At 67.3% G+C, this 55180-nt stretch carries 54 protein-coding genes; 33 read left to right on the top strand and 21 right to left on the bottom strand.

Going from position 1 to position 55180, the window contains the following annotated elements; genetic code table 11:
* Nucleotides 1–119: 119 nt before the first annotated feature.
* Both ACFWPX_RS15265 and ACFWPX_RS15260 read right to left on the bottom strand, forming a co-directional pair.
* Nucleotides 120–407, bottom strand: coding sequence for a hypothetical protein (locus tag ACFWPX_RS15265; RefSeq protein ID WP_378916371.1), 288 nt, complete (start codon nt 405–407; stop codon nt 120–122).
* A gap of 88 nt (nt 408–495) precedes the next feature.
* Nucleotides 496–1638 (bottom strand): lipase family protein, encoded by a 1143-nt coding sequence (locus tag ACFWPX_RS15260; RefSeq protein ID WP_378927890.1) that lies wholly within the window; start codon nt 1636–1638, stop codon nt 496–498.
* A 567-nt stretch (nt 1639–2205) separates the two neighbouring features.
* On the opposite strand from ACFWPX_RS15260, the gene aceA reads away from it, so the two are divergent.
* The 7 genes from aceA (at nt 2206) to ACFWPX_RS15225 (ending at nt 12640) form a co-directional block, all read left to right on the top strand.
* Nucleotides 2206–3495 carry an isocitrate lyase gene (gene aceA / locus ACFWPX_RS15255; protein ID WP_378916366.1) on the top strand — a complete coding sequence of 430 codons (1290 nt, stop codon included), beginning with the start codon at nt 2206–2208 and terminating at the stop codon, nt 3493–3495.
* A 162-nt stretch (nt 3496–3657) separates the two neighbouring features.
* Nucleotides 3658–4530, top strand: coding sequence for a 3-hydroxybutyryl-CoA dehydrogenase (locus tag ACFWPX_RS15250; RefSeq protein WP_266293923.1), 873 nt, complete (start codon nt 3658–3660; stop codon nt 4528–4530).
* A 347-nt stretch (nt 4531–4877) separates the two neighbouring features.
* A complete protein-coding gene (gene metE, locus ACFWPX_RS15245) occupies nt 4878–7202 on the top strand; it encodes a 5-methyltetrahydropteroyltriglutamate--homocysteine S-methyltransferase (protein WP_378916365.1) in 2325 nt (774 codons plus the stop codon).
* Nucleotides 7203–7370: 168 nt separating this feature from the next.
* On the top strand, nt 7371–7871 hold the full coding sequence (locus ACFWPX_RS15240) for a DUF4365 domain-containing protein (protein ID WP_378927889.1): 501 nt from the start codon (nt 7371–7373) through the stop codon (nt 7869–7871).
* A gap of 5 nt (nt 7872–7876) precedes the next feature.
* Nucleotides 7877–8929 carry a hypothetical protein gene (locus tag ACFWPX_RS15235; RefSeq protein WP_378927888.1) on the top strand — a complete coding sequence of 351 codons (1053 nt, stop codon included), beginning with the start codon at nt 7877–7879 and terminating at the stop codon, nt 8927–8929.
* A 28-nt stretch (nt 8930–8957) separates the two neighbouring features.
* Nucleotides 8958–9551 (top strand): hypothetical protein, encoded by a 594-nt coding sequence (locus tag ACFWPX_RS15230; RefSeq protein WP_378916359.1) that lies wholly within the window; start codon nt 8958–8960, stop codon nt 9549–9551.
* Nucleotides 9548–12640, top strand: coding sequence for an ATP-binding protein (locus tag ACFWPX_RS15225; protein WP_378927887.1), 3093 nt, complete (start codon nt 9548–9550; stop codon nt 12638–12640). The genes ACFWPX_RS15230 and ACFWPX_RS15225 overlap by 4 nt, the downstream gene beginning before the upstream one ends.
* Before the next feature lies 1 nt (nt 12641).
* Here ACFWPX_RS15225 and ACFWPX_RS15220 read toward each other — a convergent pair whose 3' ends face one another.
* Both ACFWPX_RS15220 and ACFWPX_RS15215 read right to left on the bottom strand, forming a co-directional pair.
* Complete coding sequence (locus tag ACFWPX_RS15220; RefSeq protein WP_378927886.1) at nt 12642–13976, bottom strand: DUF1254 domain-containing protein; 1335 nt, start codon at nt 13974–13976, stop codon at nt 12642–12644.
* A 140-nt stretch (nt 13977–14116) separates the two neighbouring features.
* Nucleotides 14117–14656, bottom strand: a complete 540-nt coding sequence (locus ACFWPX_RS15215; protein WP_378927885.1) for a TetR/AcrR family transcriptional regulator — start codon at nt 14654–14656, stop codon at nt 14117–14119.
* A 96-nt stretch (nt 14657–14752) separates the two neighbouring features.
* Here ACFWPX_RS15215 and ACFWPX_RS15210 point away from each other — a divergent pair, with 96 nt between their 5' ends.
* Nucleotides 14753–16036: a hypothetical protein gene (locus ACFWPX_RS15210; RefSeq protein WP_378927884.1), complete on the top strand. Its 1284-nt coding sequence runs from the start codon at nt 14753–14755 to the stop codon at nt 16034–16036.
* Between the two features lie 45 nt (nt 16037–16081).
* On the opposite strand, the gene ACFWPX_RS15205 is transcribed toward ACFWPX_RS15210, so the two are convergent.
* Genes ACFWPX_RS15205 through ACFWPX_RS15195 form a run of 3 tightly spaced genes read right to left on the bottom strand, consistent with a single transcriptional unit; the run spans nt 16082 to nt 19130 of the window.
* Nucleotides 16082–16813, bottom strand: coding sequence for a ZIP family metal transporter (locus ACFWPX_RS15205; protein ID WP_378927883.1), 732 nt, complete (start codon nt 16811–16813; stop codon nt 16082–16084).
* Between the two features lie 7 nt (nt 16814–16820).
* Nucleotides 16821–18020 (bottom strand): AI-2E family transporter, encoded by a 1200-nt coding sequence (locus ACFWPX_RS15200; protein WP_378916345.1) that lies wholly within the window; start codon nt 18018–18020, stop codon nt 16821–16823.
* A gap of 57 nt (nt 18021–18077) precedes the next feature.
* The gene (locus tag ACFWPX_RS15195; RefSeq protein ID WP_378927882.1) at nt 18078–19130 is read right to left on the bottom strand and encodes an NAD(P)-dependent alcohol dehydrogenase; all 1053 of its coding nucleotides are present in this window, start codon (nt 19128–19130) and stop codon (nt 18078–18080) included.
* Between the two features lie 169 nt (nt 19131–19299).
* On the opposite strand from ACFWPX_RS15195, the gene ACFWPX_RS15190 reads away from it, so the two are divergent.
* From ACFWPX_RS15190 to ACFWPX_RS15170, 5 genes are all read left to right on the top strand, one after another.
* A complete protein-coding gene (locus ACFWPX_RS15190) occupies nt 19300–20370 on the top strand; it encodes a S1C family serine protease (protein ID WP_378927881.1) in 1071 nt (356 codons plus the stop codon).
* Nucleotides 20371–20439: 69 nt separating this feature from the next.
* The gene (locus tag ACFWPX_RS15185; protein WP_378927880.1) at nt 20440–21897 is read left to right on the top strand and encodes an alanine/glycine:cation symporter family protein; all 1458 of its coding nucleotides are present in this window, start codon (nt 20440–20442) and stop codon (nt 21895–21897) included.
* A 15-nt stretch (nt 21898–21912) separates the two neighbouring features.
* Nucleotides 21913–22758 carry a polyphosphate kinase 2 family protein gene (locus tag ACFWPX_RS15180; RefSeq protein ID WP_378927879.1) on the top strand — a complete coding sequence of 282 codons (846 nt, stop codon included), beginning with the start codon at nt 21913–21915 and terminating at the stop codon, nt 22756–22758.
* An 83-nt stretch (nt 22759–22841) separates the two neighbouring features.
* Nucleotides 22842–23603, top strand: coding sequence for a DsbA family protein (locus ACFWPX_RS15175; RefSeq protein WP_378927878.1), 762 nt, complete (start codon nt 22842–22844; stop codon nt 23601–23603).
* Complete coding sequence (locus ACFWPX_RS15170) at nt 23603–24166, top strand: vitamin K epoxide reductase family protein (protein ID WP_378916660.1); 564 nt, start codon at nt 23603–23605, stop codon at nt 24164–24166. Before ACFWPX_RS15175 ends, ACFWPX_RS15170 begins: the two co-directional genes overlap by 1 nt.
* On the opposite strand, the gene ACFWPX_RS15165 is transcribed toward ACFWPX_RS15170, so the two are convergent.
* The 4 genes from ACFWPX_RS15165 to ACFWPX_RS15150 all read right to left on the bottom strand — a co-directional run bounded on the left by ACFWPX_RS15165 (nt 24152) and on the right by ACFWPX_RS15150 (nt 28338).
* Nucleotides 24152–24796: a methyltransferase domain-containing protein gene (locus ACFWPX_RS15165; protein WP_378927876.1), complete on the bottom strand. Its 645-nt coding sequence runs from the start codon at nt 24794–24796 to the stop codon at nt 24152–24154. The genes ACFWPX_RS15170 and ACFWPX_RS15165 overlap by 15 nt on opposite strands.
* Nucleotides 24793–26037: a saccharopine dehydrogenase family protein gene (locus ACFWPX_RS15160; RefSeq protein WP_378927875.1), complete on the bottom strand. Its 1245-nt coding sequence runs from the start codon at nt 26035–26037 to the stop codon at nt 24793–24795. The genes ACFWPX_RS15165 and ACFWPX_RS15160 overlap by 4 nt, the downstream gene beginning before the upstream one ends.
* Before the next feature lie 25 nt (nt 26038–26062).
* The gene (locus ACFWPX_RS15155) at nt 26063–27493 is read right to left on the bottom strand and encodes an ABC1 kinase family protein (protein WP_378916657.1); all 1431 of its coding nucleotides are present in this window, start codon (nt 27491–27493) and stop codon (nt 26063–26065) included.
* 158 nt (nt 27494–27651) lie between these two features.
* Entirely contained in the window at nt 27652–28338 is a 687-nt protein-coding gene (locus ACFWPX_RS15150; RefSeq protein ID WP_378916655.1) for a TetR/AcrR family transcriptional regulator, read from the bottom strand.
* 262 nt (nt 28339–28600) lie between these two features.
* Here ACFWPX_RS15150 and ACFWPX_RS15145 point away from each other — a divergent pair, with 262 nt between their 5' ends.
* From ACFWPX_RS15145 to purU, 6 genes are all read left to right on the top strand, one after another.
* Nucleotides 28601–29932: a DUF445 domain-containing protein gene (locus ACFWPX_RS15145; RefSeq protein ID WP_378916326.1), complete on the top strand. Its 1332-nt coding sequence runs from the start codon at nt 28601–28603 to the stop codon at nt 29930–29932.
* 91 nt (nt 29933–30023) lie between these two features.
* Entirely contained in the window at nt 30024–30470 is a 447-nt protein-coding gene (locus ACFWPX_RS15140; RefSeq protein ID WP_378916325.1) for a helix-turn-helix domain-containing protein, read from the top strand.
* A complete protein-coding gene (locus ACFWPX_RS15135; RefSeq protein ID WP_378916322.1) occupies nt 30470–31123 on the top strand; it encodes a heparin-binding hemagglutinin in 654 nt (217 codons plus the stop codon). The genes ACFWPX_RS15140 and ACFWPX_RS15135 overlap by 1 nt, the downstream gene beginning before the upstream one ends.
* 81 nt (nt 31124–31204) lie before the next feature.
* The gene (locus ACFWPX_RS15130; RefSeq protein WP_378916653.1) at nt 31205–31495 is read left to right on the top strand and encodes a DUF2516 family protein; all 291 of its coding nucleotides are present in this window, start codon (nt 31205–31207) and stop codon (nt 31493–31495) included.
* A 75-nt stretch (nt 31496–31570) separates the two neighbouring features.
* Complete coding sequence (locus tag ACFWPX_RS15125; protein WP_378916320.1) at nt 31571–32623, top strand: alpha/beta fold hydrolase; 1053 nt, start codon at nt 31571–31573, stop codon at nt 32621–32623.
* Between the two features lie 20 nt (nt 32624–32643).
* Nucleotides 32644–33534, top strand: a complete 891-nt coding sequence (purU, locus tag ACFWPX_RS15120) for a formyltetrahydrofolate deformylase (protein WP_378927874.1) — start codon at nt 32644–32646, stop codon at nt 33532–33534.
* Between the two features lies 1 nt (nt 33535).
* Here the strand turns inward: purU and ACFWPX_RS15115 are convergent, their stop codons facing one another.
* Complete coding sequence (locus ACFWPX_RS15115; RefSeq protein ID WP_378916316.1) at nt 33536–34063, bottom strand: GNAT family N-acetyltransferase; 528 nt, start codon at nt 34061–34063, stop codon at nt 33536–33538.
* Between the two features lie 117 nt (nt 34064–34180).
* Between ACFWPX_RS15115 and deoC the strand changes: the two genes are divergently transcribed.
* Nucleotides 34181–34846: a deoxyribose-phosphate aldolase gene (deoC, locus tag ACFWPX_RS15110; RefSeq protein ID WP_378927873.1), complete on the top strand. Its 666-nt coding sequence runs from the start codon at nt 34181–34183 to the stop codon at nt 34844–34846.
* 4 nt (nt 34847–34850) lie between these two features.
* On the opposite strand, the gene ACFWPX_RS15105 is transcribed toward deoC, so the two are convergent.
* A complete protein-coding gene (locus ACFWPX_RS15105; protein WP_378927872.1) occupies nt 34851–35585 on the bottom strand; it encodes a DUF2993 domain-containing protein in 735 nt (244 codons plus the stop codon).
* Between the two features lie 105 nt (nt 35586–35690).
* On the opposite strand from ACFWPX_RS15105, the gene ACFWPX_RS15100 reads away from it, so the two are divergent.
* Nucleotides 35691–36299 carry a hypothetical protein gene (locus ACFWPX_RS15100; protein WP_378916308.1) on the top strand — a complete coding sequence of 203 codons (609 nt, stop codon included), beginning with the start codon at nt 35691–35693 and terminating at the stop codon, nt 36297–36299.
* Here the strand turns inward: ACFWPX_RS15100 and ACFWPX_RS15095 are convergent.
* From ACFWPX_RS15095 to ACFWPX_RS15085, 3 genes are all read right to left on the bottom strand, one after another.
* Nucleotides 36285–37076 (bottom strand): class I SAM-dependent methyltransferase, encoded by a 792-nt coding sequence (locus tag ACFWPX_RS15095; RefSeq protein ID WP_378927871.1) that lies wholly within the window; start codon nt 37074–37076, stop codon nt 36285–36287. The genes ACFWPX_RS15100 and ACFWPX_RS15095 overlap by 15 nt on opposite strands.
* Nucleotides 37077–37084: 8 nt before the next feature.
* The gene (locus ACFWPX_RS15090) at nt 37085–37612 is read right to left on the bottom strand and encodes a DUF2505 domain-containing protein (RefSeq protein WP_378916302.1); all 528 of its coding nucleotides are present in this window, start codon (nt 37610–37612) and stop codon (nt 37085–37087) included.
* Nucleotides 37613–37676: 64 nt separating this feature from the next.
* Nucleotides 37677–38813, bottom strand: coding sequence for a UDP-N-acetylmuramate dehydrogenase (locus tag ACFWPX_RS15085; RefSeq protein ID WP_378927870.1), 1137 nt, complete (start codon nt 38811–38813; stop codon nt 37677–37679).
* Here ACFWPX_RS15085 and ACFWPX_RS15080 point away from each other — a divergent pair.
* Nucleotides 38812–39300 carry a DUF2505 domain-containing protein gene (locus ACFWPX_RS15080; protein WP_378913160.1) on the top strand — a complete coding sequence of 163 codons (489 nt, stop codon included), beginning with the start codon at nt 38812–38814 and terminating at the stop codon, nt 39298–39300. The two genes, ACFWPX_RS15085 and ACFWPX_RS15080, sit on opposite strands and share 2 nt — an antisense overlap.
* A gap of 106 nt (nt 39301–39406) precedes the next feature.
* Nucleotides 39407–40597 carry an Ig-like domain-containing protein gene (locus tag ACFWPX_RS15075; RefSeq protein ID WP_378927996.1) on the top strand — a complete coding sequence of 397 codons (1191 nt, stop codon included), beginning with the start codon at nt 39407–39409 and terminating at the stop codon, nt 40595–40597.
* 60 nt (nt 40598–40657) lie between these two features.
* Here the strand turns inward: ACFWPX_RS15075 and ACFWPX_RS15070 are convergent, their stop codons facing one another.
* Both ACFWPX_RS15070 and ACFWPX_RS15065 read right to left on the bottom strand, forming a co-directional pair.
* Entirely contained in the window at nt 40658–42091 is a 1434-nt protein-coding gene (locus ACFWPX_RS15070; protein WP_378927869.1) for a DHA2 family efflux MFS transporter permease subunit, read from the bottom strand.
* Nucleotides 42092–42096: 5 nt separating this feature from the next.
* On the bottom strand, nt 42097–42699 hold the full coding sequence (locus ACFWPX_RS15065) for an NADPH-dependent FMN reductase (RefSeq protein WP_378927868.1): 603 nt from the start codon (nt 42697–42699) through the stop codon (nt 42097–42099).
* Nucleotides 42700–42869: 170 nt separating this feature from the next.
* On the opposite strand from ACFWPX_RS15065, the gene ACFWPX_RS15060 reads away from it, so the two are divergent.
* Nucleotides 42870–44228: an MFS transporter gene (locus tag ACFWPX_RS15060; protein WP_378927867.1), complete on the top strand. Its 1359-nt coding sequence runs from the start codon at nt 42870–42872 to the stop codon at nt 44226–44228.
* Between the two features lie 9 nt (nt 44229–44237).
* Here ACFWPX_RS15060 and ACFWPX_RS15055 read toward each other — a convergent pair whose 3' ends face one another.
* Complete coding sequence (locus ACFWPX_RS15055; RefSeq protein WP_378913164.1) at nt 44238–44654, bottom strand: MscL family protein; 417 nt, start codon at nt 44652–44654, stop codon at nt 44238–44240.
* Nucleotides 44655–45012: 358 nt separating this feature from the next.
* The gene (locus ACFWPX_RS15050; RefSeq protein WP_378927866.1) at nt 45013–45747 is read right to left on the bottom strand and encodes an SDR family NAD(P)-dependent oxidoreductase; all 735 of its coding nucleotides are present in this window, start codon (nt 45745–45747) and stop codon (nt 45013–45015) included.
* Between the two features lie 102 nt (nt 45748–45849).
* On the opposite strand from ACFWPX_RS15050, the gene ACFWPX_RS15045 reads away from it, so the two are divergent.
* The 5 genes from ACFWPX_RS15045 (at nt 45850) to ACFWPX_RS15025 (ending at nt 51184) form a co-directional block, all read left to right on the top strand.
* Nucleotides 45850–46668 carry an alpha/beta fold hydrolase gene (locus ACFWPX_RS15045; RefSeq protein ID WP_378927865.1) on the top strand — a complete coding sequence of 273 codons (819 nt, stop codon included), beginning with the start codon at nt 45850–45852 and terminating at the stop codon, nt 46666–46668.
* A 117-nt stretch (nt 46669–46785) separates the two neighbouring features.
* The gene (locus ACFWPX_RS15040; RefSeq protein ID WP_378927864.1) at nt 46786–47799 is read left to right on the top strand and encodes an alpha/beta hydrolase; all 1014 of its coding nucleotides are present in this window, start codon (nt 46786–46788) and stop codon (nt 47797–47799) included.
* Between the two features lie 409 nt (nt 47800–48208).
* Nucleotides 48209–49189 (top strand): alpha/beta hydrolase, encoded by a 981-nt coding sequence (locus tag ACFWPX_RS15035; RefSeq protein ID WP_378913168.1) that lies wholly within the window; start codon nt 48209–48211, stop codon nt 49187–49189.
* Between the two features lie 139 nt (nt 49190–49328).
* Nucleotides 49329–50693 carry a D-inositol-3-phosphate glycosyltransferase gene (gene mshA / locus ACFWPX_RS15030; protein WP_378927995.1) on the top strand — a complete coding sequence of 455 codons (1365 nt, stop codon included), beginning with the start codon at nt 49329–49331 and terminating at the stop codon, nt 50691–50693.
* Nucleotides 50690–51184, top strand: a complete 495-nt coding sequence (locus ACFWPX_RS15025) for a YbjN domain-containing protein (protein WP_378927863.1) — start codon at nt 50690–50692, stop codon at nt 51182–51184. Before mshA ends, ACFWPX_RS15025 begins: the two co-directional genes overlap by 4 nt.
* A gap of 49 nt (nt 51185–51233) precedes the next feature.
* Here the strand turns inward: ACFWPX_RS15025 and ACFWPX_RS15020 are convergent, their stop codons facing one another.
* Complete coding sequence (locus ACFWPX_RS15020) at nt 51234–52409, bottom strand: lipase family protein (RefSeq protein ID WP_378927862.1); 1176 nt, start codon at nt 52407–52409, stop codon at nt 51234–51236.
* A gap of 175 nt (nt 52410–52584) precedes the next feature.
* On the opposite strand from ACFWPX_RS15020, the gene ACFWPX_RS15015 reads away from it, so the two are divergent.
* The 4 genes from ACFWPX_RS15015 to ACFWPX_RS15000 all read left to right on the top strand — a co-directional run bounded on the left by ACFWPX_RS15015 (nt 52585) and on the right by ACFWPX_RS15000 (nt 54991).
* Nucleotides 52585–53478 (top strand): ROK family protein, encoded by an 894-nt coding sequence (locus tag ACFWPX_RS15015; protein WP_378927861.1) that lies wholly within the window; start codon nt 52585–52587, stop codon nt 53476–53478.
* 86 nt (nt 53479–53564) lie between these two features.
* Entirely contained in the window at nt 53565–53741 is a 177-nt protein-coding gene (locus tag ACFWPX_RS15010; protein ID WP_170112119.1) for a hypothetical protein, read from the top strand.
* A 27-nt stretch (nt 53742–53768) separates the two neighbouring features.
* A complete protein-coding gene (locus ACFWPX_RS15005) occupies nt 53769–54506 on the top strand; it encodes a phosphoglyceromutase (RefSeq protein ID WP_378927860.1) in 738 nt (245 codons plus the stop codon).
* Nucleotides 54507–54643: 137 nt separating this feature from the next.
* The gene (locus ACFWPX_RS15000) at nt 54644–54991 is read left to right on the top strand and encodes a DoxX family protein (protein WP_378927859.1); all 348 of its coding nucleotides are present in this window, start codon (nt 54644–54646) and stop codon (nt 54989–54991) included.
* Nucleotides 54992–55180 lie beyond the last annotated feature (189 nt).

Raw genomic sequence — 55180 nt, 5'->3', positions numbered from 1 at the left:
CACACCCCCCCCCTACCACACCCCCTAATTGTGCCCAATGGCCCCCGCGCCCGCCACCACCCAAATGACCCCCCAAACCGACCCCCCCGGGCGGCCGGGGCCCCACGTCAGGTCAGCACCTAGGCCAAACCGCAGCGCTCGATATTGCTCAGCGTGATCTGGCGATCGGATTCCTTGGCCTGGGGAACGCGGTTGTAGGCGCCCATCGAGTCCATGTAGTTGACGAAAATGTCCGCGATCTCTTCCGGCGTCGCATCAGGTTTGGCGGCGCGGACATTGTCGACCAGGGTGCGGGTGGTCTCGCACTGTTCTTCCTGGGTGAAGATCGGCGGCGGGTCGGCGTGCGCGAAGGCAGGCACGAGCAGCAGCGCGAAAGCGGCCATGGCGGCGGATCGAATAATTCTCACGCCTGCGACTGTACGTAATCGAATCGACATCGAAACCGCAACGGCCCCACGCTACTTGGCGTAGCGCGGGGCCGTTCTCGTACTCGGGTCAGGCGAACAAACCTCTGACGAAGGGGACCGAGTCGACCAGGGAAGCGTTGACGGCGCCGTCGTGGTCGGTGGGGTAGGTGTGGAAGGTGATCGGCTGGCGGTTGGCGTGCAGGACAGCGGCGTAGCGCAGCGTTTCCGGGGTGACCACGTCGGTGTCCTGGAGGCCCTGGCCGAGGAACAGCGGGCGGTCGTAGCCGGATTCGGGCAGGCCCATGTAGCGGGCGAGCAGGCCGTTGGCGTCGGGCAGCGATGACAGGGGGCGCGCGAACATGCTGCCGATCGAGGGTTTCGCGGCGGCCAGTTCGTCGCCGAGAGGGCCGATGCAGGCGGTTTGGGCGCGGGCGAGCCAGGTGCGGCCGGTGTCGGTGAGCAGGCCGTCGATGTTCAGGTCGGGGTAGGTGGTGCGCAGGCCGCTGAGGATGTACAGGACGTAGGCGGTGAGGTGCGAGCTCAGCGCGATGGGCGGCATGCCCGGGCCGATGAGCCCGATGACGTCCTCGATATAGGCGGGGACGCCGGTGCCGACCGCGCCACGGTAATCCAGGTCGGGGCCGCCGAACTCGGTGGCGTAGCGGGCGGTGAACACCGCGGCGCCGCCGCCCTGGGACTGGCCGACCACGGCCCACTTGTTCGACAGTGACGGGTACTGCTCGGTCGCGGCCCGCACCGCGTCGACCACGTTGTGCGCTTCGGCGATGCCGTTGAGGTAGGGGTGTTCGCCGGGTCCGCCGAGGCCCGCGTAGTCGGCGGCGACGATCGCGTAGCCCTGGTTCAGCCAGGTGCCGAGGTAGGCCCAGTCACGCTCCACCGCCGCGGGCCCGGCCACGCTGTAGGCGCAGTCGTCGCCGAGGCCGACGGTCCCGTGCGCCCACGCGATCACCGGCCAGCCGCCCTGCGGGGCCTCGCCCGCGGGGAAGTACACCGCCGCGCTGGTCGTGGTCGGCTGGTCGCCCGCGGTGGTCGACCGGTAGAGCAGGCGCTCGGCACGGGCGGAACCGGGCAGGGTCGCCGCGGCGGACAGTGACTCGACGCCGACAACGGTGCCTGCCGTCTCGCTCGGTTGCGCGCTCGCCACCGGCACCAGGCTCAGTGCCGCCGCCAACACGGTCAGCGATGTCGCGGCGATCCTCGAAATCCTCATGGATGCACTCTTTCGTCTTCGTGGACGAACGTCCAGGGTGCGCCCGCGTCCCGAGCATCCTGTCGTCTCGGTGGATGAGTGTCCCGCACTCGATGCGGTGCACCCATTTCTGGGGGCGATGAGGCAGATGTGTGCGTCGTGACCGAATCGAGTGACGACACGCACATCATTCGTGTCCGGCGTGGTGTGTGAAACGACTCACACGCTGGAAGGCTCGGGAGTGTCGGAGCGTGCCCACCCGGTGATCGCTAACAGTACAAGCGTTATGCTAAAACTCCTGGTCAGCGCTACCCGTCGGTAGGCCTGATGCTTGCAATCAGCCCGCTAATTTCGCAAAGTTAGCAAACGCGTCGGCAAAACTAGCTGAGATTCACACAACCAACAGGTAGACGGCCATTTCTGGGTGTGCCATTGTTTGGAAGTACACCCCTTGGGCCCTAGTAAGTCCTAGCAAGCCTGCAAATTGCTCCAGCAGTACGAGATGTGCAACCGAAAGCGTTCAGCCACCGGTTGATTCGCACGCCGGCTGCGTGGAGCACCGACCACACGAGGAAGTGGAGTCAAGAGATGTCTCTCCCCGGCACCCCGAAGACCGCTGCAGAAATCCAGCAGGATTGGGACACCAACCCGCGTTGGAAGGGCCTGACCCGCAGCTACACCGCTGAGCAGGTTTCGAAGCTGCAGGGCAACGTTGTCGAGGAGCACACCCTCGCCCGTCGCGGTTCGGAGATCCTGTGGGACCTCGTGAACAACGAGGACTACATCAACTCGCTCGGTGCGCTCACCGGCAACCAGGCCGTGCAGCAGGTTCGCGCCGGCCTGAAGGCCATCTACCTGTCCGGTTGGCAGGTCGCCGGCGACGCCAACCTGTCCGGCCACACCTACCCGGACCAGTCGCTGTACCCGGCGAACTCGGTTCCGACCGTGGTCCGTCGCATCAACAACGCGCTGCTGCGCGCCGACGAGATCTCCCGCGTCGAGGGTGACGATTCCGTCAAGAACTGGCTCGCCCCGATCGTCGCCGACGCCGAGGCCGGCTTCGGTGGCGCCCTGAACGCCTACGAGCTGCAGAAGGCCATGATCGCGGCCGGCGCCGCGGGCGTGCACTGGGAAGACCAGCTCGCCTCGGAGAAGAAGTGCGGCCACCTCGGTGGCAAGGTGCTGATCCCCACCCAGCAGCACATCCGCACCCTGACCTCGGCCCGTCTCGCGGCCGACGTCGCCCAGGTGCCTTCGGTGATCATCGCCCGCACCGACGCCGAGGCCGCCACCCTGCTCACCACCGATGTGGACGAGCGCGACCGTGAGTTCCTGGACGGCACCCGTACCGCCGAGGGCTTCTTCGGTGTGAAGAACGGCATCGAGCCCTGCATCGCGCGTGCCAAGGCCTACGCCCCCTACGCCGACCTCATCTGGATGGAGACCGGCGTGCCGGACCTCGAGGTCGCGCGCAAGTTCGCCGAGTCGGTTCGCAGCGAGTTCCCGGACCAGCTGCTGGCCTACAACTGCTCGCCTTCGTTCAACTGGAAGGCGCACCTGGACGACGCGACCATCGCGAAGTTCCAGCGTGAGCTCGGCGCGATGGGCTTCAAGTTCCAGTTCATCACCCTGGCGGGCTTCCACTCGCTCAACTACGGCATGTTCGACCTGGCGCACGGCTACGCTCGCGAGGGCATGACCGCGTTCGTCGACCTGCAGGAGCGCGAGTTCAAGGCTGCTGCCGAGCGTGGCTTCACCGCCATCAAGCACCAGCGTGAGGTCGGTGCCGGCTACTTCGACACCATCGCCACCACCGTCGACCCCAACACGTCGACCGCCGCCCTGAAGGGCTCCACCGAAGAGGGTCAGTTCCACTGATCCCCCTCGGGGTTGCTTTGACCGGCAACGCCTTTCCTCTACTCCGGTAGGGGTGTACGCCCTCCCACGCCATACAGCCCTGGCGTGGGAGGGCATCCCTATACTTTGGTCGCTATGACCTCCCCAGCCACCCCACAGCCAGACACACAGCAGGAGCGGGACGTGAGCAGCAGCGAGAAGATTCAGCGCGTCGGAATCATCGGCGCGGGACAGATGGGCGCTGGTATCGCCGAAGTGTGCGCACGCGCGCATGTCGACGTCCTCGTCTACGAGACCACCCGTGAACTCGCCGCTGCGGGCCGCGCACGGATCCTGCGTTCGCTGGACCGTGGTGTGAGCAGCGGCAAGATCACCGAGCGCGAGCGGGAGCAGGCGGCCTGGCGGCTGCGCTTCACCTCCGATCTCAGCGACTTCGCCGACCGTCAGCTGGTGGTCGAGGCCGTTGTCGAGAACGAAGAGGTCAAGACGGCCATCTTCAGCGAGCTGGACAAGGTCGTCACCGACCCCAACGCCGTGCTCGCCTCCAACACCTCCTCCATCCCGATCATGAAGATCGCCGTCGCCACCGCCAATCCCGAGCGCGTGGTCGGTCTGCACTTCTTCAACCCGGTGCCGGTGCTGCCGCTGGTCGAGCTGGTCACCACGCTCAAGACCAGCGAGCCGGTCGCCAAGCGCGCCGAGCAGTTCGCCGCCGAGATCCTGGGCAAGCAGATCGTGCGATCGGCGGACCGCTCCGGTTTCGTCGTCAACGCGCTGCTGGTGCCGTACCTGCTCTCGGCCATCCGGATGGTCGAGTCGGGCTTCGCCACCAAGGACGACGTCGACAAGGCGATGGTGCTCGGCTGTGCCCACCCGATGGGCCCGCTGGCGCTGACCGACCTCGTCGGCCTCGACACCGTGAAGTCGATCGCGGACTCGATGTACTCCGAGTTCAAGGAGCCGCTCTACTCCGCCCCGCCGCTGCTGATGCGCATGGTCGAAGCCGGACTGCTCGGTAAGAAGACCGGAGCCGGGTTCTACCAGTACGGGAAGTAGGGGACTCGGCTGAACAGCCTGGATGCGGGCTGTTCAGTAGGGACGCATCAGGACCACCCGCTCGGGGTCGTTTGGTGGCTGTGTTTTTGGAGCGCTGGCGCGCTCGAGCGGGGCCCTTCGGGCCCCTGATCTTCCCTCCCTCCGGGTACTCCTTCGTCGCACCCTCCAGTCAGTCCAGATCAGGGCGGGCCCCTAAAAAGACTTACAAGAGGCGCTCAGGTGCTCGGGGTTTGCGGGGGGAGCGGCGAGGGGGCGCTTCCGCGGCTTAAGCTGCTTTTGTCGGACTCGCTGGCGTGCCCGACGTTATGTCGAGCGCAGCGTGTGATCGAAAGGGAGTATCGGCGGTCATGGTCAACGTCACCGATGGATTCGGGTCGAGCGTTCTCGGATACCCGAGGATCGGTCCGCATCGAGAGCTCAAGCGTGCGCTCGAGGCCTACTGGCGCGGATCGATGGAACGCGAGGAATTGCGCGCGGTAGGCCGCGATATCCAGGAGCGTCAGTTCAACGAGCTGGCCGCGACCGGACTCACGCAGGTGCCGGGCAACACCTTCTCCTTCTACGATCACATCCTCGACAACGCGCTGCTGTTCGGTGCGGTGCCCTCGCGGTTCAGGGAGTTCGAAGCCGGGCTCGACCCGCTCGACTTCTACTTCCTGATGGCACGCGGCAACCCGGACACCCCGCCGCTCGAGCTGGTGCGTTTCTTCGGCACCAACTACCACTACCGTCAGCCCGAACTCGACGCCGACACCACGTTCTCGCTGCACCCGGAGGCCCTGCTCGACGAGTGGGACCGGGCGGCCGCCCGCGGGATCGAGCTGCGTCCGGTGGTGCTGGGCCCGGTGTCGCTGCTGCTGTTGTCGAAGGCCGGGCATGTGCCGGGCGAGACCGAGTTCGACACGCTGAGCCTGCTCGATCAGCTGCTGCCGTTCTACGAAGAGCTGTTCGAGATCCTCGCCAAGCGCGGGTCGACCTGCGTGCAACTCGACGAACCCTGCTTCACCGCTGAGCGCACTCCTGCCGAGCTGGCCGCGTTCGAGAAGGTCTACCACCGGCTGGCGAAGGCGCCGCTGCGCCCGCGCATCCTGGTCACCGGGCAGTACGGCGACTTCGGTGAGGCGCTGCGGATCCTGGCCGCGAGCAACGTCGAGGCGATCGGGCTCGATCTGGCCTCGTACCGGATGACGCCGGAGGAGCTGGCCGAGATCCCCGGGATCAAGCGCAAGCGGATCTACGCCGGTGTCATCAGTGGCACCAATGTGTGGCGGGCCGACCGTGTCGTCACGCTGAACTACCTCAACGCGATCGCCGAGGTGTGCCCGGATCTGGTGGTGTCCACCGGCACCACGCTGCTGCACGTGCCCTACGACGTGCTCGCCGAATACGACATCGAAGGCAATGTCGCCGACCGGCTCGCCTTCGCGAAACAGAAGGTGGGCGAGGTCGTCTCGCTCGCCAAGGCACTCACCGAGGGCCCGTCGGAGAACTGGCGCAAGCGGCCCACCGAGGTGCATTTCAAGCAGAAGCACGCGGTGCGCCAGCGGGTGTACGCGGTGACGCCCGAGATGCGCGAACGCGCGCCCTACGACGTGCGCGCGCTCGCGCAGCAGGAGCGGCTGAACCTGCCGCTGGTGCCCGCCACCACGCTCGGCTCGTTCCCGCAGAGCGGCAAACTGCGCCAGGCCCGCCACGAGGTGGCCTCGGGACGGCTGTCCGACGACGACTACCGCAAGCTGGTCGAGGCCGAGATCGAGGCGACGATCCGCCTGCAGGAAGACATCGGCCTCGATGTTTTCGTGCACGGTGAGCACGAGCGCAACGACATGATCCAGTTCTTCGCCGAGCAGCTCGACGGTTTCGCGACCACCCGTTTCGGCTGGGTGCAGGTGTACGGGTCGCGGTGCGTGCGACCGCCGATCGTCTACGGCGATGTGGCGCGGCCCGCGCCGATATCGGTGGAGTGGACCACCTACGCGCAGTCACTCACCGACAAGCCGGTCAAGGGCATGGTCACCGGGCCGGTCACGATGCTGGCGCGCTCGTTCGTTCGCCAGGATCAGCCGCTCTACGAGACCGCCGACCAAGTGGCACTTGCCATTCGCGACGAAGTGGTCGACCTGGAGAAGGCCGGGATCGCGATCATCCAGGTCGACGAACCCGCCATCCGTGAGCTGCTCCCCGCCCGCCCGCGCGGGCGCGAGGAGTACCTGCGCTGGGCGGTCGGCGCGTTCAAGCTGGCCACCTCCGGCGTGCGCTCCGACACCCAGATCCACACGCACATCGGCTATTCCGGTCGCACCGAGGTGGTCGACGCGATCGATCAGCTCGACGCCGACGTCACCGCGATCGTGGCGACCCGCTCGATCGAATGGGTCATCGAGGCGCTCACCGAGGACCTCTCCACCGGCCACGGCCTCACCCACGGTGTCGGCCCCGGCGTGTACGAGAGCCGCTCGGCCCGCATCCCCGATATCGACGAGTTCGACGAGCTGCTCACGCAGGCCGCGAATGCCGTGACCCCGCAACGGTTGTGGGCCAATCCCGACGGCGGCCTCAAGACCCGCCACTACTGGCAGCTGGAGCCGTCGCTGCGGAACATGGTGGCCGCGGCTCGCCGGGTTCGCCGGCGGGCGCTGGCCGCACAGGAGGCGGCCGCGACAGCGGAGTAAGCGAACAAGCCGAAGGGGCGCACCGGTTTTCGGTGCGCCCCTTTGTTGTCGGTCGGCCCTTTACCCAGTGTGGACCTCCGTCAAACATGAGAATGCCTGAACCCCGGCGGATCTCGGCGCCGGCGACTACAGTTCGCGTCGGTACCGTCGGGTCGGGAGGGGGACGCGGTGCTCGATCCGCATCACCATCAAGGGAAGTTCGGGCACGATTACATCCGGGTGCTCGCCTCGGCGGCCGGCCTCGTCTGGTCGACCGATGATCTCGATGTCGACGGGGTCGACCTGACGATCAAGCAGCCCGGGCGGACGAGATTCGGCTTCTCCCCGCAGATCGAAGTGCAGATCAAGACCGTGTCGCGGCCGAAGTACCGGCAGGGCCAGCTGATCTTCGGTGGGCTCAGCCACACCCAGTTCAACCAGCTCGCCGGCACCGACTTCGCCGTTCCGCGTTACCTTTTCGCCGTTCACGTGCCCGCCGTAGCCGACCTGTTCACCGACTCGGTCACCGGCGGGCTGATGCTTCGTCACGCGGGATACTTCCTCTCACTGCGTGACCGGGCTCGATTCGCTGTCGACAACTCCAAGCGCAAGGTGTCGGTGCCGATTCCGGTGAGCAATGTGCTCGATGTCGAGGCACTCGCCGCGCTCGTCGCCGGATCGTCGAGGTAGGGCCGATGGTCGCCGCGCCCCGGCTCGATGAGGTCATCGGGTATCTGCAGGCCCAGGGCTGGACGCCACAGGTGCAATGGCGCAATGGCCGGATCTGGTCACACGGCGAGTTCGACGTGCTGGTACCCGACGGCGAGGTCGTCGACCTCACCGCACGCATGCGGGCGTTGGTGCGTTGTGTCGCCGATTCCGAGCAGCGGTCGACGGAAGTCGTTGTGCGCGACATCGTTTCCGGTGGCGTCGATATCGTCGGGTATCGCGCGGGCGACGGTGAGGTTTCGCTCGAGGCCGGAACAACCGCGCTGGCGGCCCTGCGTTCGTTGCTCGTCACCTGCGCGTACCAGGTCGCGAGCAGCGAGATCAGGATGTCGTCGATGCGGGAGCGCGCGGTCGCCGAGCTGCTCGACGACACCACGCTGCTGCCGCGTCGCGACGCCTTCGGGTTCGACGTGTTCCTCGCGGGCCCTGGTTCACGGTTGGGGCGCGGCTCGGCGATTCGGATGCTCGATATCGCGGCCACGGTGCGTGGTGCGGCACAGGGGGAGCGGTTCGGGATCGCGCACGAGATCCGGTACGACACCGTCGAATTGTTCAGCGCGCTCGGGTCGGCGGAGCGCGACCCGATGCAATTCGAGTTGAACTTCCGCTGGTCACGCCAGGTGCCGCGGCCTGATGTGGCGGTCGAGTTCTCCAGCACCGCGGTCGCCCGGCTGCCGGGCCTGTTCGACGAGGCGATGGCTTCGTCACCGCTGCCGACCGCCCGGCTCGAAGCGCTGCCCGGACCCGAGTCGCCCGCGGTGGTCGAAGGGGTCGTCGTCGGGCTGGACAACGACGGCGGACCGAAGGCGATCGTGCGGGGTGTGCTCGTCGTCGACGAGACGAGCACCGGACGGCGCCGACGCGTCACGGTGCGGCTGCGCACCGCCGACGAGTACACGAAAGCCATTGCGGCACACAGCTCTGGAGCCAGTGTTCGCGCTACCGGAACCTTCGACGGTAGACGCGATCTGCAAGTTTCCGAAAACGGATTCACCGTCATCGAAGGCGACGGATCGTGAGAGAACGGATCGAACATTGTCGGATCAGATGAGCCCACGAGAACTCGCAGTGCTGCTGACGCTGCTGGCAGAGGCACGCGAACTCACCAACGCCGAGCTGTCCGCGGTGGCCGGGGTGACGCTCGATGGCAAACCGCGACTGCGGCTCAACAAACTGGGGCTGGTGGACAGCGTCAAGGTCGGTCGTGCGCTCGTGCACGAACTCACCGAGCAGGGTGCGCAGTGGTGCACCGACGAGCTCGCGCGCACGCGCCCGGAGAAATCCGGTTCCTTCGGGGGCGCCCTGTACGCGGTGCTGGCCGGGCTCCACCGGCATCTCGAGACCACCGGACAACTGCTCACCGATGTGTTCGTGCCCGACGTGGCAGGCCAGATCATCCGGAAATACACCGAGCTCACCAAGGGCAAGCCGGATCAGGTCCGGCTCTCCGAACTGCGTAATAGGTTGCCGCACATCCCGCCCGCCGATTTCTCGGACGCGATGGTGCGGCTCGCCGATCGCGACGGGGTGCACGTGCGGGCGGAGGCCGACCGCAAGACCTTGACCGACGACGATCACGCGGCGGCGATCGTGCTCGGCGGTACCGCCCGTCATCTGCTCACCGTTGAGGCGGTGCGGTGAACGAGCTGGAATACAGCGCGCTCGCGCGGGTGCAGTTCAGCACCGCACTCGGCCCGGATTCGATCTGGCGGCCGCAGAGTTATCACGTCGAGGAGCTGCATCGCGAGGCGTCGGCCGAGATCGCCAGGGCGATCGGTCTGGCGAAGGATCGGCCGGACATGTCGCCGACCGGGTTCATTCTCAACGGCGATCCCGGGGTCGGGAAGACGCACTTGCTCGGCTGGATTCGGCAGTACGTCCAGGACCAGGGCGGGTTCTTCTTCATGCCGAAGCTGATCGACGGTGAATCGTTCTGGGACGGTGCCGTTCACGGTGTGATGAACCGGTTGATCGACGCCGACGGTGGGCAGTTGCGCCGGATGCTGGTCGCCCTCGCCGAGCGGGCCGGCTACGACCGCGAGCGCACCGCGCGGATCGCCGGGCCGATGCGGCCCAAGCCCGAGGACGTCGAGCGGTTTCTGGCCGACCTGTCCATACCGGAACCGCAATTGGCCTACCAGTGCCAAGACACGCTGCGGGCCCTGGTGCTGTTCCGGGCCGGCGGACCCTTGCGTGATGTGGGCGACAGCTTTCTCATACTGCGTGACCCGCTCGATCAGGACGTCGCAAGGGAGTGGGGATTCCGGCGTGGAAACAGCAATGCGCAGTTGATCTTTCAGGATCTGATCAGGTTGTTCGGCGCGGCGGGGCCGGTGGTGATCGCGCTCGATCAGATCGATGCCGTCATGGCGGATTCCGCCAACAAGGGAGGGGCGAAGGCGGCGAACCTTGCCGACAGCTTGATGAAGCTGCGGGAGGAGACGGTGCGCACGATCATCATCGCCGCGTGCATCCCCACCACCTGGGATTACCTGAAGAGGCAGGGTCTGGCCTCATCCGCCGACCGATTCACCGAGCGGTTCTTGGCCACCGCGCTTCCCGGCGCCCCGGTGGCGGCGGCGGTTGTCGCGGGGCATCTGGCGGTTCAGTACGACGAGGTCGACTTCACGCCGCCGTACCCGACCTGGCCGATCGCCGCGCGTGCCTTCGAGGCTGCCGACGTGACCCGCTACACCCCGCGCCGGCTGCTGCAACTCGTCGCCGAGCACGTGCGGAATTGCCTGGAGCGAAGCCAGATTCGGGAACTTGCCGACTTCACCGATATCGGGAACGGCCCTGAGTCGAATGTGTCGGTGCCACAGGTGGACCTGAGTGGTTTCGACAACCGCTTCGCCGAACTACGCGAAGCCGCCGATTCCACCATGCCGCTCGACCCGGCCGAAGAGGACGAAATCATGGCCGCCCTGCTCAAGGCGGCCCTGCAGTGTTTCGTCCTCGAGCAGCGCGATCGCGACGACCTGAGCATCGACTCGGCGACCGCCACCGGGCGGGCGCTGCACGCACGCCTGCTCCGCACGGTCGACCCCATCCTCGAAGAGCAGGAACACTGGAGTTTCCGGGCGATCGGGCACACCCACCATCTGGCTGTGCAGTCCCGGATGCGCTCGGCGGTCATCGAATCCGGCATCGAGGAGTCCGACGGTAACCGGCATCTGACGATTCTGCGCAACATCCCCTTCTCGAAGGGGCCCAAAACCGCTGCGATGCTGGATGATCTGGCCTCGGCGGATGGAAGCACCCTGCCCATTTCCCAGGATGATCTCCGAACATTCACCGCGCTACAGCACATGCTCGCCGAGGCGAAGCCAGGGTTCGACGCTTGGCTGGTGGAGCGCGCGCCCGCTGGAAAGACTCAGTTGTTCCGCCGGGTGTTCGGCAGCCTTCCCGAATCAGCTGTTGTGCAGCTGGATTCGGATGAGACCAACGCCAATGGTTCCTCCGAGGTCAGGCCCGTCACACCGGCGGTGGTCGAATCTTCCGGGCCGACGGTCACGCTCGGCCGTGGGCTCGCCGACAACAGCGAATTCGTCATTCCGCTGGAATTGCTGCGCAAGCATCTCGTGCTGTTCGCGAGCAGCGGCTCCGGCAAAACAGTGCTGCTCCGCCGACTAGTGGAAGAAGTAGCACTGCACGGGGTTTCGGTGATCGTCCTCGACGTGAACAACGACCTGTCCAGGCTCGGTGATGCGTGGCAGGAAGCGCCGTCGGCATGGCAGCCGGGCGATGCCGAGAAGGCCGCGCGGTACCTGGCCGAGACCGATGTGGTCGTGTGGACCCCACGTCGACAGGCCGACCGCCCCCTCATACTGAACCCGCTCCCGGATTTCGCGGCAGTGCTCGACGACCCGGACGAACTGCGGACCGCAGTGGAAGTGGCCGCCGGTGACCTGCTGACGCGGTCCGGCATCGCACGGACGAAGTCGGAAAAGGCGCGCGCGGTGCTGTTGCAGACGCTCACCCATTTCGCCAGGTCGGGACAGACGAAACTGACGGGCCTCATCGACCTGCTCGCCGACCTCCCCGACGGTGTGAGTCGCGTGCGCAACGCCGCGGACCTCGCCGCCGAAATGGCGGACGGTCTCACGGTTTCCATGATCAACGACCCCCTGTTCGGTGGCGACGGAGAACCCCTCGACCCCGGCGTTCTGCTGACCCCCGCACCTGGCAAGAAGGCTCGAGTCTCGGTGGTCAGTTGCGTCGGACTACCCGACCCCGACCAACGCGCCACTTTCGTCAGCCAGCTACAGGTTGCCCTGTTCACCTACTTCAAGACCAACCCGGCGGGCGACCGGCCACTCGGCGCGCTGCTCGTCCTCGACGAAGCACAGATGCTCGCGCCCTCGGGCAAGCACACTCCGGCCTCCGCCAGCACGCTGATGCTCGCGGCGCAGGCAAGAAAGTACGGACTGGGTATCGCCTACGCCACGCAGGCACCAAAAGGGCTGGACAGCAGGGTCGTCGGCAACACAGCGATCCAGTTCTTCGGCAAGCTGGGCACCGCGGTCCAGATCCAAACAGCCAAGAGCATCGCCGCCAGCTGGGGTGGGAACCTGGACGACATCGGCCGCCTGAGAACCGGCCAGTTCTACGGAGCTACCGAGGGCCGGGCGTTCCGCAAACTCGCGACCCCGCTGTGCCTGAGCCACCATCCCGCCAGCCCACCGACCGAGGCCGAGGTGCTCGAACGGGCAAGGCGGGACGAGGAATAGGTCAGGTTCTGGTGATCGGGGGGAGGATGTAGGTCTGGTCGAGGATCGGCGGTTGTGGCTCGTACATGCGCAGGCAGGGGCGGAAGTCCCCTTCCGGGGCGGGGAGCCAGTTCGCGCGGGCCTTGGGGTCGGCGGGCTCGGTGTGGCTGATGGTGATCGTGAGGGCGCCGTTGTCGTCGTAGACGAGGCCGGGGGTGCGGTCGCCGATCGAGTAGCGGTCGATCGGGTTGGCGCACAGGTAGAAGTCGGGGGTCGTGTACATGGTGACCGACCAGAAGGCGTTGACCGGCGGGGTGGGGTCAAGGCGCAGGGTGTAGGTGTTCGCGCCGGTCAACTGTCGGCCGGTGCTGTCGGTGAAGATCATCGCGTAGGCGGCCTCGTAGGCGTGGTTGCCCCAGAGTCCGGCCTTGGCGGCTACGGCGCGAGCGATGATCCGCTGGGTCGGGTCGGTGATCTTGAAGTTCTCGTCGTCGCGCGTGCCGACCTCGAAGAAGTCGATGTTGTAGTCGAAGAGGTGCAGTGTGAGCTGCCAGCCGTTGTCCCCGGCGCCCGCCCCGCTCTTTATCGCGTTGCTCAGTTCTTCCTGGCCCTCGCCCAGTCCGGCGCGCAGCGCGGATGCTCGGTCCGGGTCGAGGGTGGGGTAGGGCGAGGCGCCCGCTGTCGTCAGGCCGATCTGCGCGAACGATTCCTGGAGCGCGAGATCGCGCTTCGCGGGCGGAAAGGCCTGCGACCAGACACGGACCTTCTCGAGGAACATCAGGTCCGGGGCGACCGTCGGATCCGGCGACGGAAGTCCCGTCGGCTGTGCGGCTCGGTCGGCGGCTGTCAAGGTCAGCGCGTCCTGCAAGGCGTGCACGGCGGGGAGGTCGTCCTCGCCGGCGCACGCCCATCGGCCGGCGATCACGCCGACAGCGGTGGGGAAATGGATAACCGTCGTGTTGTCGGGGGCGGTACCGGTCCAGCCCGGTGGTACGAGCAGGTAGTCGCCCGCGCGGTTTCCGGTGGCCCGGGTGCCGACGTAGGCGAAGTTGTCGGTCCAGGCGTCGATGAACTGCATGACGTAGTACCGATTGCCGGCATCAGGTACGTGGAAGGTCACTGGACCGACTGAAAGGTCGATCAGGGCGATCGAGTACACGGTGTCGTTGTTGACCGAGACGAAGGTCGCCGAGGCGCCGGCGAGAGTGCGGGCATGGGCGAAGTCGTTGAACGGCGTCGCGGGGATATCGCCGATGCCCTCGCGGAGCAATCGTTCGATCGAATCGAGGTTGAAGACCAGGGGGAATCCGTACAGGTAGGCCTGGGCGGTCAATTCGGGGACGGTCTGATCCGGCATGTGCGCTCCTCGTCCTGGCGTCCGCGTCGCGCGCGACCGTTGTCGGACCGCGCGACACCAGCATCCGCCGATGCTCGATCGGCGCACATCGCCCGGAGCGGGTGAGATCGCCGCCCGTGCCGGTTCGGCGGTCGAGCGACTCAGGCGCGGATCATGGCACGGGCGCCCGCGGTGAGTTCGGCGGCGGTGGGGGCGTTGTCCGGGTCGATCAGCCATTGGAGGAGTAGGCCGCCGATCATTGTTTGCAGGATCGCGCCGACGTTGCTGTCGCCGTTGCCGAAGGCTTCGGACAGGCCGTGGCGGGCTCGGCCCTGTGCCGCGGCGAGTTCGGTGCGTAGTTCGGGGGAGTGCAGGGCCTGGTTCAGGCACTCGGCGTTGGCGTGCCAGAGCGGGGCGTTCTCGACGAACGAGGTGATCAGGCTGTGCCAGAACGCTTCGAGGCGGGCAGTGGGATCGGCCGGGTCGTTCGCGGGCAGGGCGTCGAGGATCTGCGTGACGGCTGTCGCGCTGGATTCCAGCATCGCCTGTTGCAACAGCTTGTCGCGGGTACCGAAGTGATAGTTGATGGCCGCGAGGTTGGTGCCGGAGGCGGCGACGATATCGCGCACGGTGGTGCGGGCATACCCGCGTTCGGCCAGGCACTGCTTGGCGGCTTCCAGGAGATCTTCGCGCGTTCCCACCTGCGCACGATAGCAAGCGGTGCATACGCCCGTTTGTGACATCGGTTTCAAACAACCGTCAGTGACAAGTGTATGAAACGGATGTATGTTTCGGATATGACCTCTCGGCGACGCATCTCCCCGTTCGAATCCAGCTACTTCGACACCGGCGCGACCATCGGCAGCGTGCCGACCGGCGCCATGCCGCTGTTTCTCGGCACCACCGTGCACGGCGCGCTCGACCCCGCGATCCTGCGGACGGTGCTCGACGAACTCGCCGCCGCGCATCCACTGCTGCGCAGTCGGGTGGTGACCGACGACGGAGTGGGCTATTTCGTCCGCGACGACGAATTCCGGCCTCGGCTCGACATCATCGAGGGTGGCGAAGCCGAGTATCTGGCGCTGGTCAACGGGCCGAGGGACTGGCGTGACGGGCTGTTTCGCGCGTACCTGCTGCGGGCGGGTCTGCGTCAGCAGATCGTGTTGGCCGTCCATCACGGAATCTCCGATGGCAGATCGGGATTCGCGTTGCTCGGGCAGATGTGGCGGCACTACACCGCACATGCGACAGGTGTCGCTGTGCCGGAGGCGGATTCGGATCAGTCACTGCCAGAGGCGATGGATACTCTTCTGGCTGAGGTGGTTTCGGCTGCGGAGGCCGAGGCATGGCTGACCGAGATCAGGGCCCGTGCGGCGACGATGACCCCCAAGGACGCGCCACGAACCCTGCCCCGCGACGGCGCCGACGCCGATCCGCTCGGCCGATTCGCGATGCAGCGCGTCGAACTGACCGCCGAGGAGACCGCCGAACTCGTGACAGCGGCACGCTCCCATGGCCTTTCGGTGAACAGCCTGCTCACCGGTACGGCGCTGGCCGCCATCCGAACTCGATTTCCCGAGTCAGGCGCCGTGCCGATGTTCTGCGGGTACGCGGCCGACGTCCGCGGGGAATTCGACCCGCCGGTACCCGCCGACACGATCGTCAACTTCGCCTCCGGCGCGGGCGTCGCGGTCTCGGCGACCGGCGAAACCACCCAGCTCGAACTGGCGCACTCGGTCGAGACCGGTATGCGCGCCGGCCTCGACCGCCGCGAACCCGCCCGCTTCCCACTCGCCGCCCAGCTCGTGAACGACGAACTCACCGCCGCCCTCCTCTCGGCACCGCCCACCATCGCCATCTCCAATATCGGCCGCCTGCAACCCCATTCGATCCCCGACCACATCGCCTTCGTCCGCGACGACATCTACGCCATGGGCCCCGCCATGCCCCCGAAACTCACCGCCTTCACCATCGCGGGCCGCCTCACCCTCCAACTCGAATACGACACCGCCCTCTACAGCCGAACCCAGATGGAAAAGCTCCGCATGACCTTGGTCGAGCTGTTGCAGACCATCGAATGATGGCTCAGCTCTGCGTGATCGAGGCGACGAAGTAGGAACATCGAGTCAGTGGCTGAGGGCCGCCACTGTGAACATGGCGGCTACGCCGAAGAGGGTGCAGAGCAGGGTCAATCGGGAGGGGTGGCCCGCGTGGGCTTCGGGGAGGATGTCGGCGGTGGCGAGGTAGAGGAGGAAGCCGGCGAAGTAGCCCATGTAGAGGCCGATCCAATTCTCGGGGACGTGGATCAGGGTGCCGAGGATGGCACCGACTACGGGGGCGATGGCGTCGAGGCCCAGGAGGGTGAGGGCGCGCTTGCGGGCGGTGCCGTAGACGGTGGGGATGGTGAAAGTGTTGAAGCCGTCCGCGAAGTCGTGGCAGATGACGGCGATGGCAACCGACATGCCGACCGCCGCGCCTGCCTGGTAACCCAGGCCGATACCGAAACCGTCCAGGGTGCTGTGGAAGATCAGGCCGCCCGCGGCCAGCAGGCCGACGGACTCGAAACCGTGCTTGTGCGTGCCGAATTCCTGCTCGTGGCCGCGATGGATGGCGACCGCGCGCTCGATCACGTGCAGGCTGAGGAAGCCGAGGACCGCGGCGATCAAGACATAGGGAATGCCGCGGAACATGCCGTCGGACTGTTCCAGCGCCTCGGGGATCAGGTCGAACGCGACCACGCCGAACATCACCCCCGCGGCCAACCCGAGAACCAGGTGCTTGCGGTCGCCGATCCGCATGGCGACGAAACCGCCGAACAGCGTCGACAACATCGACACCAGGGACAACAGGATCGCCATGCGCTGCCTATTCGTCGGTGGATGCGGCTTCGGACTCGGCTTTCTTGCGCTTCTTTTTCTTCGGCGTCGGCGCGTCGGCCTCTTCGGTGACTTCGTAGCGCCGCACATAGGCGCCCGCGAAACCTTGCAGCGTGGCGGTGACAGGAATCGCGAGCAGCGCGCCGGTCGGCCCGAGTAATGCGGCACCCGCGATCACCGCCCCGAAGGCCACCGCCGGATGCATGTCCAGGGTGGTCGCGGTGATGCGCGGTTGCAGGACGTAGTTCTCGAACTGCTGATAGGCGACGATGAACAGCAGGATCCACAGCGCCGTGATCGGGTCGTGCACCAGCGCCACCAGCACCGGGAGCGCGCCGGCCATATACGTGCCGACCGTCGGGATGAACTGGGAGACAACACCGACCCACAGCGCCAAGGCGAACGCCGACGGCACATCCAGCACCCGCAGCGCGACATAGTGCGCGATTGCCGAGCACAGGGCCAGCAGGGCCCGCGAATAGATGTAGCCGCCGGTCTTCTCGACCGCGATATCCCAGGCCCGCAACACATGCTTCTGCTGTTTCGGCGGCAGCAGCGAACACACCCAGGTGCGGAAACGCGGTCCGTCGGCCGCGAAGTAGAACGTGAACAGCAGCACGCCGAGCAGCTGGAACAGCGCGCCGATCGCGACCGTGCCGATGCCCCAGACGTTTCCGGCCAGACCGACCAGATACTTCTCGATCGTGGAACTCCACTCCGAGGCGTACTTGGTCAGGTCGTCGCCCGAAATATCCTGGTCGAAGGTCGAATTGACCCAGTCGACCAGGTCCTGGACGTAGTCGGGGGCGTTCGTCACCAGCATGGTCACCTGGTTGACCAGCAGCGCGCCCAGCGTCCACACGAACGCGACGATCACCACCAGCACCACCAGGAACACCGCGCCGGTGCCCGCCCCGCGCCGAACACCGCGCGCGGCAAGCCAATTCACCGCGGGTTCGATCGCGAACGCCAGGAAAATCGACACCAGCAGCACGGTCAGCAGGCCCTGTACCTTGGCGAGCACCCAGAACGCGGCGATCAACCCGGCTACCGCGAGCACGGCGTACAGCAGTGCCCGCGGCAGCCAGCGCGGTGGTGTTCGTACCGACCAGAAGGCGGGCAGGGTACTCACGTCGGCGGACTGTGCGGCAGGTTCAGCGGATTCGTCCTCGGCAACCACAAATGTCACGGTACCGAGGACGAGCGTCGACAGCCCGTCGGCGCGCGTGCCGCCGACCCGCCTCGACTACACCGTGGCGGTGTCGATCACGAACCGGTACTGGACATCGCTGGCGACCACGCGGTCGTACGCGGAGTCGATCTCATCGGCGGAGATCAGTTCGATCTCCGCGCCGATCCCGTGCGAAGCGCAGAAGTTCAGCATCTCCTGGGTCTGCGCGACGCCACCGATCATCGAACCGGCCAGTGACCGGCGGAAGCCGGCGAGGTGGCGCCCGGTGACGCTCATCGGGTGCTCCGGGAGGCCGAGGATGACGAGCGTGCCGTCGAGGGCGAGCAAGCGCAGGTAGCTGTCGATGGGCAGGTCGGCTGACACCGTGTTGATGATCAGGTCGAACTGACCGCGCAGCTGACGGAAGGTTTCCTTCTCGCTGGTGGCGTAGTAGTGGTCGGCTCCCATGCGCAGGCCGTCGTCGCGCTTGCGCAGCGACTGGCTCAGCACCGTGACCTCCGCGCCGAGCGCCGCGGCGATCTTCACCCCGACGTGCCCGAGCCCGCCCATCCCGATGATCGCGACCTTCTTGCCAGGTCCCGCGTTCCAGTGCTTGAGCGGCGAGTACAGCGTGATGCCCGCGCACAGCAGCGGCGCGGCGACATCGAGGCCGATACCTTCGGGAATCGCGACGACGAAGCTCTCGTCGACCACGATCTGGGTGGAGTAGCCGCCCATCGTGTACCCGCCAGGCTGCGCGGTTTCGGGAACGGGCGAGTTGTAGGTCCAGGTGGGGCCGTTGGTGCAGTACTGCTCCTCACCCGCCAGACACGGCACGCACTTACCGCACGAGTTCACCAGGCAGCCGACGCCGACCCGGTCGCCGACCTGGTACTTGCGCACCGACGAGCCGACCGCGGCGACGATGCCCGCGATCTCGTGACCGGGCACGCACGGATACTGCGCGCCACCCCACTCGTCCCGCGCGGTGTGGATATCGGAGTGGCAGATACCGGCGTACTTGATGTCGATCAGGACATCGTCGGGACCGACTTCGCGACGTTCGATCGTGACCTTTTCGAAGGCCCCGTCGGGGGAGGGCTTGGCGTAGGCGGCAGCGGTGCTCATGGCTACATGCCTACAGCCGCATGCGTGCTTTGCCAAGTAGACCGCACCGACGGCGGTGTCTCGGGCCCGATCGAGCATGTCGAGCCTCGTACCGCGTCCTTATCGAGACCGGCGGACGCGGAAAACGGGTCACAATGGACTGGTCGGCTCGCGAGAGAGGACATGTGCTGTGAAGCGTGTCGGACGAGTGCTGGTGACAATGCTGGTGGCGCTGCTCGGGGTCAGCGCGTTTCTCGGGTATCGCGGGGAGTTCACCCTGGTCGAGCCGGAATTCGTGGCGCAAGCGCAGGCTCCGGTACTGGTGCCGCTCGACCCCGTGCTGGTCGCCGGGCAGGTGGAATCGGCACTGGTCAATATCGACGTCGACGCGGCCGGTTTCGGCATCGGGGCGGCCGGGTCGGGGATCGTGCTCACCTCCGACGGGCAGATCCTGACCAGCCATCACGTGATCAAGGGGGCCGAGGCGCTGAGCGTCACCGATATCGCCAACGGACTGGTCTACGACGCGACCGTGCTCGGCTACGACTCCGGCGCCGACATCGCGCTGTTGTCGTTGGGCGGGGCCGCGGGGCTGCCGACCGCGCGGCTCGGCACCTCCGCCGACCTGCGGATCAGCCAGGATGTGCTGGCCATCGGCGACGCGGGCGGCGACGGCGGCCGGCCCACTTCCGTCGCCGGTCCGATCACCGATCTGGACGCGACGATCGTGGCCATGAACTCCGCCGACCTGACCCGCAAGGCACTGAACGGGATGGTGGAGATCGCCGCGCCGGTGATGGGCGGACAGTCCGGCGGTGCGCTGGCCGACGCGTCGGGAGCGGTGGTCGGAGTGATCACGGCGGCGTCGGGCGAGGCCGCCAGGGCCGAGGGCAAACCGGCCAACGGCTATGCGGTCCCCATCGATACCGCCATGCGGATCGTGGCGCAGATCCGTTCGGGAACGCCCACCGAAACCGTCCATATCGGCCCGACCGCGACCCTCGGCGTGCAGGTGATCGATGCCAGACCGGCAGGCGCCCAGGTGAGCTGGGCCTTCTACGGCCAGCCCGCGCGCGAGGCGGGGATCAACATCGGGGATGTGATCACCGCGGTCGACGGCGTCTCGATCACCACCGCGAAGGCTCTCAGCGCGGCCATCAACGTCCGCAAGCCCGCCGATCCGGTCCGGCTCGAAGTCACCTCGCCGGACGGCGCGACCCGAATCGTCGAAGTGGCGCTGGCTCAGGGAACACCCAACTAGCCACACGGGCGAACGACATCGGTCGCAGCCTGACCGGTCATGGCGGGCGGCGGCGGTAGCGTTCGCCGGATGGACACCCTGAACTCGGTGATCGTCGATGTCAACGATGTGTTCTGGAACTGGCTGCTGATTCCGCTGGTCATCGCGGCCGGGGTGTACTTCACCGTGCGCAGTGGGGTGGTGCAGGTGCGGATGCTGCCGGAGATGTTCCGGGTGGTGGCCGAGAAGGGGCCGACGGCGGCGGACGGGAAGAAGGCGGTGTCGGCGTTCGGGGCGTTCAGTATTTCGGCGGCGGCGCGGGTGGGAACCGGGAATATCGCCGGGGTCGCGACCGCGATCAGCGTCGGCGGGCCGGGGGCGGTGTTCTGGATGTGGGCGATGGCCACGATCGGGGCCGCGTCGGCGTTCGTGGAATCGACCCTTGCCCAGCTCTACAAGCGCCGGGAGGCGGAGCCGGGGACTTTTCGCGGCGGCCCGGCCTATTACATGGAGTACGGGTTGCGTCGTCGATGGCAGGGTTTGGCCTTCGCGGTGATCATCACGGTGACCTTCGGGTTCGTGTTCAACGCGGTGCAGTCCAACACCATCGTGGCGACCGGGCGGGCGTCGCTGTCGGCGCTGGACGGTGACTGGTTCGCCCCGGTGGTCGGGCTGTGCCTGATCACGCTGCTCGGCGTGGTGATCTTCGGTGGGGTGCGCCGGATCAGCCACATCACCGAGGTGCTGGTTCCGGTGATGGCGATCGTGTATCTGCTGCTCGGCATCGCCGTGGTGGCGCTCAACCTCACCGATCTGCCGCGGGTGCTCGCCGATATCGTCGGCGGGGCGTTCGGGCTGCGCGAGGTGGTCGGCGGCGGGATCGGTACCGCGCTCGCGCAAGGTATCCGGCGCGGCATGTTCTCCAATGAGGCCGGGCTCGGCTCCTCGCCCAATGCCGCTGCGGCAGCCGATGTCTCGCACCCGGTGAAGCAGGGTTTGGTCCAGTCGCTCGGTGTCTACTTCGATACCCTGCTGATCTGCTCGATCACCGCGTTCATCATTCTCACCACCGACCCCGACCTGTCCGAGCGGCGCACCGCCGACCTCACCCAGAGCGCGCTGCAGGCGTCGCTGGGCGCCTGGGCCGGGCACGTGCTCACCGCGGTAGTGTTCCTGCTCGCGTTCAGCTCGATGATCGGCAACTTCTACTACGGTCGCGCCAATATCGAATTCATCACCAGCCGTCCACAGGTGCTCACCGCGTTCCGAATCCTGGTGCTGGTGGCCGTCTTCGGTGGGGCGCTCGGCTCGGTGAGCCTGATCTGGAACCTGGCCGATGTGTTCATGGGCGTGATGGCACTGGTCAACCTGGCCGCGATCATCCCGCTCGGCGCCATCGCGTTCCGCCTGCTCGCCGACTATCGCGCCCAGCGCGGCGCGGGCGAGGATCCCGTGTACGTGCACAGCGCCGATATCGCCGATCCGGTGGGCGTGCAGTGCTGGCAGGCAACGATTGCGTCGAGCTTGCCCGGTAAACCCACTCACTAGTGGTAGGCATGGGAAATGGCGAAACACTGGACCGAACAGGCTGATATCGCACTACGCGCCGACGGTCAGCGCGTCGCCGATCTCGACACCTCGAGCACACCGGGTTTCACCGGCGACAAGCGTCTGGGCAAGGAACTGCTCGCCGAACGAGCGACGGTGCTGTCGGTCTTGCAGGAGAAGCTGTTCGCGCACGGTCGCACCGGTGGGCAGCACAGCGTGCTGCTGATCTTGCAGGGCATGGATACCGCGGGTAAGGGCGGCATCGTGCGCCACGTCATCGGTTCGGTCGACCCGCAGGGCGTCGACCACGCGTCCTTCGGCGTGCCGACCGAGCTCGAGAAGCAGCACGACTTCCTGTGGCGCATCCGCAACAAGCTGCCCGCGCACGGTCAGATCGGCGTCTTCGACCGCTCCCACTACGAGGACGTGCTGGTGGTGCGGGTGCACGATCTCGTGCCGCAGTCGGAGTGGGAGCAGCGCTACGACCAGATCAACGCCTTCGAGAAAGAGGTCACCGACGCGGGCACCACCATCGTGAAGGTCGCCATGTTCGTCTCCCTCGACGAACAGAAGAAGCGGCTGCGCGAACGTCTGGAGCGGCCCGACAAATACTGGAAATTCAACCCCTCCGATATCACCGAACGCGCCTACTGGCCCGAATATCAGAAGGCCTACCAGGCTGTTCTCGAACGCACCAACACCGATTACGCGCCATGGCACGTGCTGCCCTCGGACCACAAGTGGTACGCGCGCCTCGCGGTCACCGAGTTGCTGATCGCCGCGCTGGCCAGGCTGGAACTCGATTGGCCGCCCGCCGACTTCGATATCGCCGAGCAGTTGAAACGACTCGACGAGTCCTGAGTACGAGCTTTGCGGAAACTCTCAGGTTCGGCCCGCATGATGTTCCCGGTGGGGAGCCAACGAGCGAAAGGCGTGTGACGACGGTGAGCACGGGCAAGAGGCCCTCGGGCAAGAATCCGCTGGCGGCGGCCGAGGCGGCCGACAAGAAGCGCAAGATCGCGATCCAGGTCGGTGTCGCGGCGGTACTGGTCGCGCTGGTGGCGGCCATCGGCATCGGTATCGCGGTGAACAAGTCCGATTCCGACAAGGAGTCGACGACCATTTCGGCGGCGCAGGTGCCCGCGACGGGCGGGGCGATCACCGAGACCGGCACGGTCGTGATCGGCAATCCCGACGCCAAGGTCAAGGTTCGCGTGGTCGCCGACCTGCAGTGCCCGGCCTGCAAGCAGTTCGAGGCCGCCAACGGGCAGGCGCTGGCCAAGGCCGCCGCCGACGGTACCGCCGCCGTGGAGTACCAGATCATCTCCTTCCTCGACAAGGCCTCGACCAACCAGTACTCCTCGCGCGCGGCCAACGCGTCGTTCTGCGTGGCGAAGTCCGATACGACCAAGTACCAGAGCTGGTTGCAGACCATGTTCGAAAAGCAGCCCGCCGAGGGCGGCGCGGGCCTGAGCAACGACGAGCTCATCGAGATCGCCACCGGCGCCGGGTACACCGATCCGGCCGTGGCGACCTGCATCAACGACAAGCCGTACAACGACTACATCCAGCAGGTCACCCAGACCACGCTGCAGAGTGGTGTGAAATCGACGCCGTCGGTGTACATCAACGGTCAGCTGAACCAGTCCGACGCGATCTTCACCGAGAACGGCCTGGCCTCCGTGATCGCTGACGCGGCCAAGTGATCACCGCCCCCGCCCGCTCGGCCTGGCTGCTGTTGATCGCCGGGCTGGCGGGCTGGCTGGCGTCGGTCACGCTCACCGTCGAACGGTTCAAGCTGTTCGTCGACCCGGACTACGTCACCTCGTGCAGCATCAACTCGGTGCTGTCGTGCGGGTCGATCATGAAGACCGACCAGGCCGCGGTCTTCGGTTTCCCCAACCCGCTGATCGGCGTCGTCGGGTTCTCGGTGGTGGTGACCCTCGGCGTCCTGTCGGTGGTCGGCGTCGGGTTCCCGCGCTGGATCTGGGGCGGGCTGTGGCTCGGAACTGTCCTCGGTGTCGCCGGGTTGTGCTGGCTGATCTTCCAGAGCCTGTACCGGATCAACGCGCTGTGCCCGTACTGCATGGTGGTGTGGGTGGCGGTGCCGGTGCTGTTCGCGGTGATCACCCAGGAGTTGTGGGGTCGCTCGCGTGGGGCGATGGGGATCCTCGCTGAATGGCGCTGGACCCTGGTGGTGGTGTTCTACGCGGTGGTGCTGCTGCTGGTGTTCCTGAAGTTCCAGGACTATTGGCTAAGCCTGGTCTGAAAAGGGCTTGGTGGCATCCACGTATTGCATGAAACGGTGGACGCGCTGGTCGATTTCGGTCAGGCCCGCCCGGGCGAACAGCTTCGGGAAGATGTCGCGGTCGAACAGGCGCAGGCCGCCCAGGCTCGCGGCCAGGCTGCTCGCCGAGCCGAAGAGATTGTCCTCGGCGTAGCTGGTGCTGATCGCGATGCGGCCGCCGGGGGCGAGGACGCGGATCATCTCGCGGGTAGCGACCAGCGGGTCGGGGATCAGGTACAGGGCGCCGAAACAGCAGACGGCGTCGAAGGTTCCGTCGGCGAACGGCAGCGTGCGGGCGTCGCCGCGGACGTAGCCGACCCGCGGGCTCGCGTTGTCGGCGGCGGCCTTGGCCAGCATCGGCGCCGAGTAGTCCAGACCCGTGACGAAGCCGCCCTTGCTCAGGTACTCGCTGAGATAGCGGGTGAAATTTCCTGGGCCGCACGCCAGATCGAGCACCTTCATGGGGCCGCTCAGGCGCAGGGCACCGACCGCGTCGCGGCGGTCGGTGCCGGTGGTGCGGCCGCTGGCGAGGTAGAACAGCGTGGGTCGCCACGCGTGCTCGTACACCGCCGCCAGCGCCGGGGCGTTCATGGTCTTGCGAGCTAGATTCACTGCCGTGCGACCTCGATGGTCATGCCCGCCTCGCGCAGCCGCGCGGTGAGTGCCTCGCCCATCGCGGAAGCGGGGGTGAGCACGCCCGCGCGCTCGGGCAGGGTATCGAAGGCCAAGCTCAGGCCGCTCTGGCCGAGCAGCACGGCGGTGGCCTGGTAGCCGGGGTCGCCGGTGCCGGAGAAGGTGGCCTGGTACTTGGCGCCCGAGCTGGTGCGGGCGAAGGTCTTCATGGTGAACCAGCCACTGAGGCGGGCCTTTTCGCTGGGGCCGGTACCCGGCTTGGGCAGGATCCGGTCGAGCAGCTTGCGGCCGAGCGAAACGCGCGAAAGGACCGCGCCCGAGGCCATGCCGGCGACGATGCCACCCGCGATACCCGCCGCGACCAGTGGTGCGGCGGCCGAGGTGCCCGCGTTCATCACCTCGCGGTAGCGGAACTGCTTGCCGTAGGCCCAGCCGAGCAGTCCGTTGGTGCGGCGCACGACCTTGGTGTTGTGCGAGGCCATCACGAACGTGGTGACCCAGCCGTCCAGGCTGGCGTCGATGCTGTCGGCACGAGCCAGCGCCTGATCGGACTGGCGGCCGACATCGGGTTCCATGCTGCGGTCCGGGCTCAGCGAATACGGGTGCGCCAGGATCTTGCCGCGCGCGGAATCGGCCGCGATGTCTTCCATCATGGCGCGCCCGGAATCGATGGTGCCGCCGCTCATGCCGCCCTTGAGATAGGCCACCAGGGTGGTGTCCTCCAGCTCGCCGGTGTCGTCGGCGATCGTGGCGCGGTAGATCTCGTACACGCTCAGATCCGACGGAATCGAGTCGTAGCCACAGGAGTTCACGATCTTGGCGCCCGAGTCGACCGCAGTCTGTTCGTACTTCTCGATGGCGTCGTGGATGAACAGCGGCTCGCCGGTGAGGTCTGCGTAGTGGGTGCCCGCCGCGGCGCACGCGCCGAGCAGCGGCATGCCGTAGCGCAGGTACGGGCCGACCGTGGTGACCACGACCTTGGTGCGCTCGGCCATCGCCGCGAGCGATGCCGGGTCGCTGGAATCGGCGACGACGAGTTCCCAATTCGCGGCCACCGGGCCCAGCTCGGCGCGGGTGGCGGCGAGCTTGTCCGCCGAGCGGCCTGCCAGGGCGATCTTGGCGCCGGCCGGGGCCGCGGTGGTCAGGTATTCGGCGGTGAGTTTGCCGACGAAACCCGTTGCGCCGAACAGGATCAGGTCGAACTCACGGTGCTGCGGCATTGCGCGCCTTTCGAGAAGATGATGATCAGGGCTTGGTGGCTGCTGCGCTCGCCTTGCGGGCGCGGGTCTTCTTCACCGGTTTAGGTGGGTGGGTGCTGAGCCAATCGCGATGGGCCAGACCGAGTTCGGTCACCGGCGGATCGCCGTAGAGCCATTCCCTGGCGACCAGATGCCAGTTGTTGGTGCTGTCGAGCTGGCCGAGCATGCCGAAGGTGAGGAAGTCGGCGCGGCGCGAGAACAGGTGTTCCGGCGGCAGATTCTGCTGCTTCATGCCGGTGAACTCGCTGGCCCTCGGGTCGACGGCGAGCAGGAACGCGCCGCTGGCCAGTTCGGGGGTGATGGTGAGTTCCTCGTCGACCAGACACCATTCGGAGGCGGCGAGCACATATTCGAGGCATTCCTCGGCGCCGATCTCCTCGGGCGAATCGATCACGCCGCGATCGATCATCAACTGCCGCAGATCCTCGGCGCGATCCTCGGCGGCCGCGCGCAGGCACTCGATCTCGAATCCGACCAGCTTGGGGTCCATGCGGTTGAACAGCCCGAAGTCGAGGAAGGCGACCCGGCCGTCACGCGCGAGCAGCACATTGCCCGGATGCGGGTCGCCACAGAACTCGTTGAAGCTGAACAGCGAGCCGACATAGAACCGGTAGATGATCTCGCCGACCCGATCGCGAAGCGCAGCGGGCATTTTCCGGATCTCGTCGAAGCCGTCGCCGTCGATGAACTCGCTGACCAGCACGCGGGTGGTCGACAGCTCGGGCACCGAGGCGGGCACCACGATGAACGGGTGCTCGCGATACAGATGCGCGATCTCGGACTGCGTGGCGGCTTCGGCCCGGTAGTCGAGCTCGCTCTCCATATTGAGTTTCAGCTCGTCGAGCACCGCCGGGGTGATCCACGGCATCGCCGAGGCCAGCACCCGGCGAAACATGGTGAGGTTCTTCAGATCCGCGCGGACGGCGGCGTCGACCCCGGGGTACTGGACCTTCACCGCGACAGCGCGGCCGTCGTGCAGGGTGGCCCGGTACACCTGGCCGATCGAGGCGGCGGCGATCGGCTCAGGATCGAATTCGGCGAAGATCTCCGCCAGCGGAGCACCGAAATCCTGCTCGATCACCGTGCGCATCGACTCGAACGACACCGTCGGTGCCGCATTGCGCAGCACGGCGAGGCGCTGCTGGAACCGCTCGCGATGGTTCTCGGGCACCAGATCCAGATCGAGCACCGACATCATCTGACCCAGTTTCATGGCGACGCCCTTCATGGTGCCCAGCACCATGACCACCTGTTCGGTGGTGCGGATCATCGACTCCTCCGCCATCCGCGCGCGCACCGCCTCCGAGCGGCCACGCATCGATAGCCTGGTCTTCTTCGAGCGGATGACCGAACCCGCCGCGACTGCCCCCAGTTTCGTCCCGCGGGCAAGCCGGGAAGTCGGCACGTTCTTCGCCATCGAGGTACCTCCGTTGGTGCCGACGTGCGCGGCGGCGTAGACGCGCAGCGTCACACGACCACCGGCGGTGACGCAAGCCACAGCGCCCCGCTCGGTTCAGCGTAGCCAACCGCGCGGAGTTGTCGAGCCCGGCTCCCTCGAACGCGCGAAAACGCTGGTCAGGGTTCCTGCTGCGGCATCTCGGGCAGGGGATGTGGCTGCGCGGTGAAGATCTCGGGCGAGCCGCCTGCCCTGGCGATGCCCTCGATCGCGCTCCAGGCCATCATCGTGAGGTAGTCGATGACGTCCTGGCGTGGCATGGCCTTGTCGGTGGTGGTCCACCAGTGCGTGGCCAGCTGGATGCCGCCGACCAGCACATACGACCACAGCAGCGCGCCGTCGGTACGCATGCCCTTGCTGCCCGCGCGGTCGACCAGCACCGTGGTGACCACCTCGGCGAACAGCCGCTCGAACTCCGCGAGCGAGGACTTGTCGCCCGCGGAATTGCTCATGATGAACCGGTAGACCTCGGGGTCGTCGTCGACGGTGCCGACGTATTCGGTCATCGCGGCGCGCACCAGTTGGTATTCGTCGGCGTCGAGACTGATCGCGCCGTACACCCGGGGCAGCAGGGTGGTTTCGATGAAGCGCTGCATGGTGGCGTGGACCAGGTCGTTCTTGTCCGCGAAGTAGCGGTACAGCACGGTCTTGGACACGCCGATCTCGGTGGCGATCTCGTCCATGCCCGCCTGGCTGCCCCGCGCGCGGATGGCGTTGAGGGTGCCGTCGACCAGTTCCTCGCGACGGTCGATCTTGTGCTGGCGCCACCGACGTTTGCGGCCGTCGGCTTGGCCGCCGCCGCGCACACTGGCTCGGCTCGACTGCTCGCCGATCTCGACAAGGTCTTCGGTGGACAGAACAGCCCCCTTGTGATCGATGTTGGCGTCTCTAGCCAACAGCTTAGGCGCGCCGGTGTGGGGTGGCGCTCCTTTGGCCCACGTTGCGGCATTTACCACACTCCGGTGCTTACGCGCGCGTACGACAAACCGCGCGGTTCGCCGTGTCGTGGGAGACGCCACGCGGGGTTGACGGCGGCGCACTCGCCGCGCGCACAGCAGAATGGGGGCTATGGAGAAATCTCCCGGCAACACGGCGGTTCTCACGCCGCGCACCGAGCCCGCCGCACAGCCCGCCGGCTTCGCGGTGATGACCGACGAGGCGGGCAAAAAACGTGACCTGTTCAAGATGAAGGCGCTGGCGACCAGTTTCCTGGTGGTGGCCAGCGTGATCTACCTGCTGTGCCGCTGGCTCGAATCGCGTGGCGGCGGCGGCGAGTGGGTGGGCTATGTCCGCGCGGCCTCGGAGGCGGGCATGGTCGGCGCACTGGCCGACTGGTTCGCGGTCACCGCGCTGTTCAAACACCCGCTGGGTCTGCCGATCCCGCACACCGCGATCATCCGCAAGAAGAAAGACCAGCTCGGCGAGAGTCTCGGCGCCTTCGTCGGCACCAACTTCCTCGCTCCCGACGTGGTCTCGGCCCGCTTGGACTCGGCGCAGATCTCGCTGCGCGTGGGTCGGTGGATGGCCGATCCGGCCCACGCGGCCAGGGTGGCGCAGGAGAGCGCGACGATCCTGACCGCGGTGGTGAACACCCTGCGCGACGAGGACGTCGAGCAGATCATCGACAACACCATCGTCAAGCGGATCGCCGAACCGCTGTGGGGGCCGCCGCTGGGCCGGGTGCTCTCGGAGATGATCGCCGACAACCGGCAGCGGCCGCTGATCGATCTGCTGGCTGAGCGCGCGCATCAGTGGGCGCTGGGCTCACAGGAGACGATCGACCGGATCGTGGTGCGCGATGCGCCGCAATGGGCGCCGAAATTCGTCAATACTTTGCTTTCCGAACGAATTTATCGGGAGCTCGTGGAGTTCACCTGGAAGGTGCGCTCCGATCCCGATCATGAATTGCGCCGGGCCGCCGATCGCTTTCTGCAGGATTTCGCCGAGGACCTGCAACACGACGACGCGATGATCGCCAAGGCGGAGAAGGTCAAGGCCGAGATCATGGGCCGCGAGCAGATCACCGGAATGGCCGAGGCGACCTGGCGGGCGGCGAAGCGGTTGATCTTGGAGTCGGCCGACGATCCCGATTCCACCCTTCGGCGCAAGGTGGCCGAAAATGTGCAGCAGCTCGGCGAGCGCCTGCGTGACGACCCGGCGATGCGTGGCAAGGTGGACGGGTGGATCGATCGCGGTGCTCGCTATCTGGTCGGTAACTACTCCGCGGAGATCACGACATTGGTGACCGACACGGTCGCGCGCTGGGACGCCGACGAGGCGAGCAGGAAGATCGAATTGCAGGTCGGTCGGGATCTGCAATTCATCAGGATCAACGGCACGGTCGTCGGCTCGCTCGCCGGCCTGGCCATCTACACGATCTCGCAGCTGCTGTTCCACTGAGTGATGGTTAGCCGACCGAGTGCTAACTGTAGTGCTTGCAATAGTTAGCACCCTGTTCTAGTATTGGCCTTACAACGCCAGAAGGTGAGCGATGACAGACCAACCCGAGAGTCGTGTAGCGCACGCGGCTCAAGATATCGGAGGTTTCATCAGGGCACAGCGCGAAGGTGCGCAGGTGTCCCTGCGTCAGCTCGCCGCTCTGGCGGGGGTAAGTAATCCGTACCTGAGCCAAATCGAACGCGGATTACGTAATCCCTCCGCCGAAGTACTCGCGCAGATCGCCAAGGCACTGCGGGTTTCCTCGGAGGTGTTGTATGTGCGGGCAGGATTTCTGGAACAGCGTCCGCACAGCCCGGTCCGCGACGCCCTGCTCGCCGACACTTCGGTGTCCGAGCGGCAGAAACAGGTGTTGCTGGAAATCTATGAGTCGTTTCGCCGGGAAAACGGGGAAGAAGCCGGCTCAGGGGGGATCGAACGAGACAGTGACGTTTCGTTCACGACAACTGACACTCCGCCACACCAGGAGAATGAAGACTGATGACCGAGAAGACCGCCACTGTGACCAAGCCGCTGTTCGCCACCGTCGGCGCCGGTGATGCCATCTACGCCGCCGTGAACGACGTCGTCGCCGACGTCCGTGGCCGCGTTGGCGCCACCGATGCCAAGGCCCGCGTCGAAGAGGCCCGCGAGCGCATCGCGAACGTGCCCGCCGACGTGCAGGCCCAGTTCGACACCCTGCGCGACCGCATCTCCGGCCTGCCCTCGGAGCTGCCGGAGGATCTCGCCGAGCTGCGTGAGAAGTTCACCCCCGAAGAGCTGCGCAAGCTGGCCGAGCAGTACTACCGCCAGGCGCTCGACATCTACGCCGATCTCGCCGTTCGCGGTGAGGAGACCGTCGACCGGCTGCGTGCCAACCAGGCCGTCGACGAGCAGATCGGCCGCGTCGAGACCCTGTACAAGGATGCCTCCGCTCGCGCCGAGGACGCCCTGACCAAGGTCAACGACCTGCTGGGCCGCGGCAAGGCCGAGGTCGAGGCTGTGGCCGACGAGGTCGAGGCTGTTGTCGAGGCCGAGGTCGTCGCCGTCACCACCGAGGAGCCCGCTCCGGCCAAGGCTCCCGTCGCCAAGAAGGCTCCGGCTGCCAAGAAGGCCGCTCCGGCTGCCAAGAAGGTCGCGCCGAAGAAGGTCTAAGCCTTCCGCGCATCACCGCTGACAGTGGCCCCGTACACCGTGTGTGTACGGGGCCGCTGTTCGTATGATGGGGATGTGAACATGGTGAATGGGATGACCTCGCTGATTCTGCTGGTCCTGTGGATCGGCGCCCTCGGCGCGACGGTGTTCGCGCTCATTCACGCTGTGCGCCAGCGTTCGGATGCGTTCACCGCCGTCGACAAGATGACCAAGCCGATCTGGCTGGCCATTCTCGGCGGTGCGCTGGTGTTTCTGCTGATCGGCATCGGTGGGCTGGGGTTGCTGTCGTTCATCGCGATCATCGCGACCGGTGTGTACCTGGCCGACGTGCGCCCGAAGGTCGACGAGGTGCAGCGCGGCCCGCGCTGGTAACAGCCCCCCGGAGGGCTCGCGGGTGAGTGGTACACGGTGTTACTGTATCTATCAGTAACACAAAGGAGTGTGCTGATGCGCGCAAAGTTGCCGACGGCTCTGGTGAACCTGGTCGATCAGGCGTCCACCGTGGTCAAGACCACCCTCGCGGCCCACCGGGCCGACCTGCGGACCCGGTCGCACGGGATCGCGGCCTTCGATCCGCCGCGGATGCCGCACGACGTGATCCCGGTGATCACGGCTGACGGTGCCCGGTTGCGGGTGCACGCCTACGGCCCGGTCGACGCGCCCGTGATCGTGTTCGCCCACGGCTGGACCTGCTCCCTCGAATACTGGAACGCCCAGATCAACGCCTTCGCCGGCGAGTACCGCGTGGTCGCCTACGACCAGCGCGGCCACGGCGAGAGCACCAACGGATACGCCCGCCCGAGCACGGATCTGCTCGCCGACGACCTGTGTGACGTGCTCGACGCCGTCCTGCTGCCGGGTCAGCGCGCGGTACTGGCCGGACACAGCATGGGCGGGATGACGCTCATCGCCTGGGCGGGCCGTTACCCCGAGCGCGTCGCCGAACAGGCCGCCGCGGTGATCCTCACCAATACCGGCGCGCACTCGCTGGTCGAGGTGTCGACCATGGTCCCCGGCCTGAACAAGCCGCTGCGGCTGCTGCGTGGGCGCGCGATGCCGACGCCGGACTGGCTCGGAAAGCTGATCCTCGGCACCCCGGTGGTCTTCCCGCCGATCAAGCCGGTGCGCTGGATCTTCGCGCGTCAGGTGATGACCCTCGACACCTCGCGCGAGAAGCTGGACTACGCGCTGTCGGTGGTGCGTGGCTGTCCGATGATGACGCGTTCGCGCTACGGGAACCTGCTCGCCGCGCTGCACCTGGGCGATGACGCGAAGAACTTCTCGGTGCCGACCACCGTGCTCGCCGGCGACCGCGACGACATGACACCGGCGATTCACGCCGAGCGTCTGGCCGCGCTGCTGCGGGAAGCGGGCACGCTCGCCGAGTTCAAGGTGCTGCCGACCGGGCACCTCGGCAACGTCGAACGCTATGACCTGTTCAATGCCGAAGTGGCCGAGGTACTCGCCGCAGTCCGTGAGCCCGTGCGCGCCTCGGCCTGACAGCCTGCGAGAATCGGCGGATGAGTTCTACCGCTGTGACCTCGGACGACCGTCGGTTCGTGCTGACCCTCGGGTGCCCGGACCGGCCGGGCGTCATCGCCCGGATCTCCTCGTTCATCGCCGAATTCGGCGGCTCGATCGTGGAGGCCGGGTACCACTCCGACGGTGACATCGGCTGGTTCTTCACCCGGCAGGCCGTGCAGGCCTCGACGGTGCCGTTCTCGATCGACGAGCTGCGGGAGCGCTTCGCCGAGGTGGCCGCCGAGTTCGGGCCCGAGACCGACTGGCAGCTACACGATTCCGGGGCGCCGCGGCGGGTGGTGCTGCTGGTCAGCAAGGACGGGCACTGCCTGCACGACCTGCTGGGCCGCGCGCAGGCCGGTGAGCTGCCCGCGACCATCGAGGCCGTGATCGGCAATCATCCCGATCTCGCGGGCATGACCGAGGCGCACGGGGTGAAGTTCCACTACGTGCCGTTCCCGAAGGACCCGGCCGAGCGCGGTCCGGCCTTCGAGCAGGTGCGCGAACTCGTCGACTCCCACGATCCCCAGGCGGTGGTGCTCGCCCGCTTCATGCAGGTGCTCCCGGCCCAGCTGTGCGAGTACTGGGCGGGGCGCGCGATCAATATCCACCACAGCTTCCTGCCCTCGTTCGTCGGCGCGCGGCCCTATCACCAGGCCTACGCGCGCGGGGTGAAGCTGATCGGGGCGACCTGCCACTACGTCACCGCCGAGCTGGACGCGGGGCCCATCATCGAGCAGGACGTGATCCGGGTCGATCACGCCGATGATGTGCGCGACATGGTGCGCCAAGGACGTGACATCGAGCGGGTCGTGCTCGCGCGCGGGCTGCGCTGGCATCTCGAAGGCAGGGTGCTCGTGCACGGTCGGCGCACGGTCGTCTTCGAATGATCTACAGGTCGTAGAACGGTGCGGGATAACGGAATTCGCCGGTGACGGCGGAGTCGTAGGCCGTGAGCGGGCGCACCTGGAAGTACGGCGCCCATTCGGCTACGTCGGGCACGACGCCGAGACGCGGGCCTGGGACGAAGCCGAAACGGGCGTAGTAGTCGGGTTCACCGACCAGGCCGACGACCGATTCGTCGAGGGCGTCGGCGGCACCGAGGGCGGCGTGGACCAGCGCCGAGCCGACGCCGGACTTCTGATGCTCCGGGTCGACGCCGAGCGGGCCGAGCGCGAGCACCGGGAACGGGCCGATACCGGCTCTGGTGAGACAGATGTGCCCCACGACGGTGTCGTATTCGAGCGCGACCAGCGACAGGGTCGGCATCCACGACTCGTCGGTGCGTAGCGTCTCGACGAGGGCAGGTTCGGGTGGTTCGGTGACGGCCGGATCGTCCGCGTAGTGCGGGGCGAAGGCGGCTCGGTGGATCGCGGCGATCGCCGCGGCGTCCGCTGGGGTCTCGCGACGGATCAGCACAGGCATAAGTCTCCCGGATTTGGGTAGATGAGCGCAATGATGTGCGGCGCTCGATGTCGGCGGAAACGTCGTCGCCCTCGCTGCCGGACGCCGCTGCGGGTGTGCGATGCTCGGCGAATGACTTCCGCGCCGCTGACCCGGGCCGCCGTGGCCGACATGATCGACCACACCCTGCTCGCCCCGGAAGCCACCCCGGCCGAGGTCGACGCGCTGATCGCCCAGGCGCGCAAGCTCGGGGTGTACGCGATCTGCCTCTCGCCCTCGATGCTGCCGGTGCGCGCGCCGGGGCTGGTGGTGGCTACCGTCGCGGGCTTCCCGTCCGGCAAACACCACTCGCTGGTGAAGGGTGCCGAGGCGCGGCTGGCCGTGGAGCAGGGCGCCGCCGAGGTCGACATGGTGATCGACGTGGGCGCCGCGCTGGCCGGTGATTTCAATGCCGTGCTCGCCGACATCATCACCGTGCGCGAGGCGACCATGGATCGGGCCGTGCTCAAGGTGATCATCGAATCGGCCGCACTCACCGATGCGGCGATCGTCGGCGCGTGCCGGGCGGCCGAGCAGGCCGGTGCCGATTTCGTGAAGACCTCCACCGGTTTTCATCCGGCGGGCGGTGCGAGCGTGCACGCGGTGCGGTTGATGGCCGAGACCGTCGGCGGGCGGCTCGGGGTGAAGGCCAGTGGTGGGATCCGCACCGCCGAGGACGCCGCCGCGATGATCGAGGCCGGTGCCACCCGGCTCGGGCTGTCGAAATCCGCCGTGGTGCTCGACGGATTTCCCGAGTAGGCGATCAGCAGGTGAACTCGGTCTGCTGACCGGAGGGCTCGGCATCCAGTGAGGTCTTGCCGCCGGAAAGGTGCACTGTCACACCGTCATCGGTGACCTTCACCTCCTGGGCGCGCAGGCCGAGCGGGTAGCTCTGCAAGCTCTCGGTGAAGGTTTCGACGATGCCCTGCACGAGGGCGGTGGGCAGGCCGATGCCCAGCAGCTGCGCCGACTTCGTTTCCACCGTGACGTTGCCGTTGTGGACCAGCGGTTGCACCTCGAGCTGGGCGAGGCCGCCGAGCACATCGAGGGTCAGCACGCCGGTGCTCGCCGAGGAGCTCACGCCGCTGACCATGGTGCCCAGCGTCTCGCGGATGCCGTCGTTGTTCCAGGTCACGTCGGCGGTCGAGCTCTCGATGGTGCCGCCGCCGCGACCGCGGTCGACGAGTTCGATGTCGTTGAATTTCGCGTGCACCACCATCCCGACAGCGGGGCCGAACTTGTTGTCCTCGCTGTCGACGGTGACCGAGCCGACCTTGCCGTCCACATAGGACAGCAGGATCGGTCGCAGGCCGAAGCCCACGTCGATGCCAGAGCCCATCTGCTGCTCGAACGCACTGCTGATGCAGCGTGAGACCTTGTGCCGGGCATAGGCTTCGGTGCCGCCGATGGCCGCGACGAGAAGGACGGCGACCACGGCCAACGCGATCACCAGCGGGCGGCGACCGATCCTGGGGCGTGGGGGCTTTTGCGTGGTCATGGCATCGGATTCTTCCCGAACTTTCTGTGTCTGTTCTGAGGACGTGGTGAAAGCCTTCACAGCAAAATGTGACGTGGCGCACTGAACCCGGCGTAACCTTGGCTCATGACTGGCGAGGGCGCGCGCCGGGTGGCGGGGACAGCGGATCATCGGTGGCGGGTGCTGCGGCGCCTCGCCGGGCGGCACGCGGGCTTTTTCACCACGCGTCAGGTATTGCGAACCGGCTGCGAATCGCAGGTCAGGGCGGCCTTGGGGGACGGGTCGGTGACCAGGGCCGGGGTCGGGATGATGCGGCTGGGGCAGTGGCGGGTGGGTCCGCTGGACGAGTACGCGATGTGGGCGGCGTGGTTCGACGGTGCCGCGGCGGTGTCGTATCAGAGCGCGGCGGAACTGCACGGGCTCGGCAGGTTGCAGCCGCGGTTTCTGCATCTGTCGGTGTCGGCGGGGCGCCCGCCCGTCACGCCGCGGTTGGTACTGACCCGGCGCAAGCTCTGCGCGGCGGATGTGGAGTCGGCCGGGCCGTTTCTGGTGACGACGCCGGTGCGGACGGTCCTCGATCTGGCCGAGACCGAGATCTCGCAGTCGGCGCTGGACGAGGTGGTGGCCGACGCGGTGGCCATCCACCGGTGCGATACCGACGAGATCTGGTGGGGCGGGCAGCAATTGGCGCCGCGCGCGTCGGCGCGGGTACGGCGGGCGTTAAGCCGGGTCTGACGGGGCGACTATGTCCCAGGGGACCGACAGCACGCAGTCGCGCATTCGTCGGTGATAGGGCCGCAGCGGGAAACCGTTGGCGCGCAACAGCCGCGCTGCTTCGCGCCAGCGGATGCGGGGGCCGTACGGCGCCATGGCCGCGCAACGCTCCCAGGCTTGATCGGCCGCGATGAGCAGGGCGTGGATACGTTCACCGGGAACATTGCGGTGGATCAACACCTTCGGCAGGCGCTCGGCGATGTCGGAGGGTCGGTCCACGGTGAAGGGATCCCAGGCCAGGGTCAGGGAGAGAGGGCGGTGGCGGTCGAGGAGCACCCAGGCGCAGCGGCGGCCGAGTTCGTCGCAGGTGCCGTCGACGAGGAGGCCGTCGGGGGCCAGATTGGACTGGATCCGGGACCACGCGTCGGGGACCGCGTCCTCGGGGTATTGGCGCAGGACGTTGAACGCGCGGACCAAGGTAGGTCGCAGGCCCGCCAGCTCGAAGCCGCCACGGGCGAAGCGAACACCGTCGCGGGGTTCGACGACGCGGGCCGGGTCGATTTCGAGACCGACCACCTCGAGGTCGGGACGAACTGTCCGCAAGCGGGCGGCCAGCTCGAAGGTGGTCCACGGGGCGGCGCCGTAGCCGAGGTCGACTACCAAGGGGGTGGCGGATTCACGCAGGGTCTTGCTGACGAGTTCGTCGTTGACGAGCCAGCGATCGCTGCGACGCAGACGGTTGACGCCGGTGGTGCCGCGGGTGATGGTGCCGACCGGAGGGAGGGCCTTGCGGCTCACCGGAGGTGTCAGACCGACTTGTCGGCGGTCTGACTGTCCAGGTATCGCAGGGTTTCTTCCTGCTCGGCGCGGAACAGGTCCACCAGGTTCACCAGCATCAGCTGCTCCAGGCGCGGGCCGACCATGGGGATGAAGACCTTGGCGGTGGGGGAGAAGCGCATGGTGGCGCCGGTTTCGGTGGGGAACAGGCGGATGGTGCCGGTGAGGCTGCCGGGGCCCGCGGGGATCGAGGCGGAGAACTTGCCCTCGGTCTCGTCGTGGTCGAAGGGGCCCCAGCTCTCCTTGCGGGTGATCACCATGTCTTTGCGCATGACGGTCTGGGCGATCTCGGGGAGCATCTCGCGGGGCAGGGTGTGGTGCAGGACCACCTCGATGCTGTCATCGGTGACGTCGAGACTGACCACTTCGTTGTTGGGGGCGTACTTGCGCATTTCGGCTACGCGGGCTTCCCAGTAGTCCCTGCTCTGGAGGGCTGCGTACAGCTCTTCGGTGGTGTGCAGGGGATAGCGAGCCGAGTAGTCCAGTCTGCGTGCCATGGCAGAACACGTTACGTGGTTGAGGTGCGGGCGGAGGTAAGAGGTGGGTTGTCTGTGCTCGGTCCTATAAATCGATGCCGACCGTTACGGGTTCCGGTTCCAGCGTCACGCCGAATCGATCCAGGACGCCCGCGCGGACCGTGCGGGCCAGGGCGACGATGTCGGATGCGGTCGCGGTGCCGCGGTTGGTGAGGGCCAGGGTGTGCTTGGTCGACAGGCGCGCGGCGGCGGCTTCGCCGGGGAAGCCCTTCGCGAAACCGGCTCGTTCGATGAGCCAGCCCGCCGAGAGCTTGGTGCCATCGGGCGCGGGATAGGTGGGCACCTTGACGTCGTCGCCGACGTGCGCGGCGATCGCGGCCAGTACCCGCGGCAACTGCTCCTCGGTGACGACCGGGTTGGTGAAGAAAGAGCCGGCACTCCAGGTGTCGTGATCGGCGGGGTCCAGGACCATGCCCTTGCCCGCGCGCAGGCTGAGCACTTGCGCGCGCACCTGCTCGACCGGCCTGGTCTCGCCGTCGCCCGCGCCGAGCGCCTTCGCCAGTTCGCCGTAGCGCACCGGCGCGCTCATCCCGCTCGGATCCAACGCGAATTCGACGTCGAGGACCACGGCGTCATCGCTGTGCTTGAGCACACTGGTCCGGTAGCCGAAGCCGAGTTCGGCGGGCTCGGCCCAGCGCACGTCCCCGGTCTTGCGATCGAGCAGGCGCACCCGGCGCAACAGCGACGCGACCTCTACCCCGTAGGCGCCGACGTTCTGCACCGGCGTCGCACCGGCCGAACCCGGAATACCGGACAGGCACTCCAGCCCGCCCAACCCGGCCGCGACGGTCGCCGCGACGACCGCGTCCCAGTTCGCGCCCGCCTCGGCCACCACGCCGTCGGTCCCCAGCTCGACACCGGTCGTGTCGATCCGGACCGCCACGCCGTCGAAGCCCGCGTCGTCGATGAGCAGATTCGACCCGCCCGCCACCAGCAGGACCGCGATACCGGCCGCATCCAGGGCCTTCACCGTGGCCACCAGCGCCTCGGTGGTCGCGCATTCGGCGAGCAGCGCGGGCCCGCCGACCCGCAGGGTCGTCAATTCGGACAAACGCACCGAATCGCGGACCGTCGCGCCGGTATCGGCAAGCAGGTCACGCAGCTGATCGGAGGACACCACCCGTGTTGTACGCACGTCCGCAGACGGTACCGTGTCGAGCATGGCTACACCTCTGGCGTTCACTGCCGGCTATACGCATTCCGTCGATGCGGTGCGCGCGGCGTACTCCGACGAGCAGTACTGGAAGGCCCGGATCGCCGAGGTCGGCGGCCCAGGGGCCCGGCTCGACGCCTTCGCCGTCGACGGCGACCAGATCCGTGTCCAGATGGTGCAGTCCATCCCCGCCGATCAGCTCCCGCCCGCCATCACCGCCGTGCGTCCCGGTGACCTGGTCATTCCGCGCACCGAGACCTACACCGGCACCGGCGGCATCTTCGAAGCCCACGTGGACGGCGCCCCCGCGGTGGTTCGCGGCACGGTCACCATGGCTCCCGACGACGGCACCGGCTCCACCACCGCCATCAACGGCACCATCGAGGTGAAGATCCCGCTCTTCGGCGGCAAGATCGAAGCCGCCATCTCGGAGCGCCTGATCGAACTCCTCGGCAACGAGGCCACCTTCACCGAGGAATGGCTCAACCGGTCGTAGCTGTTGGCGGTGAGACCGCGCTCACGGGGTGCGGGTCGGTAGCTCGGCGTACATTCGATGCGTGAGCAAACATTCGGTAACCGGTCTGTTGCGCGCGCGGCGGGATTTGTCGGCGCAGGGGCGTGAAAGAGGCGTTCGGGGCGGGCGGGCCGTGGTTGCGGTGATCTTGCTGGCAGCGCTCGTTGTGCTGACCGGGTGCACGATCGACCGGCCGGGCACGGACGCCGAGGCGGCGGAATCGGTCGCGCAGGTCACCATCGCGCCCGCTCCGGGAGCCACCGATGTCGATCCGGTCGCGCCGGTCTCGGTGACGGTCGCCCATGGCACGATCGACCAGATCGCCCTCACCAATGCGGGCGGCAAGCAGATCACCGGTCAGCTCAGTCCCGACCGCACGACCTACAAGGTCTCCGAACCGCTCGGCTACGGCGCGTCCTACACCTGGGCCGGTACGGCCATCGGCGCCGACGCGAAACCGATCCCGATCGACGGCACGTTCACCACGATCAGTCCGCAGTCGACCATCCCGGCCACGATCAATATCGGCGACGGCCAGGAGGTCGGGATCGGAGCGCCGATCATCCTGAAGTTCGCAGGGCCGGTCACGAACAAGGCGGCCGTGGAGAAGGCGCTCACCGTCACCACCGACCAGAGCACCGAAGGATCCTGGGCCTGGCTGCCCGACGACGGTGGCTCGCGGGTGCACTGGCGTCCGAAGAACTACTGGACCCCCGGCACCACCGTGCACGTCGCCGCGAAGCTCTACGGCGTCGACCTCGGCGGCGGTGCGTACGGCGACTCCGATGTCACCTCCGACTTCACCATCGGCCGCAGCCAGATCGTCATCGCGAATGCTCCCAGTCACCGCATGCAGGTCGTGCGTGACGGCGCCACGATCTTCGACTTCGCGGTGTCCTACGGCGAAGGCAACGAGCCGCGCAATGTCACCCGCTCGGGCGTGCACATCGTCACCGAGAAGTACGAGGACTTCATGATGTCGAATCCGCCGTACTACACCAACGTTCGCGAACGGTGGGCCGTCCGTATCTCCAACAACGGCGAATTCATCCACGCCAACCCCGAATCCCTCTCTGCGCAGGGTTCCTCGAACGTCACCAACGGCTGCATCAACCTCTCACCCGGCGATGCCCAGGCCTACTTCCCGACCGCCCTCTACGGCGATCCGGTGGAGGTGACCGGAACCTCGATCGAGTTGTCCCAGGCCGACGGCGACATCTACGACTGGGCCGTCGATTGGCAGACGTGGAAGTCCATGTCCGCCTTGCCCGCCGAATAGCCCGCCGATGCCGTCGTGCCGCGGTCGTTCGACTGCCACGGCACGACGGCTCGGCCCGCCCTAGCGGCGGGGCAGCAGCAGCGCCGGGACGAGTGCCAGCGCGATCATGACGGGCGCGATCAGGTAGGTGTGCTGGAACGCGTCGGCCAGGGCGGGGGCGAGTTCGGCCCGCTGGTCCGCCGTCATGGCGTGCAGCGCCTGGAGTCCACCGGCCACCGGGAGCAGTGCGCCCAGTGTCACCGAGGCCACCGCGGTGCCGATCGCCATCGAGGTGGTGCTGATCATGTTCAGCACCGTCGACCCGGCAGGCTGCTGCTCGCGGCTCAGTGGCCGGGTCGCCGTGGTCATCACCGGCATCATGGTTCCGCCGCCACCGGCTCCCATCAGCACCATCGTGAGGCAGAGCGCCCAGTACGGCGCGTCCGCGTCGAGTTGGATCACGAACAGCACGAACCCGGTGAGCGCTACCGTGATCGACGCGGGCAGATAGCGGCCGGGCGGAATCCGATCGATCAATCTGCCCGCCACCTGCATCGTCGCACCCGACGCCAGGGCGAACGGTATCCCCAGAGCGCCCGCCACCAGCGCCGACTCACCGCGCACGATCTGGAAGTACAACGGCAGCAACAACATCGACCCGAAATAGCCGCCCGCGAATACCGCCAGCAGTACCGCGGAGGTGCCGGTCGTCCGGTTGCCGAGCACGCGCAGATCGAGCAGCGGCACCGAGGTGGTCAGCGAACGGCGCACGAACGCGGCGATCAGACCGGCTCCCACCAGCAGCGGCACCAGTACCGCGGGTGTGGCGAACCCGGCGCTCTCACCCGCGGCGGTGACGCCGTAGATCACCAGCGCCAAGCCGGGCGACATCAGCAGCAGCCCACGCACATCGAGCGCGCGTGGCGGTTCCGGCGTGTCATCGGGTACCACCCGGGCGGCCAGCACCAGCACCAGCGCGCCGAGCGGCAGATTGATGAAGAACATCCACCGCCACGACACCTCGTCGATCAGGTAGCCACCGATCACCGGGCCGAGCAGCGGGCCGACCAGAATGGCCAACCCGAGCGTGCTCATCAACTGCCCCAGTCGATCCGGCCCGGCCGCGCGCAGCAGGATCGTCATGGCGACCGGCATCAACAGCCCGCCGCTCGCACCCTGAATCAATCGAAAAGCGATGAGCGACTCGATATTCCACGACAGGCCGGCCAGCACCGAACCAGCCACGAACGCGCTGATCGCGGTCAGATACAGGCGCTTGGCGCCGAACCGGCCGACCAGCCATGCCGAGGTCGGCACCACCGCGCCCAGGGCCAGCGAGTAGCCGGTGGCGACCCACTGGATCGTGCTCAGGCCCGCGTGGAACTCCATCGACAGTTTGTTGATGGCCACGTTGACGATGGTCTGATCGAGGGTCGCCATGACCATGCCGACCACGAGGACCAGGGCCACGCGCATCGGGTTTCGGGTGGTGACCGGCGCGGCGGTAGTGATCATCGCGGTCACTTCCCGTACGGGTTGGCGACGCGTGCGGCGCGCAGGGCCTCGCCCCACCAGCTCAGCTGATCGAGCATGGTCGCGGCGGCGGCGTCGGCGTCGTTCGGGGCGGTCAGCTCGCCCGCCTCGTCGAATCGGCCCCACGGATTCGGGAAGCAGACCGAGTCGCGCACGGTGACCGCGTGGAGTTCGGCGAAGACCGGGCGCAGGTGTTCCACGGCGCGCAGCCCGCCGGAGATGCCGCCGTAGGAGACGAAGCCGACCGGCTTGGCCTGCCATTCGGCGTGGTGGGTGTCGATCAGGTTCTTCAGCGAGCCCGGGTAGCTGTGGTTGTACTCGGGTGTCACCACGACGAACGCATCAGCGCGCGCGAGCTTTTCGGTGGCTTCCGTCACAGAGGGGTGGTCGGTGGCGGCGCCGAACGCGTGCGGCAGTTCGACGCTCGCGGTGTCGACGACGTCGACGGTGATCGTGTCGCGCAGTGCGGCCTGCCGGACGAACCAGCCCGCGATCGTCGGACCGAAGCGCCCTTCCCTGGTACTGCCGATGACGACCGCGAGCCGCAGCGGGCTGATTGTGGTTCGGACGTGGTCAACCGTGGCGCTCATGACGTTCCTCTTCGTCGGTGACGGCCCTCGGCCGCCGCTGCGCTCTACCGTCCTACCTCAACGGTCCTTGAGGTCAAGTCGAAGAAATTTCGGTGGTCCGGGAATATTTCCCGCCCTATGCTGCTTATTGCATTCATACGCAGATAAGCAGCCTTGAAAGGGCAGGCACCATGACCACCTCACTGTTCGCCCACCGCGACTACCGGCTGCTGTTCACCGCCCAGGTCGCGGCCCTGTTCGGCACCGGACTCACCACCGTGGCCCTCGGTCTGCTCGCCTACGAACTGGCAGGCGGCAACGCGGCCATCGTGCTCAGCACCGCGTTGACGCTGAAGATGGTCGCCTATGTGACCGTCGCGCCGATCGCGGGCGCCTACGCGGGCAGGCTGCCGCGCAGGCAATTCCTGATGGCGCTCAACGGTATTCGTGGCGCGATCGTGCTCGCCCTGCCCTTCGTCGACCAGATCTGGCAGATCTACGTGCTCATCACGCTGCTGCAGATCGCCTCGGCCGCCTATACCCCCACCTACCAGGCGATTCTGCCCGACATCCTGCCCGACGAACGCGACTACACGAAGGCGCTGTCGGCCGCTCAGCTCGCGGCGACCATGGAAACGCTGCTCAGCCCGATGCTGGCGGCGCTGGCGCTGAGCCTGATCAGCTTCCACTGGCTGTTCGTCGGCACCGGTATCGGCTTCGCGGTGTCGGTCGCCCTGGTGCTGGCCGCGCGCATTCCGAACGCGGTAGTCGGCGACGGCGCGATCAAGGAACGGCTCGTCGCCGGGCTGCGGCTGTTCGCGGCGACTCCGCGGCTGCGTGGCCTGCTCGGGTTGAACCTGGTGGTCGCCGCCGCCGGTTCGGTGGTGATGGTCAACACCGTGAACTACGCGCGGGATGTGCTCGGCGGCAATCAGTCCGGCGTCGCGCTACTGCTGGCGGCGAACGGCCTCGGCACCATGTTCATCGCCCTCACGCTGCCCCGGATCCTGGACCGTCGCGGCGAGCGCCCGGTCATGCTCACCGGCGCCGCCGTTCTCCTCACCGGACTGACCGCCGCACTCGTCCTGTCGACCCTGCCGACCGGCGAGTGGCACTGGCCCGCCGCCCTCACCACCTGGGCCGTCATCGGTGCGGGTACCGCCCTGATCCTCACCCCGACCGGCCGCGTGCTACGTCGTTCCGCCCGCGCACAGGACCGCCCCGCCCTGTTCGCGGCCCAGTTCTCCCTGTCCCACCTGGCCTGGCTGATCACCTACCCGATCACCGGCTGGCTGGCCACCACCGCGGGTTTCACGGCCACCTGGGCGACCCTCGCCGTGATCGCCGCCCTCGGCACGACTGCAGCGATCCGGCTGTGGCCGCGCCACGACCCGGCCGAGATCACCCACGTCCACGAACTCGGCTCGGTCGACCCGGCGATCCTGGTCGACGCGATCCAGATCGGCCCCCGCCACTTCCAGCACACCCACTCGTATGTGATCGACGCCAACCATCCCCGCTGGCCGACCAAGACCCCGGCATACGCCTGATCGGGGCGACTACGCCTCGACGGACTGGCTCGCGCGTTCCTTGCTCAGCTCGACGGTCTCGTCGGTGGTCAGACCCTGCTGCTTGGCCAGCAGATCGCGGATCTCGATGAGCAGTTCGGTCTCGGTGGGCTCGGCGTCCTTGGTGGTGCCGAACTTGTTCTTCAGCGACTTCATCGGCAGCATCAGCACGAAGTACAGGACCGCGGCGACCATGAAGAAGTCGATGAACGCGGTGATGATCGGGCCGAACGCGATGAACGTGGCCGGCTTGTCGGCGATCAGCTGGACACCGAGGCCGAGCTCATTGGTCGAGCCGAACACCGCGAGCAGCGGGTTGATGAGCCCCTTGCTGAACGAGGTGACCACCGCGGTGAACGCGGTACCCATCACGACCGCGACCGCGAGGTCGATGACGTTCCCGCGCATCAGAAAATCTTTGAACCCACTGAAAACGGACTTGATACCGAGCATCGAACCTCGACTCCTATGACTGGCTAACGGCAAACGGCGATGTTAACGGCCGGTCGCTCGGCGCGGCGAATTCACGGCAACGACAGAGCGACTCGCTCCCAGTATCAATTCCGGCTACCGACCCCGCCACCCGAACGGCGATCGATCCTGGATCCGCCTACGGAGCTGGGGAATTGGCCCCCGGGCTCGGGGCGCTGGGTGAGGTCAACGCGCCTGGGTGACCCTGAATCGAGGGTGACGAGGTTCACGTTTGCGCGGCGATAGTGGTCCAGAACTGGGGAAACGGCTCGAGTGGTGCTGTCCGCCGACGTCCTCAGGAGCGGCGGGCGAAGGAGCCGGGGCCTGCCTGATCGCGGGGTTTGACGACGATGGTGTCGAGGTTGACGTGGGATGGGCGGCTGGCCACGAAGCCGACGATTTCGGCGATGTCCTGGGCGTAGAGCGGGTCGATGCCCTCGTAGACCTTGGCGGCGCGGTCGGCGTCGCCGTCGAAGCGGACCAGGGAGAACTCGGTCTCCACCGCGCCGGGGGCGATCTCGGTGAGGCGGACCGGCTGGCCGAGCAGCTCGCCGCGCAGGGTGCGGTGGGCGACAGCCTGGGCGTGCTTGGCGGAGGTGTAGCCGGAGCCGTTGTCGTAGGTGTGCAGGGCGGCGATGGAGGTGATGGTGACGATCAGGCCGTCGCCGGACGCGATCAGTTTGGGGAGCAGCGCCTTGGTGACGCGCAGGGTGCCGATGACGTTGGTCTCCCACATCCAGCGCCAGTCGTCCAGGTCGGCGTCGATGACCGGGGCCATACCTTTCGCGCCGCCCGCGTTGTTGACCAGCACGTCGACGTGGTCGATCGCGTCGGTGAAGGCGCGCACCGATTCCTCGGAGGTGACGTCGAGTTCGATCGCGGTGCCGCCGATCTCGGCGGCGAGGCGCTGCACCCGGTCGAACCGGCGGGCACCCACATAGACGTGATAGCCCTGCTTTGCCAGTTGCCGGGCGGTGGCTTCACCGATCCCCGAGCTGGCTCCGGTGACGACGGCGGTGCGAATGCTCATGTTTGCCGATCTTATTCGCCCGGTATTTCCGGTCGCCATGGCTCCGATCACGGTGACGCCAGCTGAGGAACGCTTCGCGACCGCGCCGATTAGCCTGACGGTATGGCTATTCGCGATGCTGTCAGTGCCGATGGAACGAGGATCGTCTACCGGGTGAGCGGTACCGGTAGACCACTGGTGCTCTTGCACGGGTGGGCTGGGAATCTGCGGTGCTGGGGGGCGGCCGCGGACGATCTGGCCGAGCGGTATCGGGTGATCGCGGTCGATCTGCGCGGGCACGGGTACTCCGACGATCCCGGCGCCGGTTATGACGATCCCAAGGCTTGGGCGGGCGATGTGGCCGCCGTGCTGGCCGCGGAGGGTGTCGACGCCGGTGCGGTGCTGCTGGGCTGGTCCTATGGCGGGATCGTCGCCACCGACTACCTCGCCACGTATGGCACCTCGGCGGTCGCGGGTGTTGTCTACTGCGGTGCGCCCGCGCACATCGGCCGCGATGTGCCCGGTGCGGCGCCCGGACCCTCGATGGAGAAGGCGATTCCGGGCGTGTTCGACGAGGCCGCCGGGCGGGCGGTTCGCGCGTTCGCGGTGTTCGGCAATGCCAATACCGGGCCGGGTGAGGACAAGGGTGTCGATGCGCAACGGCTGTTCGGCGGCAGTCTCGCGACCCCGCCCTCGGTGCGCAAGGCGCTGTTCTACCGCACGATCGACAACACCGAAACCCTTCGCGCCCTCGATGTTCCGGTTCTCGTGCTGCACGGCACCGATGACCCGGTGGTCCCGGCGGCCAATGGTCAGTACATCCTCGACAATGCCCCTGACGCCCGCGGTTCCTTCTGGGAAGGCGCGCAGCACGGGCTGTTCATCGAGGACCGGCCGCGCTTCCTTGTCGAGGTCAGCGCGTTTATCGACGCTCTGGAGTGAGCTCGTCGCACCTCGCCCGCTCTGAATCGGCAATGTTTCAGAAACCTGTTCGGGTCGGGTGAGGGCGACCTACTCTGAGTCGACGGCCTGTCCTGCGGCCGGGCATGGAGGTGGCGCATGAGCGTCTTGACGCGTTGTGTGCTGGTTCTCGCGGCGGGCTTGGCGTGGGCCGCCCCGGTTGCCGGAGCGAGCCCGGCCGCCGATGCCCCGCGGTTGATTTCCGTCGCGCCCGGTCCCGGCCGGGTCGTCGAGCTGGTGGTGCATTCGGCCGCCATGGCGAAATCGGTGACCGTCGCGGTGCTGCCCGCGCCCGACCGCTCGGCGAACGCACCGGTTCTGTATCTGCTCAACGGCGTGGACGGTGGCGTCGGCCCCACCGGTGACTGGCGCGACGGCGGCAACTGGCTCACCCGCACCGACGCCGACACCTTCTTCACCGACAAGCAGGTCACCGTCGTGATGCCGATCGGCGGCGCGGGCAGCTACTACGCCGACTGGCGCGCCGACGACCCCGTCCTCGGCCGTCAGCGCTGGACCACCTTCCTCACCCGCGAACTGCCCCGCGTCATCGACACCGCGTTCCACGGCAGCGGCGCCAATGCCATTGCGGGCGTATCGATGGCGGGCACCGCGGCCTTTCAGCTCGCGCTCGCGGCACCCAAGCTCTACAAAGCCGTCGGCTCCTACAGCGGCTGCGTCTCCACCAGTGGTCCGCAGGGCCACGCCATCGTCAACACCGTCGTATCCGGCCAGAACGGCGACCCTGTGAACATGTGGGGACAACCCGGCGACCCGCTCTGGGCCGCCAACGACCCGTTCCTGCACGCCGAGCGCCTGCGTGGCCTCGCCATCTACGTCTCCTCCGGCACCGGCCTGCCCGGTTCGCTCGACACCGTCGACGGACCTGGGCTACAGGGTGATTCGATGAAGCTCCTCGACCAGGTGATCGTCGGCGGCGCCCTCGACGCGGTCACCGCCCTGTGTACCCAGCAGCTCGCCACCCGCTTCCACGACCTGGCCATCCCCGCCACGGTCGACCTCCGCCCCGCCGGAACGCACTCCTGGGGCTACTGGCGCGACGATCTCCGGCACTCCTGGCCGGTGTTCGCCGCGGCGTTGCGCGTCGGCTGAACCTGCCCGCGTGCGGGTTGCGCCTGCGGCTCGAGTCGTGCTGACTTCGCCGCCGGTTCCCGCTGTGCGAATAAGTTCGCAGGCTCGTTGTGTCATATTTCGCAATTCACGGCATCGGTCGAAATGGTCCGACCGGTCTCCTTATGTCGGCGAAAATCTGCCGGGCGGTGTGTGCTCAGAAGTTGCATCGAGGACATATTTACGCTGGTAGAGGCGGTTATGTGATTGGTCTGCGGCGCTGACGTGATCGGCCTGTGATTGTGCTCGCTAACCAATCGGATCGAACGTCCAGGTTTCGGGAAAATCTTCTGGGAATCGTCACAGACTTCCGCTGAATTCATGTGTAGCGTTCTGGAATGTCGTTGGATCGTATGTGGAGAAGAGGATTCGGCGTCGAGAACGGAGTTCGATGATGTTTGGTCGGGCAGTGGGCGCACGGGTTGCGGTGGTCGTGTTGGGCTTGTTGGCCGGTGTCGTGGTCGGGGTGCCGGCGGGCGCCGATCCGGGGGCGGCGCGGATCGAGGATCAGCGGGTCGAGCCCGATCGCACCATCGATGTGGGCGTGTACTCACCGGCGATGGACATCGTCACCCGGGTGCGGGTGTTGCGGGCCGCGGATCCGAAAGAGCCCGCGCCGACGCTGTATCTGCTCAACGGGGTCGGCGGGGGCAGCGACGGCAATTGGCTGGACCGCACCGATGTCGTCGAGTTCTTCAAGGACAAACAGGTCAATGTGGTGATCCCGTTCGGCGGGGCCGGAAGCTATTTCGCGGACTGGCGGACCGACGACCCGGTGCTCGGCAAGCAGCGGTGGACCACCTTCCTCACCAAAGAGCTGCCGCCCGTGATCGACAAGGAGTTCGACGGCACCGGCGCCAATGCCATTGCGGGCCTGTCGATGGCGGGTACCTCGGTGTTCCAGCTCGCGCTGTCGGAGCCGGGGCTGTACCGGGCGATCGGGTCCTACAGCGGGTGCGTGCGCACGAGTGATCCACGCGGACAGGCGATTGTGCGGACCGTGGTGGGCAGCAGGCTCGGCAACGCGGCCAATATGTGGGGCCCGCCCACCGATCCCGCGTGGTCGGCCAACGACCCCTACCTGCACGCGGAATCGTTGCGCGGCACCGACGTCTACATCTCCTCCGGTACCGGCATTCCCGGCCCGTACGACAACATCGGCGCCCGGATGGACCCGATGCAGTTGCTGTTCGGCGCCGGGCTCGAAGCCGTCACGAATCTGTGCACCCAGCAGCTGCGCGATCGGCTGCAATCACTCGGCATCCCCGCGACAGTGGATCTGCGCCCCAACGGCACCCATTCGTGGGGCTACTGGGAGCAGGACATGCACAAATCGTGGCCCGTGTTCGAGGCGGCGCTGCACCGAGCGTGACGGCCGAAAACCGCTCGCGCTCCGGCGGCGGATCGGGCAGGCTCGACCCCGACGAGTACGTGAACTCACACGCGTTTGCGCTGTGACAGCCGTCACCGAACCCGGTAGGGGCAACGGTGGCGGCGTCGCGGCGTGCACACTGGAGGGTGTGAGCCAGCGTCGTCCCGATCTTTTGCCCCATCGCATCGCGGTGTTATCGGTGCATACCTCGCCGCTGGCGCAGCCCGGCACCGGGGACGCGGGCGGGATGAACGTCTACGTGCTGCAAACCGCGCTCGAGCTGGCCAAACGGGGCACCGAGGTGGAGATCTTCACCCGCGCGACCTCGTCGGAACTGCCGCCGGTCGCCGAGGCCGGACCCGGCGTGATCGTGCGCCACGTGGTTGCCGGGCCGTTCGAGGGACTCGACAAGCAGGAGCTGCCCACCCAGCTGTGTCCGTTCACCGCCGAGGTGCTGCGGCAGGAAGCGCGGCACCTACCCGGCCACTACGACCTCGTGCACTCGCACTACTGGCTCTCCGGCCAGGTCGGCTGGCTCGCGCGCGACCGCTGGCGGGTGCCGCTGGTGCACACCGCGCACACCCTCGCCGCGGTGAAGAACGCCGCGCTCGCCGAGGGGGACACCCCCGAACCCGAGACCAGGGTGATCGGCGAGAAGCAGGTGATCGCCGAGTCCGACCGGCTCGTCGCCAATACCGGTGACGAAGCCCGTCAGCTCGTCGACCTCTACGGCGCCTCGCCCGATCGCATCGACGTGGTGCCGCCCGGCGCCGACCTGACCCGCTACCGGCCCGGCGACAAGCTCGCCGCGCGCACCGAACTCGGTCTGCGCGCCGACGAGCAGATCGTCGCGTTCATCGGCCGGATCCAGCCGCTCAAGGCCCCCGACGTGCTCGTGCGGGCCGCGGCCGAGCTCCTGAGCCGCGATCCGGGCCGCACACTGCGCGTGCTGATCGTGGGCGGACCGTCCGGTACCGGCCTGGCCAGGCCCGACGCGCTGATCGAACTGGCCGCCGACCTCGGCATCGCCGAACGGGTCACGTTCCTGCCGCCGCAGCCCGCCGACAAGCTCGTGCAGGTGTATCGCGCGGCCGATGTGGTCGCCGTGCCCAGCTACAACGAATCCTTCGGCCTGGTCGCCATCGAGGCACAGGCCAGCGGCACTCCGGTGCTCGCCGCCGACGTCGGCGGTCTCGGCACCGCGGTCCGCAACCACGAATCCGGCCTGCTGGTGCCGGGGCATCGCACACCCGACTGGGCCGACGCGCTGGCCGCCCTGCTCGACGATCCCGACCGGCTGACCCGCATGGGCACCACCGCCGTCGAGCACGCGAGCCGGTTCTCCTGGGCGCACACCGCCGACGGTCTGCTCGACAGCTACGCTGCCGCGATGGCCGGATTCAGAACCGGACGCGAACGCGGTCCGATCGCCCTGCATGCGGGCGAGACCAGGCAGGCCAGATCGCGGGCGCTGTTGCGGCGCCGGACGGGAGTGCGCAGGTGAGCGCCGTTTCACAGGTTATCGACGACACGCTGCGCGATCGCGAGATCGAATACACCCGCCACGCCGACGACACGTTCATCGTGGTGCTGCCGGGGGAGCGCAAGCTGAAGACCTCGGTGATGCTGACCGTCGGCAAGCACGGGGTTCGCATCGAATCGTTCGTGTGCCGCAAGCCCGACGAGAACTTCGAAGGCGTCTACAAGTACCTGCTGCGCCGTAATCGCCGCCTCTACGGCGTGGCCTACACCCTCGACAATGTCGGCGACATCTACCTGGTCGGCCGCATGTCCGCCGAGTCGGTCACCGCCGACGAACTCGACCGCATCTTCGGTCAGACCCTCGAAGCGGTCGACGCCGACTTCAACATCCTGCTCGAGCTCGGGTTCGCCGAATCCATTCGCAAGGAATGGAAATGGCGGGTCTCGCGCGGTGAGTCGCTGAAGAACCTGCGTGCCTTCGAGCACATCATCGACGAAGCCGACAAGGTCTGAAAACAACGATGCCGGGCAGGAAAGTTCCTGCCCGGCATCATTTTTCAGTTCAGCAGTTGGTCGGGACCGGTTCGTTGCGGAAGCGGGACTCGACGTAGTTCCAGGCATCGGGGAACCCCGCCACGGCGGCGGTCATGTGCTCGGAGATCTCGACCGTGTTCAGCTGCACCGGCGCACCCTGACCGCACCAGCGGGCGATGGTCTCGGCGACCGGGGCGTACGGGGTGAGGATGTCGTACTTGCCCTGCCAGATGTAGGTGGGTGCGGTCGGCGCGCCCTGGAAGTGCACGAGGCTGTTCTCGCGCAGGACGCCACGGGCGACCTGGCTGCCCATCAGTTCCTTGGACGCCGCCATCTGCTCGGCGTTGCGGGTGATGCCGTGGAACAGCAGGAATCGACGGCAAGCGTCCTTGGTGAATTCACGGAACCACAGGCCGTTTTCGTTGAGCTGATCCGACACCGGCACCTGGTTGGGGTACTCGCGCTCGATACCCATCGCGGCGGCGAAGGCGAGGCCGAAGCCGGGGTGCGGCGCGAAACCCAGTGCGTCGGCCATCAATTCGAGGTCGGCGGGGATACCGCCCGACACCACGGCCGCGAGCTTCAGCTCCGGCGCGTAGGTGGGCTGCAGCGCGCCTGCCCATGCGGTGGCCATGCCGCCGCCGGAGTAGCCGGCGATCGCGACCGGCGAGTTGCCGACACCGAGCTCGGCGACCTTCTGCACGGCCCGCACGCTGTCGAGGGTGACCATGCCGCTGAGCTTGGCCGCACCGTAGGCCACCGTCGGGCCCAGGTAATCGGGCACCGAGATCGCCCAGCCGCGCGCCAGCGGCAGCATGGCGCCGGGGGCGTCCTGCAGCTCGCCGTTGAACAGCGACTGCGAGGGGTTGCAGCGGGTGCCGATGGAGTTGATCAGCGCCTGGTAGGACACCAGCGGCGGATTCTTCACGCCGATCGGCATGAGCACCGTGGTGATGCCCATGATCGCGTTGCCCGCCGAGTTGGTGGAGCGGAACGCGACCTGGTGGCCCTCGGTGCCCGGGTACATCCAGGTGTCGATGTGGCGGGTCCGGACGACGTCACCGGGTGCCAGCGCGGCGATGTCGGCCGGTGCCGTGAAGAACGGATCCGGATCAGGCGTCGGATATAGCGGGTTCGCGCCCGCGGGTGCGGCGAAGAGCCCCACCGATAGCAGACTCAACACCAATACAGCGATTTTCGACACAGCTTTCCTTCATCAACAGTAGTGCTGCCCAACGAGAACGACCCGACCCGTGTCGAAGTATCTAACGAAAACCTGTGATTTGTACCGACCAGTAGTCAAAGTGTCGCGTGCCACATGCTGTGATGAGTCACATCAGGGGGTCGGGCCTGGCCCGACGCGGCAGGTAGGAGTGGTGATGGCGGTGCTTGCGCTCGATATCGGGGCGACGAAATTCGCCGCGGGACTTGTGGACCCGCACTACGGGCTGCACGGGGTGCGCCGGGCGGTGGCTGCCTCCGGCGATCCATGGGCGGTGTGCCGGGACCTGCTTGTCGCTGTGACAGGTGACAACGAGGTGAGTGCGGTCGGGATCGGATCGGCCGGGCCGGTCGACGTGCCCGCCGGGGTGATCAGGCCGCTGAATCTGGCGGCGTGGCGCGGCGGGTTCGCGATCGTGGAACAGGTGCGGACGCTGTTCCCGAACGCGGTGGTGCGGTTGGCGATCGACGGTGCGTGCCTGGTGCTGGCCGAACATCGGGTGGGCGGGTTGCGCGGGGTGGACAACGGGCTGGCCTTGACGGTGTCGTCGGGGGTCGGTGGGGGGATCATCGCCGATGGGCGAGTCGTGGTGGGGCGCACGGGAAATGCCGGTCACATCGGGCACATCGTGGTGCCCGGTGACGACACCGCGTGTCCCTGTGGCGGAGTCGGGTGCGTGGAGGCGGTGGCGAGCGGGATGTCGTCGGTGCGCTGGGCGCGGGCGCGTGGCTGGGTGGGCGAGAGCGGGGTGGAGCTCGCCGAGGCGGCGCATCGTGGCGACCCGATCGCGCTCGCGGCCATGGCTCGGGCGGGAACCGCCCTAGGGCAGGCGATCTCGTCTGCTGCCGCGCTGCTTGATGTGGATCGGGTGGTGATCAGCGGTGGGTTCGCGCAGTCGGGGGAGCCGCTGTGGGGGCCGTTGCGTGCGGCCGTCGCCAGGCACGCCCGGCTCGAGTTCATCGGGGGTCTGTCGGTGGAACTGTCGACACTGAGCGAGGGCGCCACGCTGGTCGGGGCGGGGGTGCTCGCGGTCGAAGCTGCCGCGGGCTGAGGCGGGATGGGGACTCTTCAGTCTGTCTGATAGTGGGCTCGGCGCGTTCGTTCGGCCTGGTCGTCGGCGGGCGTAGCCTCGATGAGGTGGCTGCCGACTACGTGCCGGGCGATGTCGTCCATATTCCGGAGGGTCCGTTCCAAGGGGTGTGCGCCGTAGTGCGCGAAGTCGACTCGGTAGCGTCACGATTACAGGTCGACGCGCTGGTCAAAGGCGGACCCTACGAGATCGTCATCGGCTTCGACGAGGTGGAGTGGGCCTGACATCGCCGCAATGTCAGAATGGCCCCTATGACCTACACCCTCGTGCTACTGCGCCACGGCGAGAGCGAATGGAACGCCCTCAACCTGTTCACAGGCTGGGTGGACGTGCAACTCACCGACAAGGGCATCGCCGAGGGTAAACGGGCCGGAGAGCTGCTCAAAGAGGCAGGCATCCTGCCCGACGTCGTCTACACCTCGCTGCTGCGCCGCGCGATCAGCACCGCCGACAACGCCCTCGGCACCGCCGACCGGCTGTGGATCCCGGTCGTGCGCGACTGGCGCCTCAACGAGCGCCACTACGGCGATCTGCAGGGCAAGAACAAGGAGCAGGTCCGCGAGCAGTACGGCCAGGAGCAGTTCATGCTGTGGCGCCGCAGCTACGACACTCCGCCGCCGCCGATCCAGCCCGACAACCCGTACAGCCAGGAAAACGACCCGCGCTACGCGGGCATCGAGGTCCCCGAGACCGAGTGCCTGCTCGATGTGGTCAAGCGGATGGTCCCGTACTGGGAAGACACCATCTCCAAGGAACTGCTCACCGGCAAGACCGTCCTGGTCGCCGCGCACGGCAACTCGCTGCGCGCCCTGGTGAAGCACCTCGACGGGATCTCCGACGAGGACATCTCCAGCCTGAACATCCCCACCGGCATTCCGCTGGTCTACGAACTGGACGAGAACATGCGCCCGGTGAAGGCCGCTGAGTACCTGGACCCGGCCGCCGCTGCCGCCGGTGCTGCCGCAGTCGCCAATCAGGGCGGCAAGTAACTCCCTTCGCCGCGGCCCCACACCGTCCAACGGTGTGGGGCCGCTGTCGTTTGTCCGGGCGATGTCACACTCGCGGCGGCTGTGTCGTCACCTCGATAGATACCGCGAAACGCGCGGCTGCCGAAGGAGTTACGCACATGTTCACCGCCTACGTCATCGTTACTGTCGTCGCCGCACTGTGGGTGGGGTTCTCGGCGTTCTCACTGCTGCGCCGGGCGCCGTTCGTGGTGGAGCCGCTGGTGGAATACGGCGTCCCGCAGACCTGGTGGACGCCGCTGGGGATCGCCAAGGCCCTCGGGTCGGTGGGCCTGCTGGTGGGGCTGTTCCTGCCGGTGATCGGGGTGATCGCCGCGATCGGGCTGATCCTGTACTTCACCGGTGCGGTGGTGACGGTACTGCGGGCGCGCTCGTACAAGACTGTGGCGTTCCCGTTGCTGTACCTGGCGCCGGTCGCCGTAGCGCTCGGCCTCGGGATCGCGGCGTAGTCGATGTCCTGGTACTGCCGGAAGAACGGCAGCGCCAGGACATTCGGCGTTGTCAGGCGTGGGGGGGGGCGCGCGCCGGCCCCCCCCGCGGGGGGCAGAGCGGGGGGGGGGGGCACCCCCCCCCCACACCCCCCGGGAGAGACAACCGAGCGCCCCCCGACAAATACCCGAGGCGACACCCCCCCCGGG

Origin of the sequence: Nocardia sp. NPDC058518 (assembly GCF_042719655.1) — a bacterium.
GTDB lineage: Bacteria > Actinomycetota > Actinomycetes > Mycobacteriales > Mycobacteriaceae > Nocardia.
The sequence above is the reverse complement of the archived record's forward strand: the minus strand, read 5'-3'. Positions and strand labels throughout refer to the sequence as shown.

What these genes read in the sequence shown, in the direction of transcription:
- ACFWPX_RS15260 (WP_378927890.1), bottom strand. Translation starts at nt 1,638, where the DNA reads ATGAGGATTTCGAGGATCGCCGCGACATCGCTGACCGTGTTGGCGGCG.
- aceA (WP_378916366.1), top strand. Translation starts at nt 2,206, where the DNA reads ATGTCTCTCCCCGGCACCCCGAAGACCGCTGCAGAAATCCAGCAGGAT.
- metE (WP_378916365.1), top strand. Translation starts at nt 4,878, where the DNA reads ATGGTCAACGTCACCGATGGATTCGGGTCGAGCGTTCTCGGATACCCG.
- ACFWPX_RS15235 (WP_378927888.1), top strand. Translation starts at nt 7,877, where the DNA reads ATGGTCGCCGCGCCCCGGCTCGATGAGGTCATCGGGTATCTGCAGGCC.
- ACFWPX_RS15230 (WP_378916359.1), top strand. Translation starts at nt 8,958, where the DNA reads ATGAGCCCACGAGAACTCGCAGTGCTGCTGACGCTGCTGGCAGAGGCA.
- ACFWPX_RS15220 (WP_378927886.1), bottom strand. Translation starts at nt 13,976, where the DNA reads ATGCCGGATCAGACCGTCCCCGAATTGACCGCCCAGGCCTACCTGTAC.
- ACFWPX_RS15210 (WP_378927884.1), top strand. Translation starts at nt 14,753, where the DNA reads ATGACCTCTCGGCGACGCATCTCCCCGTTCGAATCCAGCTACTTCGAC.
- ACFWPX_RS15205 (WP_378927883.1), bottom strand. Translation starts at nt 16,813, where the DNA reads ATGGCGATCCTGTTGTCCCTGGTGTCGATGTTGTCGACGCTGTTCGGC.
- ACFWPX_RS15195 (WP_378927882.1), bottom strand. Translation starts at nt 19,130, where the DNA reads ATGAGCACCGCTGCCGCCTACGCCAAGCCCTCCCCCGACGGGGCCTTC.
- ACFWPX_RS15185 (WP_378927880.1), top strand. Translation starts at nt 20,440, where the DNA reads ATGGACACCCTGAACTCGGTGATCGTCGATGTCAACGATGTGTTCTGG.
- ACFWPX_RS15180 (WP_378927879.1), top strand. Translation starts at nt 21,913, where the DNA reads ATGGCGAAACACTGGACCGAACAGGCTGATATCGCACTACGCGCCGAC.
- ACFWPX_RS15160 (WP_378927875.1), bottom strand. Translation starts at nt 26,037, where the DNA reads ATGCCGCAGCACCGTGAGTTCGACCTGATCCTGTTCGGCGCAACGGGT.
- ACFWPX_RS15155 (WP_378916657.1), bottom strand. Translation starts at nt 27,493, where the DNA reads ATGGCGAAGAACGTGCCGACTTCCCGGCTTGCCCGCGGGACGAAACTG.
- ACFWPX_RS15145 (WP_378916326.1), top strand. Translation starts at nt 28,601, where the DNA reads ATGGAGAAATCTCCCGGCAACACGGCGGTTCTCACGCCGCGCACCGAG.
- ACFWPX_RS15140 (WP_378916325.1), top strand. Translation starts at nt 30,024, where the DNA reads ATGACAGACCAACCCGAGAGTCGTGTAGCGCACGCGGCTCAAGATATC.
- ACFWPX_RS15135 (WP_378916322.1), top strand. Translation starts at nt 30,470, where the DNA reads ATGACCGAGAAGACCGCCACTGTGACCAAGCCGCTGTTCGCCACCGTC.
- ACFWPX_RS15130 (WP_378916653.1), top strand. Translation starts at nt 31,205, where the DNA reads ATGGTGAATGGGATGACCTCGCTGATTCTGCTGGTCCTGTGGATCGGC.
- ACFWPX_RS15125 (WP_378916320.1), top strand. Translation starts at nt 31,571, where the DNA reads ATGCGCGCAAAGTTGCCGACGGCTCTGGTGAACCTGGTCGATCAGGCG.
- purU (WP_378927874.1), top strand. Translation starts at nt 32,644, where the DNA reads ATGAGTTCTACCGCTGTGACCTCGGACGACCGTCGGTTCGTGCTGACC.
- deoC (WP_378927873.1), top strand. Translation starts at nt 34,181, where the DNA reads ATGACTTCCGCGCCGCTGACCCGGGCCGCCGTGGCCGACATGATCGAC.
- ACFWPX_RS15105 (WP_378927872.1), bottom strand. Translation starts at nt 35,585, where the DNA reads ATGACCACGCAAAAGCCCCCACGCCCCAGGATCGGTCGCCGCCCGCTG.
- ACFWPX_RS15100 (WP_378916308.1), top strand. Translation starts at nt 35,691, where the DNA reads ATGACTGGCGAGGGCGCGCGCCGGGTGGCGGGGACAGCGGATCATCGG.
- ACFWPX_RS15090 (WP_378916302.1), bottom strand. Translation starts at nt 37,612, where the DNA reads ATGGCACGCAGACTGGACTACTCGGCTCGCTATCCCCTGCACACCACC.
- ACFWPX_RS15080 (WP_378913160.1), top strand. Translation starts at nt 38,812, where the DNA reads ATGGCTACACCTCTGGCGTTCACTGCCGGCTATACGCATTCCGTCGAT.
- ACFWPX_RS15085 (WP_378927870.1), bottom strand. Translation starts at nt 38,813, where the DNA reads ATGCTCGACACGGTACCGTCTGCGGACGTGCGTACAACACGGGTGGTG.
- ACFWPX_RS15070 (WP_378927869.1), bottom strand. Translation starts at nt 42,091, where the DNA reads ATGATCACTACCGCCGCGCCGGTCACCACCCGAAACCCGATGCGCGTG.
- ACFWPX_RS15065 (WP_378927868.1), bottom strand. Translation starts at nt 42,699, where the DNA reads ATGAGCGCCACGGTTGACCACGTCCGAACCACAATCAGCCCGCTGCGG.
- ACFWPX_RS15060 (WP_378927867.1), top strand. Translation starts at nt 42,870, where the DNA reads ATGACCACCTCACTGTTCGCCCACCGCGACTACCGGCTGCTGTTCACC.
- ACFWPX_RS15055 (WP_378913164.1), bottom strand. Translation starts at nt 44,654, where the DNA reads ATGCGCGGGAACGTCATCGACCTCGCGGTCGCGGTCGTGATGGGTACC.
- ACFWPX_RS15050 (WP_378927866.1), bottom strand. Translation starts at nt 45,747, where the DNA reads ATGAGCATTCGCACCGCCGTCGTCACCGGAGCCAGCTCGGGGATCGGT.
- ACFWPX_RS15045 (WP_378927865.1), top strand. Translation starts at nt 45,850, where the DNA reads ATGGCTATTCGCGATGCTGTCAGTGCCGATGGAACGAGGATCGTCTAC.
- ACFWPX_RS15040 (WP_378927864.1), top strand. Translation starts at nt 46,786, where the DNA reads ATGAGCGTCTTGACGCGTTGTGTGCTGGTTCTCGCGGCGGGCTTGGCG.
- ACFWPX_RS15035 (WP_378913168.1), top strand. Translation starts at nt 48,209, where the DNA reads ATGATGTTTGGTCGGGCAGTGGGCGCACGGGTTGCGGTGGTCGTGTTG.
- ACFWPX_RS15015 (WP_378927861.1), top strand. Translation starts at nt 52,585, where the DNA reads ATGGCGGTGCTTGCGCTCGATATCGGGGCGACGAAATTCGCCGCGGGA.
- ACFWPX_RS15005 (WP_378927860.1), top strand. Translation starts at nt 53,769, where the DNA reads ATGACCTACACCCTCGTGCTACTGCGCCACGGCGAGAGCGAATGGAAC.
- ACFWPX_RS15000 (WP_378927859.1), top strand. Translation starts at nt 54,644, where the DNA reads ATGTTCACCGCCTACGTCATCGTTACTGTCGTCGCCGCACTGTGGGTG.